The organism is Martinezella lusitana (assembly GCF_016901135.1).
Taxonomy (GTDB): domain Bacteria; phylum Pseudomonadota; class Alphaproteobacteria; order Rhizobiales; family Rhizobiaceae; genus Rhizobium; species Rhizobium lusitanum_D.
Map to the genome: position 1 here is coordinate 1 of NZ_JAFEVL010000036.1, position 55,760 is coordinate 55,760.

At 56.2% G+C, this 55,760-nt stretch carries 61 protein-coding genes and 3 pseudogenes (1 of these 64 running past the window's edge); 31 read left to right on the forward strand and 33 right to left on the reverse strand.

Annotated elements, in window-relative coordinates; genetic code table 11:
- The 3 genes from JTP94_RS13460 to JTP94_RS13470 form a co-directional block, all read left to right on the forward strand.
- Nucleotides 1-187 (forward strand): type IV toxin-antitoxin system AbiEi family antitoxin domain-containing protein (locus JTP94_RS13460; protein ID WP_204851003.1); only part of this gene is annotated, 187 nt, incomplete at its 5' end.
- Nucleotides 177-389 (forward strand): hypothetical protein, encoded by a 213-nt coding sequence (locus tag JTP94_RS13465; RefSeq protein ID WP_204851004.1) that lies wholly within the window; start codon nt 177-179, stop codon nt 387-389. The genes JTP94_RS13460 and JTP94_RS13465, both read left to right, overlap by 11 nt.
- Nucleotides 383-583, forward strand: coding sequence for a hypothetical protein (locus tag JTP94_RS13470; RefSeq protein ID WP_204851005.1), 201 nt, complete (start codon nt 383-385; stop codon nt 581-583). The genes JTP94_RS13465 and JTP94_RS13470 overlap by 7 nt, the downstream gene beginning before the upstream one ends.
- Nucleotides 584-935: 352 nt before the next feature.
- Here JTP94_RS13470 and JTP94_RS13475 read toward each other — a convergent pair whose 3' ends face one another.
- The 6 genes from JTP94_RS13475 to JTP94_RS13500 form a co-directional block, all read right to left on the reverse strand.
- The gene (locus tag JTP94_RS13475; RefSeq protein WP_204851006.1) at nt 936-1,082 is read right to left on the reverse strand and encodes a DUF1127 domain-containing protein; all 147 of its coding nucleotides are present in this window, start codon (nt 1,080-1,082) and stop codon (nt 936-938) included.
- A gap of 160 nt (nt 1,083-1,242) precedes the next feature.
- Nucleotides 1,243-2,223, reverse strand: coding sequence for a 3'-5' exonuclease (locus JTP94_RS13480; protein ID WP_204851007.1), 981 nt, complete (start codon nt 2,221-2,223; stop codon nt 1,243-1,245).
- A 424-nt stretch (nt 2,224-2,647) separates the two neighbouring features.
- Nucleotides 2,648-3,223 (reverse strand): hypothetical protein, encoded by a 576-nt coding sequence (locus tag JTP94_RS13485; protein WP_204851008.1) that lies wholly within the window; start codon nt 3,221-3,223, stop codon nt 2,648-2,650.
- 21 nt (nt 3,224-3,244) lie between these two features.
- Nucleotides 3,245-3,859: a hypothetical protein gene (locus JTP94_RS13490; RefSeq protein ID WP_204851009.1), complete on the reverse strand. Its 615-nt coding sequence runs from the start codon at nt 3,857-3,859 to the stop codon at nt 3,245-3,247.
- Nucleotides 3,860-4,006: 147 nt separating this feature from the next.
- Nucleotides 4,007-4,432 carry a SyrB-like regulator gene (locus JTP94_RS13495; RefSeq protein WP_204851010.1) on the reverse strand — a complete coding sequence of 142 codons (426 nt, stop codon included), beginning with the start codon at nt 4,430-4,432 and terminating at the stop codon, nt 4,007-4,009.
- A 404-nt stretch (nt 4,433-4,836) separates the two neighbouring features.
- On the reverse strand, nt 4,837-5,133 hold the full coding sequence (locus JTP94_RS13500) for a PRC-barrel domain containing protein (RefSeq protein ID WP_204851011.1): 297 nt from the start codon (nt 5,131-5,133) through the stop codon (nt 4,837-4,839).
- A gap of 488 nt (nt 5,134-5,621) precedes the next feature.
- Here JTP94_RS13500 and JTP94_RS35900 point away from each other — a divergent pair.
- Nucleotides 5,622-5,669, forward strand: a pseudogene (locus JTP94_RS35900) (hypothetical protein); the annotation flags it as partial.
- Nucleotides 5,670-5,687: 18 nt separating this feature from the next.
- Here the strand turns inward: JTP94_RS35900 and JTP94_RS35905 are convergent.
- The 6 genes from JTP94_RS35905 to JTP94_RS13530 form a co-directional block, all read right to left on the reverse strand.
- Entirely contained in the window at nt 5,688-5,816 is a 129-nt protein-coding gene (locus JTP94_RS35905; RefSeq protein ID WP_312038168.1) for a hypothetical protein, read from the reverse strand.
- Nucleotides 5,817-5,861: 45 nt separating this feature from the next.
- Nucleotides 5,862-6,140 carry a hypothetical protein gene (locus JTP94_RS13510; RefSeq protein WP_204851012.1) on the reverse strand — a complete coding sequence of 93 codons (279 nt, stop codon included), beginning with the start codon at nt 6,138-6,140 and terminating at the stop codon, nt 5,862-5,864.
- 162 nt (nt 6,141-6,302) lie between these two features.
- The gene (locus tag JTP94_RS13515; protein WP_204851013.1) at nt 6,303-6,767 is read right to left on the reverse strand and encodes an NUDIX domain-containing protein; all 465 of its coding nucleotides are present in this window, start codon (nt 6,765-6,767) and stop codon (nt 6,303-6,305) included.
- Nucleotides 6,768-6,782: 15 nt separating this feature from the next.
- On the reverse strand, nt 6,783-6,953 hold the full coding sequence (locus JTP94_RS13520) for a hypothetical protein (protein ID WP_204851014.1): 171 nt from the start codon (nt 6,951-6,953) through the stop codon (nt 6,783-6,785).
- 265 nt (nt 6,954-7,218) lie between these two features.
- Nucleotides 7,219-7,437: a hypothetical protein gene (locus tag JTP94_RS13525; RefSeq protein ID WP_312038162.1), complete on the reverse strand. Its 219-nt coding sequence runs from the start codon at nt 7,435-7,437 to the stop codon at nt 7,219-7,221.
- A complete protein-coding gene (locus tag JTP94_RS13530) occupies nt 7,434-7,646 on the reverse strand; it encodes a hypothetical protein (RefSeq protein ID WP_204851016.1) in 213 nt (70 codons plus the stop codon). The genes JTP94_RS13525 and JTP94_RS13530 overlap by 4 nt, the downstream gene beginning before the upstream one ends.
- A gap of 555 nt (nt 7,647-8,201) precedes the next feature.
- Here JTP94_RS13530 and JTP94_RS13535 point away from each other — a divergent pair.
- A complete protein-coding gene (locus JTP94_RS13535; RefSeq protein ID WP_204851017.1) occupies nt 8,202-8,831 on the forward strand; it encodes a hypothetical protein in 630 nt (209 codons plus the stop codon).
- 913 nt (nt 8,832-9,744) lie between these two features.
- Here the strand turns inward: JTP94_RS13535 and JTP94_RS13540 are convergent.
- Nucleotides 9,745-10,140: a hypothetical protein gene (locus tag JTP94_RS13540; RefSeq protein WP_204851018.1), complete on the reverse strand. Its 396-nt coding sequence runs from the start codon at nt 10,138-10,140 to the stop codon at nt 9,745-9,747.
- 825 nt (nt 10,141-10,965) lie between these two features.
- Here JTP94_RS13540 and JTP94_RS13545 point away from each other — a divergent pair.
- From JTP94_RS13545 to JTP94_RS13575, 7 genes are all read left to right on the forward strand, one after another.
- The gene (locus JTP94_RS13545; protein ID WP_092577488.1) at nt 10,966-11,352 is read left to right on the forward strand and encodes a hypothetical protein; all 387 of its coding nucleotides are present in this window, start codon (nt 10,966-10,968) and stop codon (nt 11,350-11,352) included.
- A gap of 458 nt (nt 11,353-11,810) precedes the next feature.
- The gene (locus JTP94_RS13550) at nt 11,811-12,947 is read left to right on the forward strand and encodes an HlyD family secretion protein (RefSeq protein WP_204851019.1); all 1,137 of its coding nucleotides are present in this window, start codon (nt 11,811-11,813) and stop codon (nt 12,945-12,947) included.
- Entirely contained in the window at nt 12,944-15,076 is a 2,133-nt protein-coding gene (locus JTP94_RS13555; RefSeq protein WP_210384117.1) for a peptidase domain-containing ABC transporter, read from the forward strand. The genes JTP94_RS13550 and JTP94_RS13555 overlap by 4 nt, the downstream gene beginning before the upstream one ends.
- A gap of 9 nt (nt 15,077-15,085) precedes the next feature.
- A complete protein-coding gene (locus tag JTP94_RS13560; protein ID WP_204851020.1) occupies nt 15,086-15,745 on the forward strand; it encodes a Fe2+-dependent dioxygenase in 660 nt (219 codons plus the stop codon).
- Nucleotides 15,746-15,816: 71 nt separating this feature from the next.
- A complete protein-coding gene (locus tag JTP94_RS13565; RefSeq protein ID WP_204851021.1) occupies nt 15,817-17,007 on the forward strand; it encodes a tetratricopeptide repeat protein in 1,191 nt (396 codons plus the stop codon).
- Between the two features lie 56 nt (nt 17,008-17,063).
- Nucleotides 17,064-17,393, forward strand: coding sequence for a hypothetical protein (locus tag JTP94_RS13570; RefSeq protein WP_204851022.1), 330 nt, complete (start codon nt 17,064-17,066; stop codon nt 17,391-17,393).
- Nucleotides 17,380-18,237 carry a helix-turn-helix domain-containing protein gene (locus tag JTP94_RS13575; protein ID WP_204851023.1) on the forward strand — a complete coding sequence of 286 codons (858 nt, stop codon included), beginning with the start codon at nt 17,380-17,382 and terminating at the stop codon, nt 18,235-18,237. Before JTP94_RS13570 ends, JTP94_RS13575 begins: the two co-directional genes overlap by 14 nt.
- Here JTP94_RS13575 and JTP94_RS13580 read toward each other — a convergent pair.
- Together JTP94_RS13580 and JTP94_RS13585 are read right to left on the reverse strand one after the other, a co-directional pair.
- Nucleotides 18,224-19,726: a hybrid sensor histidine kinase/response regulator gene (locus JTP94_RS13580; RefSeq protein ID WP_204851024.1), complete on the reverse strand. Its 1,503-nt coding sequence runs from the start codon at nt 19,724-19,726 to the stop codon at nt 18,224-18,226. The genes JTP94_RS13575 and JTP94_RS13580 overlap by 14 nt on opposite strands.
- 191 nt (nt 19,727-19,917) lie before the next feature.
- On the reverse strand, nt 19,918-20,445 hold the full coding sequence (locus tag JTP94_RS13585; RefSeq protein WP_204851025.1) for an oxidoreductase: 528 nt from the start codon (nt 20,443-20,445) through the stop codon (nt 19,918-19,920).
- Nucleotides 20,446-20,880: 435 nt separating this feature from the next.
- On the opposite strand from JTP94_RS13585, the gene JTP94_RS13590 reads away from it, so the two are divergent.
- Nucleotides 20,881-21,423 (forward strand): hypothetical protein, encoded by a 543-nt coding sequence (locus JTP94_RS13590; RefSeq protein WP_204851026.1) that lies wholly within the window; start codon nt 20,881-20,883, stop codon nt 21,421-21,423.
- Nucleotides 21,424-21,545: 122 nt separating this feature from the next.
- On the opposite strand, the gene JTP94_RS13595 is transcribed toward JTP94_RS13590, so the two are convergent.
- The 3 genes from JTP94_RS13595 to JTP94_RS13605 all read right to left on the reverse strand — a co-directional run bounded on the left by JTP94_RS13595 (nt 21,546) and on the right by JTP94_RS13605 (nt 24,679).
- Nucleotides 21,546-22,682 carry a hypothetical protein gene (locus JTP94_RS13595; RefSeq protein ID WP_204851027.1) on the reverse strand — a complete coding sequence of 379 codons (1,137 nt, stop codon included), beginning with the start codon at nt 22,680-22,682 and terminating at the stop codon, nt 21,546-21,548.
- Nucleotides 22,683-23,510: 828 nt separating this feature from the next.
- Nucleotides 23,511-23,798, reverse strand: a complete 288-nt coding sequence (locus tag JTP94_RS13600) for a hypothetical protein (protein WP_204851028.1) — start codon at nt 23,796-23,798, stop codon at nt 23,511-23,513.
- A 461-nt stretch (nt 23,799-24,259) separates the two neighbouring features.
- A complete protein-coding gene (locus JTP94_RS13605; protein WP_204851029.1) occupies nt 24,260-24,679 on the reverse strand; it encodes a MucR family transcriptional regulator in 420 nt (139 codons plus the stop codon).
- Between the two features lie 654 nt (nt 24,680-25,333).
- Between JTP94_RS13605 and JTP94_RS13610 the strand changes: the two genes are divergently transcribed.
- Nucleotides 25,334-25,567 carry a hypothetical protein gene (locus JTP94_RS13610; protein ID WP_246754930.1) on the forward strand — a complete coding sequence of 78 codons (234 nt, stop codon included), beginning with the start codon at nt 25,334-25,336 and terminating at the stop codon, nt 25,565-25,567.
- A gap of 127 nt (nt 25,568-25,694) precedes the next feature.
- On the forward strand, nt 25,695-26,003 hold the full coding sequence (locus JTP94_RS13615; RefSeq protein WP_204851031.1) for a PepSY domain-containing protein: 309 nt from the start codon (nt 25,695-25,697) through the stop codon (nt 26,001-26,003).
- Between the two features lie 564 nt (nt 26,004-26,567).
- On the opposite strand, the gene JTP94_RS13620 is transcribed toward JTP94_RS13615, so the two are convergent.
- From JTP94_RS13620 to JTP94_RS13630, 3 genes are all read right to left on the reverse strand, one after another.
- Nucleotides 26,568-26,996, reverse strand: coding sequence for a DUF1330 domain-containing protein (locus JTP94_RS13620; RefSeq protein ID WP_246754931.1), 429 nt, complete (start codon nt 26,994-26,996; stop codon nt 26,568-26,570).
- A gap of 107 nt (nt 26,997-27,103) precedes the next feature.
- Entirely contained in the window at nt 27,104-27,529 is a 426-nt protein-coding gene (locus JTP94_RS13625) for an organic hydroperoxide resistance protein (RefSeq protein WP_204851032.1), read from the reverse strand.
- Nucleotides 27,530-27,542: 13 nt separating this feature from the next.
- Nucleotides 27,543-28,421: an SDR family oxidoreductase gene (locus JTP94_RS13630; protein WP_204851033.1), complete on the reverse strand. Its 879-nt coding sequence runs from the start codon at nt 28,419-28,421 to the stop codon at nt 27,543-27,545.
- Between the two features lie 126 nt (nt 28,422-28,547).
- Between JTP94_RS13630 and JTP94_RS13635 the strand changes: the two genes are divergently transcribed.
- On the forward strand, nt 28,548-29,183 hold the full coding sequence (locus JTP94_RS13635) for a TetR/AcrR family transcriptional regulator (protein WP_204851034.1): 636 nt from the start codon (nt 28,548-28,550) through the stop codon (nt 29,181-29,183).
- 54 nt (nt 29,184-29,237) lie between these two features.
- On the opposite strand, the pseudogene JTP94_RS35470 reads toward JTP94_RS13635, so the two are convergent.
- From JTP94_RS35470 to JTP94_RS35480, 4 genes and pseudogenes are all read right to left on the reverse strand, one after another.
- A pseudogene (locus JTP94_RS35470) lies at nt 29,238-29,356 on the reverse strand (gfo/Idh/MocA family oxidoreductase); the annotation flags it as partial.
- Between the two features lie 65 nt (nt 29,357-29,421).
- Nucleotides 29,422-29,706: an RpiR family transcriptional regulator gene (locus tag JTP94_RS13640; RefSeq protein WP_204851035.1), complete on the reverse strand. Its 285-nt coding sequence runs from the start codon at nt 29,704-29,706 to the stop codon at nt 29,422-29,424.
- An 18-nt stretch (nt 29,707-29,724) separates the two neighbouring features.
- A pseudogene (locus tag JTP94_RS35475) lies at nt 29,725-30,333 on the reverse strand (Gfo/Idh/MocA family oxidoreductase); the annotation flags it as partial.
- A gap of 15 nt (nt 30,334-30,348) precedes the next feature.
- Nucleotides 30,349-30,582 (reverse strand): Gfo/Idh/MocA family oxidoreductase, encoded by a 234-nt coding sequence (locus JTP94_RS35480; RefSeq protein ID WP_246754956.1) that lies wholly within the window; start codon nt 30,580-30,582, stop codon nt 30,349-30,351.
- Between JTP94_RS35480 and JTP94_RS35485 the strand changes: the two genes are divergently transcribed.
- Nucleotides 30,506-30,682: a hypothetical protein gene (locus JTP94_RS35485; protein WP_246754935.1), complete on the forward strand. Its 177-nt coding sequence runs from the start codon at nt 30,506-30,508 to the stop codon at nt 30,680-30,682. The genes JTP94_RS35480 and JTP94_RS35485 overlap by 77 nt on opposite strands.
- A 132-nt stretch (nt 30,683-30,814) precedes the next feature.
- Here the strand turns inward: JTP94_RS35485 and JTP94_RS13650 are convergent, their stop codons facing one another.
- Entirely contained in the window at nt 30,815-31,189 is a 375-nt protein-coding gene (locus JTP94_RS13650) for a helix-turn-helix domain-containing protein (protein WP_204851036.1), read from the reverse strand.
- A 135-nt stretch (nt 31,190-31,324) separates the two neighbouring features.
- Between JTP94_RS13650 and JTP94_RS13655 the strand changes: the two genes are divergently transcribed.
- The 3 genes from JTP94_RS13655 (at nt 31,325) to JTP94_RS13665 (ending at nt 34,290) form a co-directional block, all read left to right on the forward strand.
- Complete coding sequence (locus tag JTP94_RS13655; RefSeq protein ID WP_204851037.1) at nt 31,325-32,059, forward strand: NADPH-dependent F420 reductase; 735 nt, start codon at nt 31,325-31,327, stop codon at nt 32,057-32,059.
- 17 nt (nt 32,060-32,076) lie between these two features.
- Entirely contained in the window at nt 32,077-32,823 is a 747-nt protein-coding gene (locus JTP94_RS13660) for an NAD(P)-binding domain-containing protein (protein WP_204851038.1), read from the forward strand.
- A 144-nt stretch (nt 32,824-32,967) separates the two neighbouring features.
- Complete coding sequence (locus JTP94_RS13665) at nt 32,968-34,290, forward strand: NtaA/DmoA family FMN-dependent monooxygenase (RefSeq protein WP_204851039.1); 1,323 nt, start codon at nt 32,968-32,970, stop codon at nt 34,288-34,290.
- 312 nt (nt 34,291-34,602) lie between these two features.
- Here JTP94_RS13665 and JTP94_RS13670 read toward each other — a convergent pair whose 3' ends face one another.
- From JTP94_RS13670 to JTP94_RS13690, 5 genes are all read right to left on the reverse strand, one after another.
- Nucleotides 34,603-35,766, reverse strand: a complete 1,164-nt coding sequence (locus JTP94_RS13670) for a mandelate racemase/muconate lactonizing enzyme family protein (protein ID WP_210384119.1) — start codon at nt 35,764-35,766, stop codon at nt 34,603-34,605.
- A 311-nt stretch (nt 35,767-36,077) separates the two neighbouring features.
- Entirely contained in the window at nt 36,078-37,163 is a 1,086-nt protein-coding gene (locus tag JTP94_RS13675) for a tartrate dehydrogenase (RefSeq protein WP_204851040.1), read from the reverse strand.
- Between the two features lie 12 nt (nt 37,164-37,175).
- Nucleotides 37,176-38,681, reverse strand: a complete 1,506-nt coding sequence (locus tag JTP94_RS13680; RefSeq protein WP_204851149.1) for a tripartite tricarboxylate transporter permease — start codon at nt 38,679-38,681, stop codon at nt 37,176-37,178.
- Between the two features lie 6 nt (nt 38,682-38,687).
- On the reverse strand, nt 38,688-39,140 hold the full coding sequence (locus JTP94_RS13685) for a tripartite tricarboxylate transporter TctB family protein (RefSeq protein WP_204851041.1): 453 nt from the start codon (nt 39,138-39,140) through the stop codon (nt 38,688-38,690).
- A gap of 51 nt (nt 39,141-39,191) precedes the next feature.
- The gene (locus JTP94_RS13690) at nt 39,192-40,157 is read right to left on the reverse strand and encodes a tripartite tricarboxylate transporter substrate-binding protein (protein ID WP_204851042.1); all 966 of its coding nucleotides are present in this window, start codon (nt 40,155-40,157) and stop codon (nt 39,192-39,194) included.
- Between the two features lie 122 nt (nt 40,158-40,279).
- Between JTP94_RS13690 and JTP94_RS13695 the strand changes: the two genes are divergently transcribed.
- Nucleotides 40,280-41,197 (forward strand): LysR substrate-binding domain-containing protein, encoded by a 918-nt coding sequence (locus JTP94_RS13695; RefSeq protein ID WP_204851043.1) that lies wholly within the window; start codon nt 40,280-40,282, stop codon nt 41,195-41,197.
- 449 nt (nt 41,198-41,646) lie between these two features.
- Here the strand turns inward: JTP94_RS13695 and JTP94_RS13700 are convergent, their stop codons facing one another.
- Complete coding sequence (locus tag JTP94_RS13700; protein ID WP_204851044.1) at nt 41,647-42,555, reverse strand: LysR family transcriptional regulator; 909 nt, start codon at nt 42,553-42,555, stop codon at nt 41,647-41,649.
- Nucleotides 42,556-42,661: 106 nt separating this feature from the next.
- Here JTP94_RS13700 and JTP94_RS13705 point away from each other — a divergent pair, with 106 nt between their 5' ends.
- The 10 genes from JTP94_RS13705 to JTP94_RS13750 all read left to right on the forward strand — a co-directional run bounded on the left by JTP94_RS13705 (nt 42,662) and on the right by JTP94_RS13750 (nt 55,611).
- Complete coding sequence (locus JTP94_RS13705; RefSeq protein WP_204851045.1) at nt 42,662-44,053, forward strand: VOC family protein; 1,392 nt, start codon at nt 42,662-42,664, stop codon at nt 44,051-44,053.
- A gap of 43 nt (nt 44,054-44,096) precedes the next feature.
- Nucleotides 44,097-45,629 carry an aldehyde dehydrogenase family protein gene (locus JTP94_RS13710; protein WP_204851046.1) on the forward strand — a complete coding sequence of 511 codons (1,533 nt, stop codon included), beginning with the start codon at nt 44,097-44,099 and terminating at the stop codon, nt 45,627-45,629.
- Nucleotides 45,630-45,637: 8 nt separating this feature from the next.
- A complete protein-coding gene (locus JTP94_RS13715) occupies nt 45,638-46,870 on the forward strand; it encodes a pyridoxal phosphate-dependent aminotransferase (protein ID WP_204851047.1) in 1,233 nt (410 codons plus the stop codon).
- A gap of 37 nt (nt 46,871-46,907) precedes the next feature.
- Nucleotides 46,908-49,952 (forward strand): FAD-binding and (Fe-S)-binding domain-containing protein, encoded by a 3,045-nt coding sequence (locus JTP94_RS13720; protein WP_204851048.1) that lies wholly within the window; start codon nt 46,908-46,910, stop codon nt 49,950-49,952.
- 786 nt (nt 49,953-50,738) lie between these two features.
- Nucleotides 50,739-51,503 carry an amino acid ABC transporter ATP-binding protein gene (locus JTP94_RS13725; RefSeq protein ID WP_204851150.1) on the forward strand — a complete coding sequence of 255 codons (765 nt, stop codon included), beginning with the start codon at nt 50,739-50,741 and terminating at the stop codon, nt 51,501-51,503.
- On the forward strand, nt 51,500-52,144 hold the full coding sequence (locus JTP94_RS13730) for an amino acid ABC transporter permease (RefSeq protein ID WP_204851049.1): 645 nt from the start codon (nt 51,500-51,502) through the stop codon (nt 52,142-52,144). Before JTP94_RS13725 ends, JTP94_RS13730 begins: the two co-directional genes overlap by 4 nt.
- Entirely contained in the window at nt 52,144-52,806 is a 663-nt protein-coding gene (locus JTP94_RS13735; protein WP_204851050.1) for an amino acid ABC transporter permease, read from the forward strand. The genes JTP94_RS13730 and JTP94_RS13735 overlap by 1 nt, the downstream gene beginning before the upstream one ends.
- A 25-nt stretch (nt 52,807-52,831) precedes the next feature.
- A complete protein-coding gene (locus JTP94_RS13740; protein ID WP_204851051.1) occupies nt 52,832-53,671 on the forward strand; it encodes an ABC transporter substrate-binding protein in 840 nt (279 codons plus the stop codon).
- A 68-nt stretch (nt 53,672-53,739) separates the two neighbouring features.
- On the forward strand, nt 53,740-54,474 hold the full coding sequence (locus JTP94_RS13745; protein ID WP_204851052.1) for an aspartate/glutamate racemase family protein: 735 nt from the start codon (nt 53,740-53,742) through the stop codon (nt 54,472-54,474).
- Between the two features lie 18 nt (nt 54,475-54,492).
- On the forward strand, nt 54,493-55,611 hold the full coding sequence (locus JTP94_RS13750; RefSeq protein ID WP_204851053.1) for an aldo/keto reductase: 1,119 nt from the start codon (nt 54,493-54,495) through the stop codon (nt 55,609-55,611).
- 2 nt (nt 55,612-55,613) lie between these two features.
- On the opposite strand, the gene JTP94_RS13755 is transcribed toward JTP94_RS13750, so the two are convergent.
- On the reverse strand, nt 55,614-55,760 hold the 3' end of the coding sequence (locus tag JTP94_RS13755) for a LysR substrate-binding domain-containing protein (protein WP_246754937.1). It continues 753 nt past the right edge of the window; the window shows 147 of its 900 coding nt (coding positions 754-900); the start codon falls outside the window, past its right edge; its stop codon occupies nt 55,614-55,616.

The window sequence follows — 55,760 nt, forward strand, 5'->3', positions numbered from 1 at the left end:
GGTGAAACGCCTCTTCTTCGTCTATGCAGACAAGCACGCGCATGCGTGGCTCAAGCATATCGACAGATCGCAGATCGATATGGGAAGCGGCGATCGGGCGCTTGTTCCAGGCGGCCGGCTTCACCCGGTTTATCGCATTACGGTCCCTGCGGACCTTGTACAACAGGAGCATACAGATGGCGCGTGATCGCTACATGCGGCAGCCCATCCACTTAGGTGTAGTTGCAGCCTCTATCATTCTCGCAGTCCTAATTTATGTCTTCACGAAGGAAGCGCTTGCTGTCACTGGCGAGGCCTGGCTGCGGGCGGCACCCCCAACCGTTTCATTCATTGAAATTGTCGCTACTTTTTCTGCTCGCCAGTCTGGAACAAGGAAATCGCTATGGTGAAACTTGCATATGTTTTAGGAGGACTGCTCGTTCTGATCGGTCTGGTCTGGATGGGTCAGGGCAGTGGGTATTTTCCATATCCGGCCGAGAGCTTCATGATTGATCAGACGCCCTGGATTTATCGGGGAGCCCTGGTCGCCATTGTCGGCGTTGTGGTGATCGTGCTGGCGCGACGCAAGCGGCCGCTCCCGTGATTGCCTCTGCCCAGAAACGAAAAAGCCTGCCGCGGGAGGAGGTGCGGCAGGCTTTTCGAAAAGAACCGAACAGCGACTGGGAGGAGGAGTGCCGCTGTTCCGACAGACGTCCCTGGGAGGAGGAGTGGGCCGTCTGAAACTCGAAGCTCTGCGGGAGGAGGTGCATCGCTTCGATGAACACCAGAGTACTCATTCTCGCCGCACATTAAATAGACTTTGCTGCAGTGCAACCATGCGAAAAGTGCATGGCCTCAGATAGATCTCCAGCACAGCGCCTCGCGGTGGCCAGACACAGAAACGCCCGCATCATCAGCGGGCGTATTGTCATTCAGGTTGACTTAAAAATTGTCGCTTAGCGAGCGACCGATGCGCGGGCAACGTTGTGAATGTCGGCGCGATCGATGCCGAGGTCCTGCAGCTCACGCGAGCTCATGCGGCCGAGTTCGGTAACGGTCTGACGATACTTGCGCCAAGTGCTGAAAGAGCGTGCTACGTTCATGATGATCCCCTTTCGTGAGGTCTCTTGACGCCAGCAACCTTGCTTTGGTTCCAACGTCGTTTCGATATAGGTCCTTGCCCACCCGTCGATAAGGCACAAGGTCTCAGGTCCGCCATGCATTCAAAGCATGGGTCCACTTAAAGATGGGCTGAAGGAGCTATCAGGCCCGGAACCGGTCGAAGGCCGTGAGGCGTTTGATGGGTGGATCGGCGTCTGGGTAGCGATAGATTTCGGCCCTGAGATAGCGAAGCTCATCATCGAGCGCTTCTTCTCCAACCTCGATCCACCAGGATTTGGGACGGCCGTCGCTTCCGTCGGACCAGCGATAGCCTCGCGCCTTCAGGTGGTCCTTCATGTCGAAGGGGCTGTTCTCTGCAAAGATCCGGACACGCGAAGTTTGGCTTGCTTCATAGAGTTCGGCAAAAGCGGTGAAAGCCGGTCCGTCGATTTCTCGAGCCAGGACCTCCAGAAGTGCAAAACAATCGTCGATTGCACGATGACCATCATGGAAGTAGCCCGCCTGCCCGATCAGGTATCCGAGCTTGGTGCCTTCATACCCCCGCGACGACCAGTCGATCTCGGAGTTGGAGCAAGCCCAGGCCTTGCCGGAAAACAGGTGAGAAAATGCCTCGCAGAATGGCCGGTCGAAACCGGCATTGTGAGCGATCAGCAGATCGGCAGGCCCAATCAGCGCCTGCAACGCAACCAAATCGATTGACTGCCCGGCGACCATATCGTCGGTAATCCCGGTGAGCCTGGTGATCTCAGCGGGAATGGAAACGCCTGGCTGCTGAAGTCCGCCGTAGATGCCGGTCACGTCACCGATACTTCCTGTCGCATCGAAGGTGAAAGCGATCACGCCAATCTCGATGATCTCATCCTTGCGAGCGTTGAGGCCCGTGGTCTCGGTGTCGAGAATGATGCCCTTGAGCGGGTACCCTGGCCGGGCGAATGGTGCGATTGCGCGCGGCACGAGTTTCTGCAGGATCCGATATCGACCTGTCTCCGACAGATGTCGGACCATGTCCTCTTCACTCATGGAGATGGCATGCTTGTCGGGTTTGGCGGACTTGGAGGTGCTGCGCGTGACCACTTGGTCGCGCGGAGCCTGCTCCGAAAACATGTCAAACTGTTCTGCCATTCCTATTGTCAAAGCCCCGCCGCCAATTTGCTTACTTCAAAACACGGCACGATCGGCAGATCAACCTTGTTGGTGGAGATGTGTTTTCAGCCAACCTGGCGAGCAATGGCAACAATCGCGCTGTTTCACCCAGAGACAGCTCTTGGGCCGTTGCGCAGATGCGTCCAGAATAGGAAGGGCATACCAGCTGGAGCAGGAACTGCGAAAGCCGTTCGCCTCCCGCAAGACCGGTTAAAAGGGTTGCCGCAGGAGGTTTAGCATAGCGACGGCAACGCCGGAAACCGGGACCGACAGCCCCCGGCGCGCGGGTCCGCTCTTAGATCAGCTAAGGCCGCAGTGTTGCTTTTGGGCCGTTAGATGTGGACGTCTTGATGAGATTCGAACCGTGAATCGTTCAAACCATCTTCGAGATCAATGACACGGCTCAAGTGATAGCAAACCGCTCAAGCATTTTGCGGAGCTGCAAATTCTGCTGACACAGCTGTTTCGCCAGGAGCAATTTCAAGCGTCGATTTTCCTCCTCAAGCGAGGTCAGCTCATCGTATGATGCGTCGCTGTAATCGACGGGCATAAGCGCGGTGGAAGCGTTGCTCTCCCCGTTGACAGACGGTCCGATCCTTGTGTCGCGACGACGTCCCCCCCCTCGTCTCGATGGTCGCTTTGGCGGGTCCATCTCCTTCTGCGATACCGCACCAAACGTTGAACGCCCATCTTGCTGCTGTGAGCAGGATTGATCGGCCTCGATCAATGAAGCCTGTACCTGCTGCTCGTTGCCGACATCGATATCTACGGGCTCTTCCTGCGGTTCTACGTTAGACGCCCGCCCCTCATCCTGGCGCGAAGCGTCCGCAACAGTGTCATGCTTGAACAGATGCGACGCTTCCGCTTCGCGAACGAGCGCCTTGAAATCGGTGTCGCCCCAGATCGATTTCGGTGGCATTTTTGACCGTCGGCGCGTCGATTTGATTTCGACGACGAATGCTCGCTGCTGTGTCTTCATAGATCTAATCTCTGGATATTTTCAGTTGGCTTGCGAGGATTCGAAGCGCTTGAGCATTTTTCTGAGCTGGGCATTTTGCAAACGCAGTTTTTGAGCTAACTGGTCTTTGAGCTGTTTGATGTCTTCGTCCAGGCTTGCCGCCTCGTCAAAAAATGGGTTTCCGGACGCCGACGGAGATTGTCGAACTGGCTCCCCAGCGGCGGCCATGTGACTCGGCGCAATCCGGCCGGCGCGGCCTTTCCCTGCTACCTTCGAAGGTTTTTCCCGCGACATGCCGGGTGGTTCAGCGGCCGCGCTCGCCGGCCCCAGCGCCGGCACGTCGACGACCGGCTGTTCTCTGCCATCATCCGCTCCGGCCATTTGCTCTCTAGCTTCAGCCGTCAGCGATGCAGGCGCTACGGAATCGACTGCGCTTGTGGTTACCGCCGTTATTTCAACCAGATCTGGAGATGGGCTTTCATGGCCATGTTCCGGACTAGATGTTGCTTCGGGTAAAACTGACAACGGCGGGGGCGCTGGCTGCAATTCAATTTCGACAGGCTTGCGATCGATGTCCCGCTCACTCGTTTGACCGGTGTTCTCGGGCGATCGCTGCCGGGACATCCATTGAGCAAGGAACTTCCATGGTGGTTTCATCGTGCTTCAACCTCGAGCGACAGGCATCGTGATCATGCCACAGCTCCAAATCCGGGCTCGCGACGCAAGCCCAGTCTTTTCTGAACCGTCCAAGACCATACTGGTGAGGGTCGATAGTGCAACCGACCTAGCGTTCGCTATGACAGACTAGACGCCAAGGCGCTTGCGCAGGTCGGCATTTTCCGCCCGCAGCTTTGCTGCCAAGGCTTTGCGAAGCTGCCTGTTTTCTTCCTCAAGCTGAATGAGGTCTGCCATCTCGTCTGCAGCCGTGACAGGCACCTTTGCTGGCGCTTTCGCCTGCCTGACTGCCTTGGGCTTTCCAGTCACTTTGGCGTCGGCCCCTTTAGCGATCTTGGCAGCGGGTGTTTCGAAAGCAACGGACGTCGCCTCAACTTTGGCGGCGCGCTTTTTGCGAGCCTTGGGTGACTTTACAGTCGTAAGCGATGCCAACTGGGCCGCTTGAATCTCCGCTTTTGAGCGGCGCGGCGCGCGCTGCTTTTTAACGACCGGTGCTTCTGCCGGGGTCGGTGTCAAAACCGCGCTTGCCGCGCCTGTATCGTTCTCGTCAGCCATCAGTGATCTCCCTCTAAGGTGAGTTTCTTTTCGACCGCGTAAAAGCCGGTGTCAATATGAACCTAGGGATCGCCTACAATTTGGGAAAAGCGGTCCAGGATTTCTGCCAAAATCTGAATATGTGACCACTTGCCGCCACCATCGCCCTATCCGGTGGAAGCGGTTGCTCGAACGTGTTGTTTTTCACTCCGGCCGGATCCAGAACAAGTTCCCGCACAATATCTGGGACGGATCGACCAAGGACGTCCATGATAACTTGCTGTGCGATAGTCGTGCCACCCCCTGAGCGCGCTCAAGTTCAAGCCCCGCTGGGCAGCCGGCGGATCGCCGAGCTTTTCACGATTGTCCAATTACAGAAAAGCCCGGCACGCCGGCCGGGCTTCGATGTTCCTAAGTTCAGAACGCTAGTCTTTGTGCTCGGGCATGTCCTTGAGCTGATCCTTCGTCCAGTTTGTGACGGCATGGACGTCGCCATCGTCGTCGCGCATGAATTCCAGATCGGTCAGCGCAACGCTGACGGGCTTTGCTCCGATACCAAGGAAGCCTCCAACGTCGATGATCGCGGTGCCACCTGCACCGGGCCCGTGAATGTGATCCAGTTTGCCGACTTTGTGGTCATCGGCGCCATAAATGGTCGCGCCTTCAAGCACGGCAGGCGTCAACTCGATTGTGGATAGGCGAACGTGATTTGTATGATCCATTAGTGATCCTCCTTGTTTCCTGAGGAGAGGCAACCCGAAGCGAACGACATTTGTTCCATCGCCACGCTGACGAGCGGCGTCACTCCATGGTCAACGCTATCCGCTTTCGATCGGCGGTGTCTCGGGCGGCCTCGCCGTCGGGCCTCCAAGGCCCATTTCCAAGGCACCGTACGCCACATTCGCTGTGCCCAGGATGTGACGGGGATTTGCGGCGCAGCAGGCGGTGGTGGCGCGGTCGGCATAGGGCCCAGATGATCGTCTGACAAGGGCGCCCAACTCGAACTCTCAGACAGGCAGATATCCCTCGTCATCTATCGTCGGTAACGATCCGATCTCATACCCGAGGGATGTCAGGCTCTTCGACGATGAGCTCTGCCGACGCTTGAACCAAGGAGGTTTCTATAACTGTCAGACACGGAAACTCCAGGTGCGGCAAGGTTCGTTACGAGGTTCGCGGTGATCCGAAGCGGATTGGAATCTGCCATTGCATGGATTGCCGACAGAAGAGCGGATCGGCCTTCACCTACTTTACAGTCTGGACACGCGACGCTTTCTCAACGACGGGCGAGACCGCACATCACGAGGGTCGAGCGCGTCGTCGAGGACATCGCCAGGAACATCGAGGCCATCTCGGATGAGACGGTCGCCAAGGCGCTGCTCGCGCTCGCCGACCAGATTCGCACGATGCGTATCCTCAACCGAGAGGATGAATGACGTCCCGCCTTTTGCTAGTGAAGCGTCCTGGCTTCGTTCCGGTTGGAAAACTGATGGACGAGCATGATGCCCTGCTCCAGGAGGAGTTCGGCGGCCACAAGATCCTGCGAGCCCAGATTGCCGGAAATGCCACGGATTGTGTTTGCGACGCACATGGAGTTCGCGACGAAGGTAGCGTCTCCTTCCTCCCCGGCTTCGTCGGCAGTCGCTTCCAGAGCCTCCGCAACGGTCTCAAGGAGGTTGGAACGCTCTACCAGCGTCATCTCGGTAAGAGTCTTCGATATGCCGTGCATAGAACATCTCCTCGCTCGCAGACCTCAGTCGCGGCGCTGGTTCTTGTGAATTCTCGGCGGTGACTTGCAGATAGCCATGGACCGCAAAGGATGCAAGTCATGGCTGCCGCACGCGACGTGCATGCCTTCGCGCGTCATCGAGGTGTCGGACTTAAAGCCGGGCTATTCGAGGTGCTTCACCAGCGCGTCGAGCATGGCCCGCTGCCCCTTGAGCATTTTTACTTCGGCGTCTTCCAAGGAAAACCAGCCGGCCCGGTCGACCTCGGGGAAGCTTTTGTGTTGCCCGGACTTCGGCGGCCACTCCATCGTGAACATCGAACTTCGGACGTCGTCGAAATCGATCATCGGATCAGCTTCGACGCACCAGGCGACGACTGTCTTCCCACTTGGTTGTCGGAACTCGCCCAACGTCACGAATTCCCCGTCAACGTCCACGCCGAGCTCTTCCCGCGTCTCTCGGACGGCCGCATCGAGATCGTCTTCGCCGAGATTGACGAGTCCTTTCGGGATCGACCAGGTGCCCTCGTCCTTCGTCGCCCAGAACGGGCCGCCGGGATGCACGAGGAGAACCTCGACAGCGCCTGATGTCCGTCGGAACAGGAGAAGGCCTGCGCTACGGACAGGCATGACGCGACCGGTCGCTCATGAGGATAGGCAATCGTCGCAAATACCGCAGCCATCGACGTCCATCCAGCGGCTCGGACGCTGACAACAGAGACAGATGCGGCCGTCGTGCCATTCTTCGTTTTCCCGTGGCGGGATGATCTCGACCGCCGCGTCGTCGAACAAGAAGTCAGCTTCGGTTTCAGCCATCCCATTGCTCCATCTACGCGCTCCCGTGGTGGAGATAGGCATTGATCATTCGAGCGGCAAGTATTGGGCGCGGAGCCGGACGACTTGAATGGAACACAATCAGCCGCTATCTACACGTCATAGGCGTCGCTGGTGAATGCTCCACGTGAGCGTTCGCGACTGCCGAAGTCGCTTCTACTTTTGACCACGGATGTACTGGCACTGGGATGAATAGCGATGTGGAAAGGTCGGTGCGGTTTCGCCCCGGCCTTTTTTATTGCTTCTATCACGGAAGAGCACCGGGCCGTTCGTTCGATGGCTCTTCCGCCTCTGCCTCTGGACGATCTTCTGCAGGGTCGGGATCGCGTTCGTGTGCGGCCCGCAAATTGCCGATCTCCGCTATGATTGCATCGAAGACGTCCTCCTGCTTCGCGCCGCCGCCGACGAAGGTGTCGACGAAGTCTTCGAGCTTCAACTGCAACCCTTCTCTCCAGCTCTCCTTCACGTGCGACCCTCCGTCTGTAGGCGGACGCCGCTGCAGAGCAGCCCCCATGTGGGGCAATGGTCCGCCTTCTGCCGAGTGGCGGCCGGACCTTCGTCCGGTTCGGGATCGGGAAGCCGCTCTCCGCCTGGGATACGGTCCGGATCCGGCGGTGGATTATCAAGGGGCGGCAAGGATGGCGGAGGCACGATCGGCTCGAATGGGACTGACATATGATGTTCCTCCTCGCTTATGAAACGTCGTGCTCTTGCACAAGTTCCGCGGGTTCATGAAGGCCTCAGCGATACTGCTGACCGGTCCGTAATCGGGGATCGTTCAGACCATCCTGTGGATTTTCGACGGGGTACCGAGCCGGCCGACAGCCGATTGTTTGCAGGATCGAGAACGGTGTTGAGGAGTTCGACACGCATCCATCCGACTAGAATAGCCTCCTCGACGAGAAGCTGAATGGCGAAATCGACGGTCTGGTCGAGCTCGACCTTACACTCGGCGGTGTCTGGCTGCGCGGTCGGGGAATTGATCATGGCGGAATGCCCTTCAAGAGGAGGTTGAGCTCGCGGCGGACGGGTGAGATGCTCGTCTGGCGTTTCGTTGCCCGCATCGAGAAATCGGAAAAATTGATGCGTTCACCTTCTCCGTCGTGTCCGATTGACACGCCGCGATCGGTAACCTCCGCCGATGACTAAGGTTCCCCGGACGTCCACGGACGGGACGGCCCGAGTATCGTGCTCGTTGACGTGGAAGGCCGCCCATACCATCTACGCGTTATGCCGAAACACGAAAAGAACGACGTAGAACTCATCAGGTCATGGACGCTGTCTACCGCAGCCACAATGGGATCGGCCGTGCGGGCGAAAGGAATTCTTCAAGAACTTCAATCGCGAGTTCCTGCCACCTCGAAGAAGTCGCTCGCTCTCGACGGCAGCGACATCATCCTCACCATGCCGGCCAGCGAGAAAGCCGTTTTCAACGCGGCGGCCGCCGTCATCGCAAAGGCCATGGAGGACGTCGAAACTCTTCCCGTCATCCCAAGGGAGATTCAAGACATCCTCACCATCAAGGTCGGCGAACGGCACCGATGGCTCGCGGACGGTCGTCTGCCGAGCGCAGGAACTCGGACCGTAAGGCTGAACGGGCGCGCCAGGCGGATCACCTTTCATATTTTCGATCCCAAGGTCGTCGAGGACCTGCTTGACCGCGGAGCCGTAGACGAATGGCGGGAAGAGGATGCAGCAGCCAAAGCCGAGAACCGTCGGAAGGCGGCTTACAAGGCGAAATTGACACGTTCGCTGAAGAAGGCCGCCAAGACGAAAAAGGCCAGTGAAGAAAAGTCGGACGAGCCAGCTTCGAAGCTTAGCGGTTGGGAAGAGTTCGACATCGACGGGCTGCTTCGATAGCCTCGTGAACAGTCTCGATAGTCGCGCTGCTGGTTCCTGCAACACCCCATCTTAACGACTACCGTTCGATCTCGCCGAAAACACCTGCATTCTTACTTAGCGGAGAGGTCGGAAAAGGCCCCGCCCTTCTAGGCTTGATCTAATATCAGTGGTCTTGAAAGGACTCGAACCGTCGGGCCCATTGCACAAGGTCGGTTAACAACTTGATTGAATTGGAGATTGCAGGGCTTCAACAGCAGTTATGCAAGCTATTCCTATCTCACATAATTCCGGGTTGTGTGAATTTCAGCTCTCACCATGGTTGATTGCCGGCGGCATTATGCAACGGATGACGAAGACGCTACTGTCCGTGGCGGCGCAGGCATCTCTTACATCACTGATATTGCAGTGACAAATTAGAAAATGGTTGCGAAAACAACTGAGCCGGCTTAGGCAGGCCCAACTATCGCGTTGCGTGCTCTGACCAATGCATGAAGGCCTCACGCAAAGGCGTCTTAATCGTCTCTGGCGCCTGTGAACCGGCTTTGAACAATGCCACCATTGAGATCTCCTGCAACAATTTGAAATTGATAGGAAAATCGGAGCATCAACGGGGTCATGGGCGACGCCGGTATATTCGCCACTTTCTTCACAAAATGGAATATATTTCAATCACCTAAGCCTCATACCGGCGGGGTCATCCTTGGATGCTTTTTCACAAGCTGAGGGCGGTTACCTCGACTTTTGGCGTTTGGGGGAATTTTTGCATAGCGAAGATCCGCCGGTATGACGGTCGCCCGGTGTGGCGGACTTTTTCAATCCGGTGTTTGGGTATTTTGGGGGACAGCCGCGCCCGCTCTGAGTCGCACTCCCCGAAGGCGTTGCGGACCATTCGAAGACGCCAAACCCATCAGTTCAGGTGACCCTCTCAACCCTACGACCTTGAGCGGTCTGAGCGCTTCGCCTGTTTTTTCGCCGGATCGGACGATGGCTGCGTCCGATCACCCGAAATCCAGATCACCACACCCCGCCACACACGCCACAGACCGAAGGGAATGAGGATCAGCGACAGGAGCCGGTGCGCCATTTCCGGAAAATGCAAACTTCCCCAGATCGCTAAAGCAACCATGGCGAAGCCGCCAACGACGTTCACGACGCTACCTATGGCGAACTCGATTATCATCGCGCGGACGGCCACACCGAGGACGCGATCGGCAAACGAAAGCCCCAGCGCATCCGCTGCCGCAAACACGAGAAACAGGAACAGCGGCAACATCACCGCTGCAATGAGGATAACCGCGATGATGGTCGGGAATGTCGTCACGGCCACATGCCCCTACTCCAAGAAACCTAGTCCGATCCATACGCATATCGCTTACATCTGAGCTCGATCCAGACGAGCAATTACCCACACCACTGGCCTATTCAAAACCGCTACGGCTCCAATCGCCGCTGGATGATAGTTCCGTGGCGGGTCATCTGGCCTAAAGTTTGTCTATGCAGACCGATTGACAGAGCAGCGTTTCGCACTTGGTGGCCGGTATATCGTCGCTGATCTTCCAGGCCTCTCTCCTTGGGGAGCTGTAACTCGCGAATGTTCTACGCTGATTGAAAAATGCCAAGAGCGGCTGGATGGCTCTACATGCTTCCATATTTCGCGTATATGAGCGCTTTACGCTCAGAATTTTCTTTTCGGTCATTGACATCGGTCATCTCCTGCGCGTAATTAGCGTACATAGAGAGTAGATCACACTTTTTTGCTCGATCTCGCGCTACTTTGGTATCCAGTTTCGCTTATACCCGATTAAAAGAAACGCCAAATGAGTGCTGCAACAGAGGAAGGCCGCGCGATACACAGAGCTTGATCCCGCGGCCTCCGATCAAGTGCCTATTGCTGTCCAGTTTCACATAAAATTGGCGTCGAAGAACGTCCGAGCGGACAGCGCATATCTGTAAGCCGATGAAGTGGAGCAGATGAATGAATGACCCTCACCCGTTTGTGGACGCAGTGATCGTTGCGTATTTCCACGGCAACAAAAGGCTCCACCAAGCTTTGGTGACTGGCATCGAAGCAACCCATGCCGCAGCCAAATCTGGCATCCAACGGTTTATGGTTTAGCCCGAATTTCTTCCCCAGTGAAATCAGGAGAGAATTATGCGTGAATTGACTATCTCTGAGATGAATCTCGTCTTCGGCGGTGAAGGCGGAGGCAGCACGTCAAGCGGCGGCGGCTCAAGCTCGGGATCAGATCGGGGCGGCGGTAGCAACAGTGGCAGCACTGGAGCCAATGGAGGTGTTAGCGTATCGTTTATGGACATCGACCCCACTACTGGTTTTCCGATCGTAGCAGTCGCCAAGACTGGTCGGATCGGCGTCGAAACATGGGGCCAATTCTTTTCGTCTCTTACCCCAGACCAGATCAAAGCCACGATCAATCTGAACACGAAAAATCTCGGAGCGACCATTCAAATGGAATGGAACAACTCCGGCAACGTCTCCTCCAATTCAAGCGGAGGAAGGCCGATCGGCGGCGGCAGATAGAGGTTTTTGGTCATGTAAGGATATGTGTCGGATATTTGTAGATCCAGTATAGTGCATTGATTATACTCACAAATACGCACATCATAAGACGCAAGGTAATGCGCCGCGCCGACTATGAAACTGGCGCGGCGCATTGCAAAGGCTCTCCGCCTGGTGCCGCCTACGCCGATACCTTACCACTGTGGCTGAAAGCAAAAACGAATTATCAAGCTTCCTATTGGGGGAAGGCTCGCTCCAAACATGCAAACACGTAGCTGGGAGTTCAGTGAGATTTCGCCGACGCTCTCTGCCAGCCGTTTCCGCACTCTCATTAGATCATAGCAATGCAGAACAGAGAGCTGTCCCTATATCGAAAAGAAGCGGTAGATCATAGGCGTGACGCTTGGCTCGGTCGCCCCAGGCTCATTCAACCGATATCAGTTCGAATTGCCACCATACTCGCGGTGTCAGCAATAGTCATGATCATGCTATTTTTGGTCTTTGGCGAGTATACACGGCGAGTCAAAGTCTTCGGCACAGTTGTTCCTTCAAGCGGAGTCAGCCGAATTTTTACGCCTGTAACCGGACGTATCCTAGCCCAACACGTCACCGAGGGGCAGACAGTTACGCAGGGTTCCGTTCTGTATGTTATCGCTCTCGATAGCCAAACGGCCGCCGGTGAGACAGGTCTGCTCGTTAAAGAACAACTTATTGCTCAAAAGAATGAGTTGGAAAAGACGATCACAGAGCGCCAATCGCTGAATGTCGTGGAAAAGGCCAATCTCATTAATCAGGCCACTTCGTCTCGCCAGGAATTGGCAAAGGTAGAAGAACAAATATCCGGCACTACCGAATATCTCTCTTCACTCCAAAAATCGATGGATACCTATCGCAAATTGGCCGACCAGCATCTAACCGTCTCAGCAGAATTTGAATACCGTGAACAGAATTTCATGGGTGCGCGGCAACAGCTACAAAGCCTTCAACGCGACAAAATACAGCTCAACGAAAGGCTAAAAGAAGCCGAATCCAAACTGTCAGGCTTCGACGACAATGCGGCTATCACTCTGGGTGACTATCGGCAGCGGATAGCGTCCCTCAACCAAGCCGTTATCGAAGATGACGCAAGGCGTTCAATCGACATCGTCGCCCCTCGGTCCGGCACCGTTACCGGTATGATTGCAAAAGTTGGACAAATGATCCCAACGGGCGGCGCCATGGCCACTATCATCCCGAACGACGACCCGATGGAGATACAGCTCCTAGCTGAAAGCAGTTCGGTGGGATTCGTACGCGAGGGGCAAAAGGTAATGCTCCGCTATACTGCCTACCCCTATCAAAAGTTCGGCCAATATCCCGGAACCATTTCAAGCATTTCGAGAGTATCTCTGGAACAGGAGGAGATTCCATTTGCGTCGGCCCGCCTTCCTACGGACACGGAACAGCAGAAATACAGAATAATGGTCAAACCGGATGCAAACTTCGTTCATGCGTATGGAGAAGAGATCTCAATCAAACCAGGCATGTCCGCGGAAGCCAATATCCAGCTCGATACTCGGCGCCTTTATCAATGGATTGTGGAGCCTTTATACAGCCTTAAAGGCAGCGTGCTTTGAAAGACCCGCGTAAAATCGGAGGAGCAAATATTCCGTCTCTAAATTTTGGATTCCAAAACCGATTGCCCGTCATTCTGCAAACCGAAGTCGCGGAGTGTGGTCTCGCCTGCCTAGCGATGGTTGCAACCTATCATGGCCACCAGATTGACATCGCGGCGTTCCGCCGGAGATTTGCCACATCGATGAAAGGCCTATCTCTTATGGAGTTGGCAAGGCTTGCAGGCCAATTGTCCCTGGCCAGTCGCGCGGTACGAGCAGATCTCGACGAACTCGCAAACCTCCGCACACCCTGCATCCTTCATTGGAAACTTCGTCATTATGTCGTCCTGAAAGAGGTAAAGTATAATGGCGCTATTATCCACGACCCGGGTCAGGGACGACGCTTTGTCTCACTCAATGAGCTGTCGAGCAGTTTTTCAGGTGTGGTTCTGGAGCTGTCGCCGACGAACGAGTTTGAGAAGAAAATAGATGTCGAACGCATAAGGATAGCGGATCTTTTTCGGAACGTTACTGGTCTCAAACGTGCATTGATCCAGCTTTTTGTTCTATCAATGTGCCTTGAAGTTATCGCTCTGTTGTCACCCATCGGATCTCAGGTGATATTTGATGAAGTCATAGTATCGACGGATACGGACTTACTCGGTTTGGTAGCAATATCGCTCGGCGTGATACTTTTACTGCAGATTGTAATTGGGATCGCTCGCTCATGGTGCTCAATAATCATGAGTACCACGCTTGGCGTTCAGTGGACCACAGCGCTCTTCGATCATCTCCTACGTTTGCCGTTGAGTTACTTTGAAAGACGACACATGGGGGACATTGTTTCTCGCTTTGGGTCTCTGGGTGCGATTCAGTCCGCTCTCACCACCGACCTGGTGGGCGGAATACTGGATAGCATCATGGTGGTCGGGGCGCTGATTATGATGGTGCTATATGGTGGTTATCTTGCCCTGATCGCCTTTGTTTCAGTAAGCTTGAATGTGCTCTTGAGAATTGCCGCCTATGCTCCATATCGTTCCGCGAACGAAGCATCTATCGTTCAAAATGCTAAGGAAAATTCGCATTTTATGGAGACGATTAGAGGCGTTGCGAGCATTAAGACTCTCGATATCCGAGAACGCCGTCGGGGAGCCTGGCTCAATTATTTGTTCGATGCTGTGAATGCCAATCTTAAGATCCAGAAGCTTGATTTCTTGTTTGGTACTGCCGCAACGACCTTCTCTGGGATCGACGGTATTATGACCCTCACCTTGGGAGCACGATCCGTTATGGCCGGCAGCATGACCATCGGCGTGCTGATCGCGTTCATATCCTACAAAGAGCAGTTTGTCGGGAGAGTGGGGAGCCTGGTTAGCCTTGTTATTCGGCTTAAGATGTTGAGCCTTCATACCGAGCGTATTGGCGACATTGCTCTCGCCGAACCGGAAGAGACGATAACCTCTGGGCCAACCAATGTTCCTTCCCCCAGAGAGCCGGCGTCCATCAAACTAGTAGATATCTCCTTTCGCTACGGCGACGGATTACCCGACGTACTGAACAGAGTATCCCTAACGGTAGGCCCCGGTGAATGTGTCGCTATTACAGGGCCCTCGGGCCGAGGCAAGACCACGCTTCTCAAGATTATTGGAGGTCTCGTTGCGCCGACGGGCGGCATAGTTATATGCGACGACAGGGATATTCGCCAGTTTGGCTTGCAGAACTATCGACGAATGACTGCAACCGTCCGGCAGGACGATGTCCTGTTTGCCGGAACCATCGGCGACAATATTGCTGCCTTCGACCCCGAAGCCGATCCCGGCTGGATTGAGGAATGCGCGAGGATTGCCGCTATTTTCGATGAGATTCGAGCCATGCCCATGGGGTTCGACTCCATGGTGGGTGATATGGGTAGCACGCTGTCGGGCGGTCAAAAGCAGCGCCTGTTTCTTGCCAGGGCTTTATACAGCCGACCGCGCATCTTGCTCCTGGATGAAGCCACAAGTGATCTGGACCAAGCAAACGAGGCAAAGATCAATGATGCCGTTGCGCAACTGAGAATAACCCGCGTCATAGTTGCTCATCGACCTTCTACAATCGCACTGGCCGAGCGAGAGATATCGCTTGACCCAGAGCGTCTGCTCTTAGCCTAGGAGGCAACAATGTATCACCTTCGCAACGTCATCGAACGGCATACCCTAACAGCTATTGTTCAGGCGCTAAGCGACGCGGACTGGCATGACGGGCGTCTCACGGCAGGCTGGCAAGCTCGGCAGGTTAAATATAACGAACAAATAGCGGAAGGAAGTGACGTACACCAACAACTTAGCGACCTTGTTGGGTCCGCATTGTCGAGTAGTTCGACGTTCTTGGCATTGGCAAGACCGAAATCCGTTCTCCCATTTCGTTTCAGCCGATACAGTCCAGGCATGGAATACGGCAACCATGCCGACGATCCCGTGATGTCAGGCATTCGAACCGATCTTTCCATCACCGTTTTCCTGTCGGAGCCGGAGAGCTATCAGGGTGGCGAGCTTGTAATCGAGCACGCTGCGGGGGTTGAAAAAGTAAAGTTGCCAGCTGGCGACGCGATTGTTTATCCCTCCTCAACTTTGCACCGTGTCGAGAAGGTCGAATCAGGTCAGCGTCTGGTTGCCGTTTCTTGGATTCGCAGCCTGATCAGGGATCACGCCGCGCGTGAGATATTGTTGGATCTGGATCTTGCCAGACAGGGTCTTTTCAAGCAGCACGGCCCAAGTCGGGATATCGACTTACTGTCCAAATCGCTGGCAAATCTAACCCGGATGTGGGTGGACGACTGACATTGTCTCGCCTGTGTTTGAGAACAGCTTTTCGCTCACATCATTTGGCAGCGATACATAGGAGATGAAATATGGCTCATTCTAACACCCCTGGCACAGTAGAACCGAATGGGGTCAATAGAAAAGTGCAAGCGCTAAGGTGGTTCCCCCTGCTCCTGGCGGAAATTTTGGTCTCCGGCTTTTATCAGCCAACATGGGCGGATACAGTTCCCTCCCAGGGCAGTAATGACTCCGTGGTTTCCGAGTGCACGAGGATTATTGACGATGGGCGCTTCGATAAAGCGCTGGAAGCAAAGGCCCTCAACTTCCGCGGCCTTGCCTGCAACAAGCAGGGTGACTTCGATCACGCGATTTCTGCTCTCGATAAGGCTATATCTCTCAATCCGGAATTTGCAGACGCCTACTACAATCGCGGAAATGCCTATTTTTTTAAGGGCGATTATGAACTGGCCATCGCCAACTATGGTAGGGCGATAGAGCTCGGATCGGATGACGCCTATACTTATAGTAGTCGAGGGTCGGCCTTCAGCAAAAGGGGCGACTACGACCAGGCTATCTCGGATTACGATAGAGCGATCGCGCTCAGACCCAATTATGCCGATGACTTTTACAATCGTGGTCTCGCTTACCGCAACAAAGGTGATTACAACAAAGCCATCTCCGACTACGACAGCGCCATAGCCCTCAGACCAAACTTTGCCCAGGCCCTAGACAATCGTGGCCTTGCCTACGACGGTAAAGGTGATTACGACAAAGCCATCGCCGACCATGATCAAGCCATCGCCCTCAATCCGGAGGATGCCGAGGCGCTAACCAATCGTGGCAACTCCTATTATCTCAGCGGGAATTATGACCGCGCCATTGTCGATTTCGATAAAGCCATCTCTATAAGACCTGACTTCGACAAGGCCTTCTACAATCGCGGCTCCGCGTTTGTTCGAAAGGGTGATTTTGACGATGCGATTGCTGACTACGACAAAGCCATCGCTCTTCGGCCGGATTACGACAAAGCTATCTATAATCGCGGCGCCTCCTATTTTAGCAAAGGCGATTACGACAAGGCCATTGCTGACTTTAACACGTTCCTCGCCCTCAAACCAAATGATGCCGGCGCTTTCAACAATCGCGGGTCAGCCTATGCGAAAAAGGGTGACTACGATCACGCCATCGCTGACTACGACAAAGCTATCGCTCTTAGACCGGGCTTTGTCGAAGCGTTCAACAATCGCGCCATAGCGGTAAAAGACAAGGGAAATCCGTAGGTCTCCACGGCCTTATAACGCGTTGTTTGCGGACTTGCGACGTCGGATTGCCGAACATGGCCTACGAGATCGAGACTTTTGACCATTACTCTCTGTATGAGTGGGAGGGTCGCGGTGGCACGCTCGTCGCCTTTGTGCTTTTCGACGGACGGCCTGTTCTTGTGGCCGACGGCCATCGGCCGGAGCGCATGGGAAGGCATGCCGCAGCCCATCTCTTTCTAGAGGACAACCTTCGTTTAAATTGCAATTCTGGTACGAATGGAAAAGTGGACCGAAGCTCAAGTTTACAGTATGACCCGATCGCACGTGTGCTAGTTTTGTATACGCACATCTGGAACTTTATTGATTTGGAATTTCAACCCCACGAGCAAAATGAGCGAAGATAGTCACAATGCGATCGAGAGTCGCTCGGATTACACGGATGAGGAAATCGGGCTTGCCGCCCAGTGCATTGCTGCACTCCTAACTCGACACGGAATTCCAAAATACCGCTTTGCCGTAACAGTTTCCGAAATCCTTGGACTTTCCTATTCCGCGGGAAACCGCAGGCTGACGACAAATGCGTCGTGGTCGCTTGAAGAACTGAAACACGTCGCCGAACATTTCAACGAGACCTTGGAAGAGCTTGTTGCGTTCGATAAGGCGGATGGGTTGCTCGATGCGTCCATTGTCATCAACAACCACGTTATCTCCTGCCGGATTCGGTTGGGAAATGTCGTCGGGCAGGTGCCGCCGGGAACGCTCATTGCCGCTGAGATCGATGGCGCATGGCGAGCCATGCCGGCCGAAGCCAGATCGATCATACCAGCACACGCTGTCACCCGTTTGCTGATCGAACCGATAGCGTCTCGTCGCCGGGTTGCCATTCTCGACGATCACGCCGATACCGCGCAGACGATTGTAAAATATATGGAGACGGCGGGCCTGGACGCAGTCGCCTTTAGCGACCCTCAAGCCCTGTTCAACCAGTCCGACTTCGATGCCTATGTTCTTGATTGGATCATCGAACGAGACGCCAGACGCCAGACCGCGCTGGAACTGGTCGAGAACATTCGTGCGCGCAACGGCCATTGTCCGATCATTATCCTAACGGGACAGATCGGGACGGGCAATGCCAACGAAGAGAACATTGCTGCGGCACTCGCGCAACACAATTTGAAATTCTTCACCAAACCGGCAAGCATGCCGATCCTCCTCGCCGCTTTGAATTCGAGCTTCAAAACTGCATGACCGTCAGCAATTGTTGCCGGCGTATCGGCTTGTTCAAGACCGCATCAAAGAGAGACAGATCCTGCTTGGAACCATGATGCGCGGCTGACATTGCGACCAGCTTGGTTTTATGGCGCAAATCCGTCTTGCGGATCTGCGCCGCCAGCGCCGATCCGGTCATGATAGGCATGTCGAGGTCAATGAAGATGACTGAATAGATGTGTGCGGCCAGAAAGTTCAGCGCTGTCATGCCGGAAGGAGCCATATCGGTCGCAAATCCAAGCTCTTCAAACACATTCGAAAGACCTTTCAAAAGGTCAGGATGATCGTCAACGACGAGTACCCGCTTGTGAGCATCGGACGTCTCGAATGAACTTTCCGCCGCCGGGACCGCGGGGATTGCAAGGTCAAATATGCTGCCGCCTTCTGACGGGCTGCTGATTGCCATGCGCGCACCAAGCTGCCGCAGCAAAGTCTGGACAACCGACAAGCCAATGCCTCGTCCGCTGCCAAGGCTGGAGAGCCCCTTTCCGATACTGTTCTCGATGACCCGTGGCGGTAATCCGGGCCCTGTATCCATCACGCGCAACACCAATTCGCCCGCCGTCTCATCGAATGCTGCGAGATCGACCTGAACATAGCCGCTCGGCGTATATTTGACCGCATTTGAAACGAGATTATGCAACAACTGCGCAATGCGCTCACTATCCGCAACCACGAAAACGGCCTCATCTGGGCCTGTTTGCCGCAGCTCCAGATGCTTGGCCTTCGCCGCAGCCCGGTAATTCTCCACCACCTCACGAACGAGTTCCCCCGCCTCGAACACGCCCGGTTGCAGCTCAATATATCCGGTTTGAGCGCGAGCCAGCGTCAGCATGTCGCGAAGCTGGACAGCCAGGCTGTTGGCGGCCCGGCGGATTCGCGCGGTCAACTCGCTTCGGGTTTTCGTATCTTGAGGTCGTTCCAGCACATCCAATGCAGAGACGATGACCTGAAGCGGGGTTCTGAGTTCGTGGCTGACCATTGCGAGGAAGCTGATCTTGTCTGCGACCGCCGCTTCCGCCGCCGCCAAGGCGCGCGTCTTCGCCATGATCGCCCACCAGTAAAATATCGAAATGATAACAAAGGACAGAATTGCGCAAACCAACAATCCCGCAATGATGAGAATGATTGTGTGCCCTGCCTGGATGGTCTCGAAGGACTTTTCCTTCAATTCAGTATCCTGATCCCAGGCCGCTTTGGATATCCTGTCCAAAGTAGAGGAAATATCTTCCAATTTGCGCAACAACGCCTGAGCCTCTGCCGGCGATAGATTGGGTTTAATCGCAGGCAGAACGTTTGTTGCGAATTCTGAGAGGATTGGTACATCGCTCAAGAACCCGGGAAGCCGCCTAAAACGATCAGTCAGCTCGGAGGGCCGCGTTATAATATTAATGCCAGAAATAAGGACATCAATGTGGAATGAAAGTGCATCCGGTTCAACAGCAGATCCATCAGCAATCGTCTTCAAATCTAACCTGACCGGTTCAAGCTCCCTTTGCGCTTGTGCAGTCGGCCAGTATAAATACGATGGGTTTTTTATATCTGCGGAACCCCAAGCAATATATCCCGCTCTTATTACACTCCAATTATATGTCGCCATAGCTACGCATGCGACCACAATTGCTACCGGGATGCTAAGCCATACGGGATGGAATAACCTCATTCCACTTCGATCCCGCATAATTGCCAAACCATGTGTGATGCGCCAAATGGAGTGTCCAGTTCCTTCCCGAAGCTATCGCGGGGATACATAACGAAGATCGGTCCGAAATCTCTAACGGTTAGGCGAACCCCGTCTTTGCTGCTAGCTAATATCGTTCCATACTTGCCGAGATAGTCACCATCTACCTCCACGCTAAAATCATCAAGCGCGACGAGACGCAGTCGGCTTCCTTTCGCCGCTACTTCTTGAAGTATTTTAGTAAGCAGGGGACCAACGAAGTCGCTTTTGGGCGTCCAGGGTGTTGATGTCGTCACCGTCGATGTCGGCAGCGCAAGAAATTCGCGTTCGGACATCTCATAGGTACTGTCTGCGCTGTTCGTTATCCTATCAATTTTGCCAGTAATCGTCAGGAAGACGTTCTTCTTACACCCATTCGGTAGGCGGATAGCTGCATGTGTCACGTCCGCGATCAAGCAAGCGCTGATCATCACCCACATGAAAGAAAGCATCGTCCTATTAAGCATGCCTATAGATCCATTTATCGAGGTGGTATGGTTTAATTAAATTCAGAGATTCTTCGAACAGAGTTTTCGCCCTTTGGACGATGGGTCGTCCAGGCGACACCGCATGGTAGGCACTGACGAGGCCAGAATCCACATCTTTCAGACTGATATACTGGTTGCCCATGACTCCGGAGAATGGAATCCGTTTCGGAAATGTGCGAGATTTGCGTAAGGTAGCCATCCCGCAATCAACAGCCTGAAGAAGCCACGGAATTTTATCATTGTTTCGTCTGTCTGATGCCACGCCTATTCCGCCATGTGCAAAAAGAATATCACCTGCCCGAAAATCACGCCTATCGCATCCGGCGCAACCAAAATCGGCTTACATTTATCCCCGCAGCGTATATTAAGGCTCTCATGGAAGCTAAGTTTGGTCATTTTTTCAAAGGATAGATTATGTCTGCTGATAACCAATTCCGACCGCCGGCTCCCCATCCTACAAACAACCCTTTCGCTTCTGGGGAAAAAAAGGAAGTTCAGGTCCAGCAGAAGACGGTGAAGACTCGCACTACCCCGCGTGAGTTGATGGACCCTAATGCTGGTGAAGTGGGCGCGGGCGTAATTCATGTCATTGAAGGCGTCGACGAAGAACACTTTGTGGAAGCGCTAACGGGCGGCATTCGTGCAGCGTTCGATCTTGGCGACGCTGGATATGAAGTGTTTAAGGTCGCACTGGTCGAATACCAACAAGCCAAAATATCGGATGGCAGTTGCGATAGCCTCACACTCTTCTACTCTGGCGATCAATTGAACGGCAAAAAGACCGAGATGAACGAAACGCAATTTCAGGGGGGTCTCAAGGAATTGCTGTCAAAGGGGGTGCTATCGCAGAAGGCCCCTGATCAATATTGGCTGAATCCTGCTCTCTTCTTCAACGGTAGTGGCGTGATCTTGATAAAGGAGTACCGGCTGCTCCCGTCGAGCCTGCGGACCGTTTAGAAACGCGGACTCTACATTAACCGAGGCATTAGAGATCCTTCAACCCTTTGCCGTAGAATCTATCCGAGGTTTTGGTTTCGATATGCCATCACCAAGATCACCAAGATGTAGCGGCGCGGCGCTTATTCTGGCGTATTGTAGGGCATGACGAGGTTGGTTCCGCCAGTGTTGAGAAAGCCCCAGTAAGATCCGTTCACATGTCGCAAACGATCCGGCTTGAAGGGAATTGGATTGCCGTTTGGCCAGGTGCGCTCCAGCGTCGATCGGAAGATGTCGGCCCAGAAATCGACGCTGAGAAATGCGTGATAAACCCCCGTATAGACTAAAACCTCGTTATCCGTCAGAAAAGCGTCTGCAACGTGCGGAAGGTAGCGGAATCGTTCCGGGATCAACCGCGTTACAGGCAGTCCGAAGAACGCCGCTTCATCAAGAGTTCCCGAACTCAGACCAACAACGCGCTGAAGGGACCCGTCGCATAGAAGCTCGTACATATCGATCGCGCTGTCGATATGAGGGATGCCGTGATGTTTAAGGAACATGGCTAGCGACGGACTTGGATGGGGCGAGAAAGGGTGCGGACGAAAGGCGATGGAGCCGATCTTGGCGAGTTCAGCTATTCTGTCTTCATGATCAAGCAGGGTATCGATCCGTCCGTCATGGATCAATGAGGCGTCGAATGGGGTCTGACCAACAATCAGCGTCTCGTAGGATGATCCCTTTTTATTGAAGGCACCGCGCCGGATTGCAGCCGCCTTGTGGAGCCCGACATGGAAATCGACTTCATGGCCGGATAGGGCATATGACGCGATTACGGCCGATATTTCGCTGCGGTTCGATGAAAATCCAAAGAATATATCGTCGAGAAACCGCAATGGGTGCCATCGTACGTCGACAAAGGGTATGTTCAGGCGGTTGAGAATTTTCTGCAGCAATGGAGATATCTCGAAACCTACCACCAATGAATTTTCGACGTGGGGCAGGAATAAGGCACAAATCGCGTCGGTCGGATCGGCCGCGAAGATCTTTGCCCAATTCGCAGCGTTCGCGTCCAGACCAAAGGTGCCATAGACCGCGTTGCCGTCGAATGGCGATGTGTCATCCCATTCCAATATGGTAACCGGCAAACGGGTTGCCGCTGATATCTGCGGCGTCATCATCGCAGCGAAGAACTTCGTGTTCGTCGCGAACCCCGTCCGAGATGTTTTTTCACCTGTCACGCGTAGCAGGTCCGAAGTGATGACAATGCGTTCGGGTTGCATACGGCTATAATCTCCACTGAAACACTAATTCCCTCCTCGCTCCTGGGATGCGGGAAGGGCGAGAGCAGTGACGAAGCTATCAATGCTCGATTATGGTATCGCTACGCAAATGTTCACGCAGTGAATCGTTTGTCCACTCACTTTACGTCCACCGCGCGATCCTGGAAGCGCCTGTTAAGAGTCCGTCGGTATTCGTCGCAGCGAAAGCTCACCCCTTCTCGCGCTCCCGGTCAGATCGCTCAGATATCCACTGGCTGGGTTAATATGCCCGACACGCGCCACCAGCCCAATAAACTTCTTGACATCCGATAATGCCCACCGCCAGTCAATCAGTGCTCCTGCCTACTCCGAAAAAACAAGCGGTGGAGAATCATGATTTGCGGAAATGTGCAACGACACCGGTAACCTTGGCGGGTGCATACGATTTGTTAGTTCCGGCTGAGCCAGCCCAAATGCCTCGATGAAGGAGATGACGATGGCGCGGAATGGACAACCGCGATCGAGGGCAGAAATGAGCTCGGCGACAGTTGCCGAAGGTACCAGCTTCCTCTTGTGGGTCTTGAAGGGTTTCGAACCAGCAACCCCTCGAAAAAATTTCGATGTCAAGACCAAATAGAATTGCGACATCAACAATTTGTATGGTTTTAGATCGGCAAGACGAATTATGGAACTTTTAAGCTAGCCTCTCTGTTTCAATCGGAACCACCGTGAGCGGTATTTGCGCGCCGTAAATTAGGTGATTAACTGTGGGAATGCGCCGTTTTTGGTCAGCTGTGGCATCTAAAAGACGGCAGCAAATCTCGCTATGGGGCGGCTCGCCTGGGAGACTTAGGTGGCCTCTGAATTTACATGATCGAGATTTTCTGAAGCCATATCCAGATCTTCGACAATTTTTTCAGCCTCTATCAGGAGGTAATCCATCTGCTTCCTGCACTCGGCGAACCGGGTGATCTCGAAGGCAAATGGCGCATTTCGGCGTGCATCATAAAAGTTGGCGATTGTTTCACCGGAGGCTCGCCGCTCCTGTTCCAAGACGTCCTTCAGCTTCCTCATTTCGCCTTTAAAGGCAAAATATACCTGCATGGTTCGGATCAAATGTAATTCTCTGTCTGACATAGGCTTTGGTCACTTAATTATCGTTTATGAATGCATTACCTGCGAGGGCAGTTGCGCCTTCTCGGCGCGGCTCATAGCACTATTTATGATTGCCAGAAGAACGGACCCTTCATCCCAGCCGGCGTCCAAGGCCGCGGCAATCAAGCTTTCAACCGAAGGCTCAAGGGCAAAAATGCAGGTCTCCATATAGCTCGTTTGCGATATATCGTCTGCAGGGGGAGGATTTATGGTTGGCTTCACTCTTCTATCTCACCAATGGACAGTCCGAATCGGAAAGCGTTGTAATGATTGCGTGCTTCCCCGATCTTTCTTGCTTGTTGCTCAATATTGCCCGGCCCCTCAAGTGCTCATGAGGACTCGTATCGCGCCCAAATCGGCTGATAACGTCGAGCCGGTCACGCATCGTCTCCCAGCGATTAATTACTTCCACTTCGTGCCTCCGAAGATCCAGTTAATCGGGCTCATATTCCGTCCCGGGAACCGAAGCTCCCGCCGGATCGGACTTCCTTCGCTATTCTCGAGCGCTCGGCGGCGTAGTTCGGCACTATCATGGGATAATCGGCGGGCAATCCCCATTTGACGCGATATTGCTCCGGCGTCAGCCTGTATTTGACACACAGATGACGACGCAGCGATTTGAACGTTCGGCCGTCCTCCAGGCAAACGAGGTAGTCTGGTGTGATGGAGAGTGCGATGGGCACGGCAGACTTTTGCTGTTTAGGCGTTATGGTGTCGGTCCCGGCGCCCGAGACGCCCGACAGGCTTTCATAGACCCCTTCGATGAGATCGGTGACGCTGTCACAGGCGATAAAGTTATTTGCCACGAACGAACAGACGATATTGCGAGTGAGATTGAGCAATTGGGGGTGGCGTTCAGACAAGTGATATTCCCGTTAATTGATCCTGCCGCGATATGCTGCCGCCGCCGCCCGATCCGCCGCCATTTCGATCTTGGACGAATGCCGTATGTGTGGATCGACAGCAGCTCCTCCCATGGGAGGAGCTGCTAACGCCAGCGCAAGGCCGACGACATGAATGACAAAACGGACATCCCCGCGCACTCCCTTTCCCAAACGTCCGTCAACCTTGATCGCGGCCGTTCCCAACAAATCATCGCGCATTAGAATATCGTCAAAATCTCACCTTTCCACAGCCATAGGACCAATGCCCTGGGTATTCAGACCTTAGTCTGATTCACCGTCATGTGGTGCATTCCAGATGTGTGTTCTCGAGGCGGAAAATCACCCCCTTCCGGCGGGGTGCCGACCGGATTAGCGATGATATCATCGCAGCTTATCCGCATTGTGAGCTCGGTCGGCCGACACTCATTTGATCTGCTATCCTTCGGTCGACTCACAAGCCGGACAGATCGCCGCTAAGCCGATCCCTGAACCGATCGTTAAAATGCGGTTGGTTATTTATACCCTTAAGCAAGATAGCCGCGGCTACCGGAATGGCGTTGGATTAACAACGAGAAACCCTAAATGCAACAAACACATGATGTGGTTGGCGGTGCACTCAAAACAATGAATGACATGGCTGACAATCTTACGACCCTGATCACCGCGAGCGATCCCCCGGCGGTCATCCTTACCACGCTTATGAGCGAGGCTACTCTGGCCTTTCCGGGCTTGCGGGACGCGGATATCGCGAAACTGATCGACGATCTTCTGCAGACGGCGGAAGGCAAATCTACAGCTTCGGCTGAAGTTATCCCGTTTCCATTGTCTCGCCGCCGAGAGACGGCAACCGACCTTGCGCGCGCATGATCAGGTCAATTCCCCCCAAAATCAGAGCCGAGGACCATTGGAGGAAAGATACTGCTCTTGATTATTCGCCCTGAAACGGCGAAGGGAAAAGTGTCAGTATCGTACCATAATTTTTCTGGACGGCCCCATGCTCAAGAATTTTGCCATAGCGGCGATCGCAGTTGCGACAATCATGTCAGCAACACCATCCTTCTCACAAAGCATCGAGATCGGCCCCGGTGGCGTACGCGTCAATCCGGGCATGGAGCCGCCGCCGCGTGACATGGGTATTAGTGAGCGCCAAGCCATTCGCATAGCGCGAGGCAACGGCGTGCAGGATGTGGATGACGTCGCCCGCAGACGCAATGTCTTTATCGTACGGGGCGCAGACCGTGACGGTGACGACATCAAAGTCGTGATCGATCGGCGCACGGGCGAAGTACTTTCGGTCGATTAAATGCTCTGACGGAGCCTTGGCCTGTATATCTTGCAGCCTGTAATGTTGCGGAGGGAAACAGGAAGGCTCTTTCAAGTACGGCAAACAAGCAGCGCCACCGAATGTGCCCCGCATACCAAATCAAGTACGTGGGGCAAAATCGGTGGCAGCGTTTCAGTGAACGGACATAGAAGTGTGTATAATCAGTCCCATTAGGGACGCATGTGTCAGATTTCAAAGTCGACGTCAGCGCCGAGCGTGCAATTGGTCGCCTTGAAGGGATTGGAACCGACGACATCCCAAGTAGATTGGCTAAGTGCTTGATAAGGTGGAGTTCGCGGCGTAACGCCTATTTATGGAACTCTAATAGAGTGGCGGTTCATTCGACGATTCTTGTTATCGTTCATAATTCCGAGATGAGGATCTCGGTGTCGGCCATGACTATCTCCACGATCGCAAGTTCCGAATGCCATCGAGAAAATCGAGACGTTCTTTAGTAGGCGATGTGTTTTGATTGATTGGTACCCGCCCCAAAGGGCGGGCACCATTTTTGATGAGTTTCGTGGGACAGGAAGCGGAGCGGGCTTAGTTGACCCCGCCTATGATGAAGGACCGATAGTCGGCCCCGAGAAACCGGTGTTTTACGGCAGCCTGGTATTCGGGACTGTCGTAAAAGGCGCGTGCCGCTTCCATAGTGGGAAAGCTGACCATCACCACGCCTTCCGGAGCGGCCCCCTCGAGGACATCCTGAGGGCCGTGAGCGGCAAGTACGGTCGCTCCCGATTCTCCCAGCAGTGGCCTCAACATTTCGGCATATGTCTGCAGTTCAGCTGCATTGCGGCTGCGTTCTTGAATAAAAATCGCATAAGCGGTCATGCTAAAATCTCCTTGAAAGTTCAATTCGCGGTCGGTTGCAAAATGACGACCGTGGCCTAAGACGGTTAGGTTTGAAAGCTGCTCGAAGGCTGCGCAGGCTTTGTCGAAGTCGAATACGCTGTCGATCTCTGGGCGCAATTGGAGCTACGGCAGCCGTTGACGCGCGATAAGCGGGAGCCGGATTTGCAGATCAGGGCTCGACGCGTTGTCGCCCTTTTCCGTCATTTCCGCCCCCCGCACCGACATCAGTTCGTCGTAACGGTGATGGCCACGTCGATGTTGCCCCTCACCGCGTTCGAATAGGGGCACGTCGCATGCGCCGCCTTTACGATCTCCTCAGCCGTCGCCTGATCGACTCCGGCGATCGTGACGTCGAGCGCCACTGAAAGGACGAACCCACCGCTGCCATTTGGTGACAAGCCCACTTCGGCCACCACCACGATGTCGGTATCCTTCACCCTGGTGGCCTTGTTGCGGGTGACGTGGATCACCGCATTTTCAAAGCAGGCCGCATAGCCGGCCGCGAACAGTTGCTCCGGATTGGTCGCACCGCCCTTACCGCCCATCGTCGTGGGCAACGCCAGCGGAAGATCAAGAAGGCCGTCTTCGCTGCGGACGGTACCGCTGCGGCCACCGATCGCTGTGACTTTGGTGCTGTAGAGTACGCTCATCGTCGGGCTCCTGTCACAGCATCTCTGACATGCCAAACGAGGTCAGCATCTCGTTCTGAATAGGGCGTACGGCCTCGTTCAGTCGATGAACGCCGAAGTCCAGACCTTCGGGCATGACGACCGTGCGCAATGGACGCCGCTCCGTGGCCTCGACCAGTTCCGCGATGGCATCGGCCACGCGTTGAGGGCGCGGGGGATTGGCCTCGTCCTGTCCGTCATTGGCATGCGCCTTGATCTGACCCGGGATTGCCGCAACCTCGCCGTAGGATGCAAGCACCGTTTGGTCGGATGGCTCCGGGCTTGACGAGATAAGGTTGCTCGGGAACGGCCCCGGCTCGACAATGACGGAGTCGATTCCAAAGCCCTTCAGTTCGTAGCGATAGGCTTCGGCGAGCCCCTCGAGCGCGAACTTGCTCGCGGAGTACGTTCCGAAGAACGGAAAGACCACCCGACCCATCAGGGATGTCACATGAACGAGGAGTCCGCTGCCGGCCGCACGCATATGCGGCAGGACCGCGCGGTCGGCCCGCACGGCTCCAAAGAAATTGACCGCAAAGAGCCGTTCGACGTCCGCGACCGTGTAGGCTTCCGTGATCCCGACGGGCATCAGTCCGGCGTTGTTGACCAGGACGTCGATCTTTCCGTGCTGCTTGATGACCTGCTCGATCGTAGAGTTGACCGATGCCTCATTAGAGACGTCCATCTCAAGGACTTGCAGCCCATGCCCTTCTGCCTTCGCCGCATCGATAAGCTCCCTCGCAACTTGGGCATTTCGCCCTTCGATGTCCCGCATGGTTGCAACTACCGTATGACCCCGCCTTGCGAGCTCCAACACCGTGAGTTTCCCGAAACCACTGCTCGCGCCTGTCACAACAACAACTTTTCCGCTCATCTTAAGTCCTTTCTTTATAATCCATCGGCCGTAAACCACAATTAGACAGACCTGTATGTATTTGCAATCGCAAAATTTACAGAATAGTCTGTCTATATGTAGGTGAAGAATCTGAGGTATCGGGAAATGCAAACGCGTGGTGAGTTTGGGAATGTAGATGGGCGATCGCTTGATGAGCTAGCCCCGCGAGAACGCGTCATAAGGACTGCTTCGGACCTGTTTTACCGGCTCAGCATCAACTCTGTCGGAATAGACCGGATCATCGCTGAAAGCGGCGTGGCGAAGATGACTTTCTATAAGCACTTCCCCTCGAAAGCTGCCCTCATCGCTACCTATCTGCGCGACACGAGAGCTATCTGGTTCCAGATGCTCGCGACCGCGACGGAAAAGCCTGGTCTGTCGACAGTTGAGCGTGTACTCGCAATTTTCGACGCGATAGATGAACCCCTCCAAGCACGTACTTTCCGCGGCTGTTCGTTCGCGAGAGGACTGGCAGAATTCGGACCCGAGGCGAACACCCCGGAAGTGCAGGCGACAATTGCCGAGTATTTCAAGGAACTGCATGAATTCGTTGCATCGCTTATTGAGCCGCTCGCTTTGGGTAACCCTAAGCGAGCCGTCATCCAGATCCTGTCGCTTATCCAAGGCTCGTTCGTGATGGCACAGTCGATTCCTGACCCTGAAATTGTGCAGGCCAACCGCGAAGCAGCCAGATTGTTGTTAGAGAACGATTTGGCCGCGTTGTCCAAACGGGAAACTTGAGGGCGGACGGCAAGCTCGCCGTCCATCTCCAAGCGGGTGTTGGTGATCCGCCCTGAGATACACGAGGCGGGGCCGGATGTACGTGCCGAACGTGGCCGCGACCGAGTTCCATGCCAATGCGTGGCACTCCCCATATACCCCGTACCAATCAGTCCAACGCCAAGTTTGCTCAACTCAAATCCTCGCCTAACAGGTTGATAGAAAGATCGGATAGAAAAGATCGTTCGCTCGCGACAGCTCAGCCATAGACTTGCGATCGACGCCGAATTTCATCCTGAAAAACCTTACACGCAGCCTTGATATTCGAAAATCCCATCACTGCGACGAACCTCAAGACGGTCGAGCTTGAGACGCCCGCGCGTCTTGCGATGTCGCTGGTCGGGCCGAAGGCAAGGAGTTCGGGATGATCCAAACACAGGCGAGCAACCTCCTCGACGCGCGTCGGAAACAGGATATCGCGCCTGGAGATTCTCTCTTTGAGGCTGCGGAAGCTGGGCGCCGGAGCCGTGACGGTGTCGAGCATTGGCGATTTTCCTCCAGCCTAAATGATCTCAGCAAGGCTGACGGTCTGCCCGGTTTTCAGGGACCGCGTCGCGGCTTCTGCCAGCGCCAGCGCATTGACGCCGTCATCAAGCGAAACCGGCAGAGCCGAACCCGACGTGATGGCTTCGACGAAGGCATTCCACTCGATCGAGTAAGCGCGCATATAGCGCTCAAGGAAAAAGAATTCCGGCTTGGCGCCGGTCACACCATCTTTCGTCGATCGGGTGACAGTGTTCTCCAGGATATTGCCCGCCGACAGGAGACCCTCGGAGCCCAGCAACTCGATGCGCTGGTCATAGCCATAGACCGCGCGCCGGCTGTTCTTGATGACGGCGATGCGGCCATCGGAGAATTTCAGCGTGACGGCAGCGGTGTCGACATCGCCCGCCGCACCGATCTCCGGATCGATAATCGAGCTTCCGATGGCCGTTACCGTCTCGGGCGCGCCACCGAAGATCCAGCAGGCCATGTCGAAGTCATGGATCCTCATGTCCCGGAACAGACCGCCGGAAACCTTGATGTAGGCGACCGGAGATGGCGCCGGATCGAATGAGGTGATCGACAGCAGTTCTGTCTTGCCGAGATCGCCCCGGTCGGCGGCAGCCTTGAGGGCTGCAAAGTTCTAGCCAATCATCACGGGTTTGCCGGTGGCGGCAGCGACGATCTGGCATGCGCGTGCGCGCTCGAGGCTGAGATCGACAGGCTTTTCGTAGAGCACGGCCTTACCGGCCCTCGTCGCCGCCTCGATCAGGTCCGAGTGGGTGTCCGTCGATGTCGCGATGAGCACCGCGTCGATGGCGGGATCGTTGATGATGTCGGAACTGGAGCGCGCCTCGGCGCCATATTGCGCCGCCAGTTTTGCAGCGGCGTCCGTATTGACGTCCGAAACGGCGACCAGCGCGCTACACCGTCTCTGCGTCCGCTTCTACTGCCAGCGGAAGGGCGAACAGATTTGAACGTTCCAGAGTGCTGCCTCAACCCGGTTGTCGGCCAGGCTGAGTTTTGCATCAACTGCATCGCGTACAGTCGAGAATGCAGCGAGCCCAGGGCGCCATAGCCACCCTTAAAGCTCGGCGGGAACCGGCGTGCTAATTATTTGCGGGTTGATGCATGTCACGCCGCATGAAGGCCCAGTCGATCAGTTCTGCCATGGATGGACCCAGGGCAATGCCCATATCGCTGAGTGCGTACTCAACGCGTGGCGGAACCTGGGGATAGACAGTCCGTGTGACAATGCCGTCCTTCTCCAGCTCCTTAAGCTGCTGGATCAGCATTTTCTGGTTCACGCCCTCGACACGCTTTTCCAATTCGGAGAACCGCAACGGACCCTTTGCTCCGAACAGCTGACAGATGATGACGATCTTCCATTTCCCCTCAAGGACCTGAAGAGCGTCCCTGGTCGCAGCTGCCCAGATCGATTGCTGCTTGGGATCGTCGCAGCGCCAGTCTCGTTCGATTGCCATACTTACCTCAAGGTGGGTTACACACTTTTTAGTCGGTTCTTGCCCTATCACATAGCTATACCTATTCTTCGGAGCACAAAAAGTCACTAGTCCATTGGAGTGCGTTGACTCCAACTCTCACTGCAAGGAAATGATATGAAGATCGGAATTATCGGCGCAGGCAACATCGGCGCGACTCTGGCACGCAAGCTCTCTGCTGCAGGGCACGAGATAAAGCTCGCAAACTCCAAGGGCCCGGAGTCGATCCGCGGCCTTGCCGCGGACGTCGGTGCGACGGCAACGACCAAGGAAGAGGCCGTGACCGGGGTGAATATTGTGATCCTCTCCATCCCGTTCTCAGCGCATCGCGATCTTGCCGATTTGTTTGAAAATGTCCCAGAGAACGTCGTCGTGGTAGACACGTCCAACTACTATCCGTTTCGGGACGGAGCGATTACCGACGTCGATGGTGGCAAACCGGAAGCGGTCTGGGTCACCGAGCAGATCAACCGACCGATCATTAAAGCCTGGAATGCGGTGCTTTCTGCGACTCTCGCGGAAAAAGGGGTAGACAAGTCGCAACCCGGCCGTATCGCCCTTCCGGTAGCGGGTGACGATCCCGTAGCAAAGTCGCGTGTCATAGAACTGGTAGAGGCGACAGGCTTCGACGCCGTCGATGCCGGGGGGCTTGCGACCTCATGGCGACAGCAGCCAGGCACGCCTGCCTATTGCACGGAACTGACGGCTGATGAGCTGAAAACGGCTCTTGGAAAAGCAGATCAAAGCCGGTCGGCGGATAACCGCGAGATCCTGATCAAGGGATTCATGGAGAGAGGCAATAGCCTTACTCACGACGACATTGTCGCCCGCAACCGCGCCGTCACCGCGTGAGCGACAGAGGAAATATGATGAAAGTTGGTATTCTTGGTGCCGGCCACATTGGAAAAACGCTGGTCCGTGAACTCAGTAGAACCGGGTACGATGTGAAAGTTGCAAACTCACGTGGTCCTGAAACGATCGATGCATCAATATTTGCATCTGGTGGACGCGCAGTAACGATCGAGCAGGCAGTCGAGGACGCCGATATCCTAATCCTTTCGATCCCACTCAACCGCCTGCCCGAAATTGCGCCCAAAATTGCCGCCCTTCCAGAGGACACGGTGGTGATCGATACGTCCAACTACTATCCGATGCGTGATACCAAGATCGCTGATATAGAAGCCGGCGAAGTCGAGAGTGTCTGGGTCTCCAGACAACTCGGCCGACCGGTCGTAAAGGCCTGGAATGCGATCGGTTCCGATTCTTTCGCCCGACTGGGAAAACCTGCGGGTCACCCGGATCGGATCGCCATACCAGTCGCTGCAGATAATGAACGCGACCGACGAGTCGCCATGGCGCTTGTCGGCGATACGGGATTCGACGCGGTCGATGCTGGACCGCTTTCCGAGTCATGGCGCCAGCAGCCCGGCGCCCCCGTTTACTGCACGGACCTCACGGCCATTGAGATGCCCGATGCACTCGCCTCCACGGAAAGATCCCGGCTGCCGCAGCGGCGAGACCTGTCCGTCGCTGCGGTTCAGGAGAGGCTCGGCGACAAGAAGAGCAATCCCGACGCGGACTTTCTCGTGCGTTTGAACAGGGCCCTGTTCCTGTAGCTCGCCATCTTATGCATCCACGGCGAAAATACACCTGCCGTCGCCTCCCCGGGATCGCCGCGCTGCCACAACGCCAATAATGACCGGTACAGACCAGATGACGCGGCCAACGAGCCCTGCGAGGGCCGGCACATGGAATCGATAATGTCGCGAAAAATGATGATCGGAATGCATTTCGGAAACGGTTATGGCTCCCAGCCGGGCGCATGGCGCATGGCGGGAGTCGATCCCCGGAACTACACTAACTTTGACAGCCAGGTGCGATATGGCCAGGCGGCGGAAAGGGGCAAGTTCCAGTTCCTGTTCATGCCGGACTTTCCGGTACTGACCGGCAATGTCGAGACCGAAGCCCCGATGATCAACATCGATCCGATGATGACTCTTGCGGCCGTCGCGCGTGGCACCGAGCGGATCGGGCTGGTCGCGACCGGCTCGACCACGTTCAACGAGCCCTATAATCTGGCGCGCCAGTTCAAGGCTCTCGACCTGATGAGCCATGGCCGGGCGGGATGGAATGCGGTTCCGACCAGCGATCCCGCGATCGCCGCCAATTACGGTCGCGAACTGCCGTCCCGCGGCGAAAAATACCAGCGTCTCCATGAGTCGATCCAGATCGTTCAGGCCCTCTGGGGCAGCTGGGAAATGGGGGCATGGGTGCATGACGCCGCATCGGGGCATTTCGCGCACTCTTCCAGGATCCGGCCCATCAATCTTCACGGGAGCCATGTCGGCGCCAGCGGTCCGCTGCCGCTCCCGCCATCCGAACAGGGCCAGCCGGTCATCTTTCAGGCGGGCGGTGGCGACCAGGGGCTGGAGGTCGCGGGCCGATATGCAAGCGGCGTCATCGGCGCGGTCTACACGATGGAGGCGGCCCGTGCGCAGCGCACTGCGCTCCGCAATGCGGCGGAACGGGCCGGCCGCGATCCCGACGACGTCAAGTTCTTTCCGGGCCTGATGACGACGATTGCGCCCGACAGACGGAGCGGGCTCGACCGCCGGATTGCAGTCAGCGGGGAAACCTTCCCACAGCGCGTCGGATATCTCGGGCAGATGCTAGGGTTGCCGCTCCAGGTGGCCCGGCTCGACGAGCCACTGTCACAGGCTCAAATCTCGGCGGCTCGCCCGTCGCCGCGCGATCCCCGCTCGGCACATGCCCTGAACATCGCCAGGGAGGGCTGGAGCTTGCGGGATATTCTGGCGCATGGCGTGATCGACTATCACCCGGTCATTGCCGGACCCGCCGTCGAAGCTGCCGATCATATGCAAGCCTGGTTCGAGGCCGGTGCAGCCGACGGCTTCTGGCTGTCGCCAGACGTCTACGAAGACGGCATCGATGCGCTCGTCGATGGCGTGGTCCCTCTCCTGCAGGATCGCGGGCTGTTTCATCGCGACTACGAGGGGAAAACCCTACGCGACCATCTAGGCGCGCCGCCCCAGTACGGGCTCGATCCGCGCATCAGGCCGTGAACGGAAGATTGCATCGCGTCAAACAACGAACGGGATGACGAGCCTCATCCACGCACGCAAGCCGGCTTCCCGACAATCCGGCTGGGGTGTGCGCGAGATCTATCAGGCCGCTGTCATTTCTGACGGCGTTCGTTCGTCTGCGACCACTTTGCCGGACTGCAGGTGACCGCCATCGAGAACCGCCGCGACAGGCTGCGAGCAAGTTGGTCTGGGCGGTGACTGTGATAGTCGAGAGAGGCCGTCGATTCTTGCGAGATATCATTGTAGAGAAACCGTGGGGAGCGGCATGAACGCTCCCCACGGGATACGCGATTACTCGGCGAGTTCGCGCATGACCTTGATCAGATCGGATTTGCCTTCGAAGCCGATGCCCGGCAGTTCCGGCATCGTGATGTGGCCATCAATAACCTTGACGCCGTCCGGGAAGCCGCCATAGGGCTGGAAGAGATCCGGATAGCTCTCGTTGCCACCGAGCCCGAGACCGGCGGCAATATTGAGCGACATTTGGTGACCACCGTGCGGAATGCAGCGCGATGGCGACCAGCCGAACTGGCGCAGCACGTCCAGCGTGCGCAGATACTCGACGAGACCGTAGGATAGGGCGCAGTCGAACTGCAGGAAGTCACGGTCGGCGCGCATGCCCCCGTAACGAAGCAGGTTGCGAGCGTCCTGATGGGAAAATAGGTTCTCACCCGTTGCCATTGGCGCGTCATAGAATTCAGAGATAGCGGCCTGCAGCGCATAGTCGAGCGGATCGCCGATTTCCTCGTACCAGAAGAGCGGATAGTCGCGCAGCATCTTGGCATAGGCGATGCCGGTCTCCAGATCGAAGCGGCCGTTTGCATCCACAGCTAGCTTTGCCTGCGAGCCAATTTCCTCCAGAACGGATTCGATGCGGCCCCGGTCTTCCTCGATCGACGCGCCACCGATCTTCATCTTGACGACATTGTAGCCGAGGTCGAGATAGCCGCGCATTTCCTTGCGGAGGGCACTGTTATCCTTGCCGGGGTAGTAGTAGCCGCCGGCGGCGTAGACGAAGACTTTGGGGTTGGCCCCGCGGCCCTTCATGTCGGCTAGATGGCGGAAGAGCGGCTTGCCCTCAATCTTGGCAACGGCATCCCAGATCGCCATGTCGATAGTGCCGACAGCTACCGAGCGCTCGCCATGACCACCCGGCTTCTCGTTCATCATCATCTTCGCCCAGATCTTGTGCGGGTCGAGATTGGTGCCTGCCTCGTTGATCAGGTCCGCCGGATCGGCTTCCAGGATGCGGTCCTTGAACCGCTCGCGGATCAGGCCGCCCTGGCCATAGCGGCCATTCGAGTTAAAGCCGTAACCAACGACGCGGCGGCCGTCCTTGACGACGTCGGTGACGACGGCGACGAGACTGGCTGTCATCTTCGAGAAGTCGATATAGGCGTTGCGGATGGGCGAAGCGATGGGCTTAGTGACTTCGCAGACGTCGACGATACGCATGTGGATCTCCGGTTCAGCTTTAGGTAGATAGCGAATGTTGTCTCTCTGCTGCACCTTCGCAGCGATCAGACGAGAGGACTAATGCCTTGGTAGCCGAGCGAGGCCGCGCATTCCAATGCTCTGACGATTTGTATTGGTGCCGTTTCGACATTGCCAGTTCTCGCAATTTGACGAAGTAGAATGAGAACCTGGGCGGACGATAAGGATACTTGACTGAATCGCTCTATCCGCCTCCATAGAATCGAATACCCGGCGATGCCAATTCGGCTTCATTGAGCGGCTGCCGGCATATTCAGCGCCACGGCATGTCATTAAAGGGTTTCCGCAACGGCCTTTCCGCAAGTGACGGTGTCCGCATCTCCGCCCAGGTCGCGTGTCCGAAGCCTTCGATCGGCGAGCACCGTCTCGATGCCGGCCATCACGGCGGCGCTGGCGTCATGCTCTCCAAGATGGTCCAGCATCATCGCTGCCGACCATATCTGTCCGATGGGATTGGCGATGCCCTGCCCCGCGATATCCGGCGCCGATCCGTGGACGGGCTCGAACAGTGAGGGGAATTTCCGCTCCGGGTTGATGTTACCCGATGGCGCGATGCCGATCGTGCCGGTGCAGGCCGGACCCAAATCCGAAAGGATGTCGCCGAACAGGTTCGATGCGACGACCACGTCGAAGCGGTCGGGGTTCAGCACGAAATGCGCGCAGAGAATATCGATATGATATTTGTCCCAGGCGATATCCGGATAGGATTTGGCCATCTCCTCTACCCGCTCGTCCCAGTAGGGCATCGAGATGGAAATGCCGTTCGACTTGGTGGCGGAGGTCAGGCGCTTGCGGGGCCGGGTCTGGGCGAGATCGAAGGCGAATTTCAGGATCCGATCGACGCCGATCCGCGTCATCACCGTTTCCTGCAGAACTGTTTCCCGCTCGGTTCCCGGGAGGATGCGCCCGCCGATCGACGAATACTCACCCTCGGTGTTCTCCCGGACGACGTAGAAGTCGATATCGCCAGGGCCGCGCCCGGCGAGAGGAGACGTGACGCCGGGCATCAGCCGCACGGGCCTAAGACTGACATACTGGTCGAATTCCCGCCGGAACTGGATCAGCGAACCCCAGAGCGAAATATGATCGGGAACGATCTCCGGCCAACCGACTGCGCCGAAGAAAATGGCGTCGTGACCACCGATCTGCGCCTTCCAGTCCTCCGGCATCATCTGCCCGTGCTTCACGTAGTAATCGCAGGATGCGAAGTCGAAGCCGGCGATCCGAAGCTCGAAGCCGAACTTTTTCGATGCCGCTTCGAGGACCCGGATGCCTTCGGGAACGACCTCTTTCCCGATCCCGTCTCCCGCGATGGAAGCGATCTTGTAGACGCGGTTGGTTCTGTGTTCCAAAGTCATGCTCCAGTTCGATCAGTCTTCCTCGACGAAGACCTCGTTGCGACGTCTCGCGATGTTGGGGAGAAAGGCGACGACCAGCACCATGAGGGCGACGGCCAGAAGGCCTGCGCTGATGGGCCGCGTGACGAAGACGGAGACGTCGCCGTGCGAAATCGTCATCGCCCTGCGCAGATGCTCCTCCAGCAGGGGCCCGAGGACGAAGCCCAGCAGCATGGGCGCGGGCTCGAAATCCAGCTTCGACAATACGTAACCGAGCACACCGAACGCGGCCATCACATAGAGATCGAACGTGTTGGAGTTCACGCTGTAGACGCCAATCGAGGCGAAGGCGAGGATCGCCGGAAACAGCACCGTGTAGGGAACGGTCAGAAGCTTAACCCACAGGCCGATAAGTGGCAGATTGAGGATGACGAGAAGCAGGTTGCCGATCCACATCGAGGCGATGAGGCCCCAGAACAGAACGGGTTGCTCGGTCGCGACCTGCGGTCCCGGCACGATGCCCTGGATGATCATCGCGCCGATCATGAGCGCCATGACGGGATTGGCGGGCACGCCGAGGGTCAGCATAGGAATGAAGGAGGTCTGCGCCCCGGCATTGTTCGCAGCCTCCGGTCCCGCAACTCCCTCGATCGCGCCATGGCCGAAGCGCTCTGGTGTCTTGGAGATTTTCTTCTCCAGCGCATAGGATGCGAAGGACGCCAGGATCGCGCCGCCGCCCGGAAGAACGCCAAGCGCGGACCCCAACAGCGTGCCCCGGCATGCCGGCCCGATCATGGCCTTGAAATCTGCGCGACTTGGCCAGAGGCCTGCAACACGGCTGATGACGGCGGTTCGCTCGATCGTCGTCTCCAGGTTTCGCAGTATTTCGGCGATACCAAAAAGGCCCACGGCAACGGCGACGAAGTTCAAACCGTCCGCCAGTTCCGGCCGGCCGAGCGTGAAACGCATCGCCCCTGTGTTAATGTCCGTTCCGGCAAGTCCGAAGACAAGGCCCATCGAGACCATGGCGATCGTCTTCAGTACCGATCCGCGGGCGAGAACGATGGAGGCGGCGAGCCCGAGGACCATCAGGCCGAAATATTCGGGCGAGCCGAATTTGAGCGCAATCATCGTCAGCGGCGGTGCAAGTGCGGCTACGACCACGGTCGCGATCGTCCCGGCAAAGAAGGAACTGAGCGCCGCTGCGGCAAGTGCCGGCCCTGCTCTCCCCTGCCGCGCCATTTGGTATCCATCCAGGGCCGTCACGGCCGACGAGGATTCGCCCGGCAGATTGATAAGGATCGCCGTCGTCGAGCCGCCGTACTGTGCGCCGTAGTAGATGCCGGCAAGCATGATCAGAGATGTCTCGGGCGAAAGCGAAAGCGTGATTGGCAGGAGCATGGCGATTGTTGCCGTCGGGCCGATCCCCGGGAGAACGCCGACCAGCGTTCCGAGCAGCGTGCCCACGAAGCAAAAGAGAATGTTATAGGGCGTCAGAGCCGCGCTCAGGCCGAGCCCCAGATTACTGATGAGGTCCATCATAGTCTATACTCCCAACCAGGGACCGATAAGACGGACGGGCAGCCCGAGGCCATAGTAGAAGACGCCCAGACAGAACACGGTGATGCCCAAAGTGATGGCAAGAACGACAAGCGGTTTTTGCCCGGTCGCGGCAGTTGCGGCAGATAACGAGGTAATCGCCACCGCTGGCACAAACCCCAGGCCACGGACGGTCAGGCCGAACAGGATCGGCGCGATGATAATGGCGACCAGAGCCCGCAAGGGTGCGATCTGCGGGTGAAAGACCTCAGTGTCCCTGAGGGCCTTAGGGCCGATGGCGATGCCGATCACCGTGATGACGATCGACAGGATCAGAGGGAAATAGCCCGGGCCCATTCTGAGTGCAGAGCCGACGTCCATTGTAAACACGGACGAAATACCGAAGCCGATCCCGACGGCCAGCAGCGTGCCGGAAGCGGCAACATTCTTGATATCCATGGAGGACCTCCGTTCGACTGCGGGCTTTACCCCGCAGTCGAACTATCAATCTTAATCTGCAAACTGACCGGCAGCCTTGATGATGGGATCCCACCGCTTGATTTCGGAATCGAGCTTCGTGCGAAGCGCCTCCTGGGTCGCCTGCTCCTTCGTCGCAGGCATAGTGGCGATCTGCGCGAAGCGTTCTTTCAAGGTAGCGTCTTCCATTGCGGCCTGGAGTGCCGTCGTCAGCTTGTCCAGGACGTCTTTCGGCGTGCCTTTGGGGGCGTATACGCCATGCCAGACGCCGACTTTGAATTCGGGCAATCCAGCTTCAGTAGTCGTTGGAACATCGGGCAACGTGGCAGCCCTCGCGTCACTGGTAATCGCATATGCCTTCACCTGCTTCTGTGTGATCGGACCGACAGTATTCGTTGCCTGGTCGCAGGTCATATCGATCTGGCCACCGAGCAAATCCGTCATGATCGGGCCATTTCCCTTGTAGGGAACGGTCGTCATCTGCGTTCCGATCGTTGACATGAACAGCGTTCCGCAGAGATGGGACGCGGCTCCAATGCCGGCATGGGCGTAGGTGACCTTGTTACCGTTCTGCTTGATGTAGGCGACGAGTTCCTGAAACGTCGAAGCCGGGAACTCATTGCGCGCGATGACCGTCATCGCGGCGTCGCTGACAAGGCCGATCGGTTCAAACGCTTCCGTGGGATTATAGGGTAACTGTCTGTAAAGTGCCGGAGCCGTCGCCATTCCAATATGATGAACGAGAATCGTATACCCGTCCGGATCCGCATCCGCCACACGCCGGGCACCGATCGTTCCACCTGCGCCGGCGACGTTCTCCACGACGATCTGCTTGCCGAGCGACTTTGACATGGCGTCGGCGGTAAGCCGGGCGATGGTATCGGTTGGCCCACCAGGCGCGTAGGGAACCACCATGAATATATTGCGCTCCGGGTAGTCCGCGGCAAAAACCGGGGTGACTGATAGCGTAAATGCAGCTATGATCGATAGTACCTTCATTGTCTTCCTCCCATTTGCCGTCGTCTCCAACAACGGCACTCCTCAACGCAACATTCGCGAACAAGCGATTGACGGTCCAATGCCGTTTCGGCTTCAATTGATGCCGTGAGTGAGAGGATGAAATGGATACTGCCTGGCTTTTAGATCTGCGAGCCCTCGCCGACACCCTCAATTTCTCGAGGGCTGCGGAGATGCGAAACATTACCCAGCCCGCTTTCGGTCGACGGATAAAGGCATTTGAAGATTGGAGCGGATCCGTTCTGGTCGATCGTTCGACGCACCGCATCAGGATTACGCCCGCGGGCGAAATCATGCTGGATGCTGCAAATGATATTCTCCAAAGGATCGAGAGGGCAACCCAGGACTTGAGCCAGGAACGGTCCGCCACTGCGACCCTGACCTTTGCAGCGACGCACGCCTTGTCGTTCACCTTTTTCCCGGGTTGGGTCCAAAGTCTTGGCTCGTCGGTGGCGACCGTCCCAATCCGGCTCCTCTCGGACAATATGAATGAGTGTGAGAAGATGATGGCCGAAGGCCGAGCGCAGTTTCTTCTCTGCCACTTCCATCCAAACAGCGAAATTCGATTGCATGAAGCCGATTTCAAGTACGTGGAACTCGCCAGCGACGTTCTTCTCCCGGTGGCTCAGAAGAATAATGAGGGAGCGCCAATCCACAAACTACCTGGCACACCGTTAGATCCTGTTGCGCATATATCGTTCGACGAGAAGTCCGGAATGGGCAGAATCTTGGCCGCCAACCTGCCGCACGTCGGCAGCGAATTACATCTTGCGCGCGTGTTCACATCTCACCTGGCAATGGTCTTGAAGGCCTTGGCACTCGAAGGCAAGGGTGTCGCGTGGATACCGCGGAGCCTTGCCAATTCCGAGCTGGAACCAGCAGGCAAGCTTGCAGTCGCCGGCGACGAGAAGTGGAACGTACCGGTCAAGATCGTGCTGATCCGATCGCGGTCACGCATGACAGAGTTGGCCGAGAAATTCTGGACGACCGTAGAACGTGCATCCAAGCGAAAGCCGACATGAAGCAGAGTGTTGCAATGCCGCTGAACGTGCAAGCTTGTCTTCTGCCGTTTACTAGAACCGGCCAAAGCCTCACTTAAAGGCGCATTTCCTTTGAGAGATTGAGATGAAGACTGTGCATAAATTCCTCCTTGGTAGGTTATTTCTAGAAGCAGCAATGGTGACCGATAGTCTGTTGCTGATGAAAAAACGGCCATTCCCGTTATGCAGAGGGCGCGCAATCCTTCGCGTCGAAAAAACGCAAGTTCAGATCGATGACACTAGCGGCGTGATCGATACGCGGATCAAGCAAGTTCGGGCCATTACCCAGCTCGAAATGTTCTTGTGCCTAGGACGAAAGGTCTTAAGCCGGCAATTGTTTATTTCGCGGGCGGTGGCTTCCTATCAGCGGATCACGCCGCCAAGCGTACCGAGGTTCCCAAGCGAATGTGGCGATCAACGCAGGTCATTTCTTATTCAGCAAATCCTCCAGATACCTGAGACAAGAGCCAGCTCTGGAATTGCTCCACGGTAGGAAGGCTTTGCTTCTCTTCAGGGCGGACGATGTAGTAAGCGTTCTCGGTCGTCATCGTTTTCGACGTCAGCGGCTTAAGCGCGCTGGAACTGAGCTCGTCTTCGATCAGGTAAGTCGGCAATAGTGCGGCACCCAGACCAGCTACCGCTGCGGCGATCATCATCGAAAATTGATCGAAACGTGCTCCATGATAAGCATTTTCAACTCCTTGCCCGGTAAGCTCGAACCACTGGGACCAGAGCTTTGGACGTGTGGTCAGGTGCAAGAGCGGCAAATCGGTCATCGCTTCGACGTCATCGATCGCGACATCTCGCACAAGCCGAGGGCTTGCAATGGGCATAACCTTCTCGCTGCAGAGGAATGTTGGTGTGCCCCCTGCCCAAACTGGCTGCCCGTAGTGAATAGCAAGATCGAAGCTGTCTTCCATGAAGCTGAACGGCCTGGAGCGAGACTCTACAGTGATCGCCACATCGGGATGAGCGGATAGAAAGTCCCCCAGGCGGGGTACCAGCCATCGAGCGCCAAATGTCGGTAAAGTCGCGATCTTCAGTCGCGCACGTGTTCTACCCACAGCCGCGGCATCGATCATCAGCCTCTCGGATCTGGATAGCAGATCTTTGACGTCAGGAAGGAACTGTCGCCCGGCATCGGAAAGTACGACTCGCTGGCGGATACGCTCGAACAATTTCAGCCCGGTCTGCGCCTCAAGATCCGCAATCTGTCGACTCACGGCACTTTGCGTGAGGTTCAATTCTTCCGCGGCGCGCGAGAAATTGGCGTGACGCGCCGCGCACTCGAATGCCTGAAGAGTGACAATATCAGGAACAAGGCTTCGGCGCATATCCATTCCGTTCTCGCATCAAGTTAGGTGAAGTTGTCACAATACAGTACCTTAGGCCAAGCGTATATTGCCTTTCCAGCATCAAGTCGCAAACTTTTCAAAGGCGAGCATCATGACCGACCATGTCACCTCAAGCGATATCAGATCCGCTTTTTCCACCGCGATGTCCGCGATGTACCGAGCCGAGGTGCCCGCTTATGGAACGCTGATGGATCTCGTTGCCCGTGTAAATGACGAGGCACTTTCCGCGAACAAGGCACTAGCGGAAAGATTGCAAGCGACGGACAACCTTCATCGCATTTCAGAGGAACGCCACGGGGCTATCCGGCTCGGGAAAGCCGAGGAACTCGCCATGATGAGCCGGGTCTTTGCAGTCATGGGCATGTATCCGGTGGGCTACTACGACCTATCTACGGCAGGTGTTCCCGTCCACTCAACAGCATTTCGGCCAGTTGGCGAAGCTGCCCTAAAGAAAAACCCATTCCGAGTATTCACCTCGCTGTTGCGTCTCGACCTCGTCGCCGACGAAGCACTTCGCGAAGAGGCAAGGAAAATCCTGGCGCAGCGCCAAATCTTCACCGATGGCGCCGTGGCGCTAACCGAAAAAGCAGAGCTTGAGGGTGGGTTGAATCCTGCCGATGCGGACCGGTTTGTGTTGGAGGTGCTGGAGACATTCCGTTGGCACGACAATGCCATCGTTGATGTGAACATGTATCACCGGTTGCATGACGCGCACCGGCTTATCGCCGACGTCGTTTCCTTCCGGGGCCCACATATCAACCATCTAACCCCTCGCACTCTCGACATCGACAAGGTGCAGGCGCTCATGCCTGAATATGGCATTGCTCCGAAAGCTGTTGTGGAAGGCCCACCGACCCGCCTCTGCCCTGTCCTGCTTCGCCAGACATCCTTCAAGGCGATGGAAGAAGCCGTTGCGTTCAAGGACGGTCAGGGCGGATGGCGTACGGGCTCCCACACTGCCCGCTTCGGCGAGATCGAACAACGCGGCATAGCACTCACGCCGAAGGGGCGCGCCCTTTACGACAAGCTCCTCGACGAGTCCCGCAAGGTTGTCCGCCCAGCAGCCGACGGCTCGAATGCTCAAGCGTATGAAGCCGCTCTATCCCGGACGTTTGCGGCGTTCCCCGATGACTGGGCGGCCATCAGGAAGGAAGGCCTCGGTTACTTCAGCTATTCGCTGACCGAGAACGCCCTGAGATCGGCCACGACCACCACGGATATCGACGATCTGATCGCACAAGGGGCTATCCAGTTCGATCCGATTGTATACGAGGACTTCCTTCCTGTCAGCGCCGCCGGCATCTTTCAGTCCAACTTGGGCGACGGCGCCCAGCAGGAATTCGTCGCAAGCCCCAACCAGCAGCGCTTCGAGGCGGATCTCGGAGCGAAAGTGCTGAACGAGTTCGACCATTATGCAGGCATTGAAAAAGCCTCCCTGGACGAGTGCTTGGCAAAGCTATCGCATAGACCGGCGGCACAGTGAACACCGACAAGAAAAAGATGACATAGAACTGGAGTATCAAAAGATGAACGTTTCCGTGAAGTCGTCGTCCGTACGGGACGAAGCCGTTGCCATCCTCAACCGTCTTGGGGTCGATAAATCCTCCTACACCGACGGTGAAATGGATTCCTTCTCGCCGGTGACAGGCGAGAGGATCGGCAAGTTGAAGACCGTCGATGCAAAGGCGACAGCCGACGCCATCGAACGCGCTCATGCAGCATTTCTAACATGGCGACAGGTCCCAGCTCCCAAGCGCGGCGAACTCGTACGTCTCCTGGGCGAGGAACTTCGCTCGGCTAAAGCAGATCTGGGCCGCCTGGTCTCCATTGAGGCGGGCAAGATACCTTCGGAAGGACTTGGCGAAGTCCAAGAGATGATCGACATCTGCGACTATGCAGTCGGTCTCTCACGCCAGCTCTACGGGCTCACGATCGCGACCGAACGCCCCGGTCATCGCATGATGGAGACATGGCATCCTCTCGGCATCGTCGGCGTCATTTCCGCCTTCAATTTCCCCGTCGCTGTTTGGGCTTGGAACACAGCACTCGCGCTGGTCTGCGGCAACAGTGTCGTATGGAAGCCATCGGAAAAAACACCTCTGACAGCGTTGGCATCACAGGCCATTCTTGAGCGCGCACTGTCGCGCTTCGGCGACGCCCCGGAAGCTCTGTCGCAGGTAATCGTCGGCGGCCGGGATATCGGAGAGACGTTGGTCGACCATCCCAAGGTTGCGCTGGTTTCTGCAACGGGTTCGACCCGCATGGGCCGTGACGTCGGACCTCGGCTGGCCAAGCGTTTCGCCCGATCGATCCTTGAGCTGGGCGGCAACAACGGTGGCATCGTATGCCCATCTGCTGATCTTGACATGGCACTTCGTGCAATCGCATTTGGCGCAATGGGTACCGCCGGCCAACGCTGTACCACGCTGCGTCGCCTCTTCGTTCATGATAGCGTGTACGACCAGCTGGTGCCACGGTTGAAGAAAGCATATGGCAGCGTTTCGGTAGGGAACCCGCTAGAGAGTTCCGCGTTGGTTGGCCCTCTCGTCGACAAGGCAGCATTTGATGGAATGCAAAAGGCACTGAGCGACGCTCGAGATCATGGCGGTCAGGTCCATGGCGGCGAGCGCGTCGATCTGGGTCTCGCAGATGCCTACTACGTCAAGCCGGCGCTCGTTGAAATGCCAAAGCACGAAGGCCCAGTGCTCGAGGAGACATTCGCGCCAATTCTTTATGTGATCAAGTACACGGATTTCGACGCCGTGCTCGCCGAGCATAATGCAGTCGGCGCCGGCCTGTCGTCGTCGATCTTTACTCTGGACATGCGCGAGGCGGAGCGCTTCGTCTCCGTAGACGGCTCCGACTGCGGTATTGCCAACGTCAACATCGGCACCTCGGGCGCCGAGATCGGGGGGGCATTCGGCGGCGAGAAAGAAACTGGCGGCGGCCGCGAATCCGGCTCCGACGCTTGGCGTGGGTACATGCGCCGTGCAACCAACACCATCAACTATTCGAAGGCGCTGCCACTGGCACAGGGCGTCTCCTTCGACATCGAGTGAGTCGAGCAATGACCGTTAACCCGAAAATTGAGGAGGCTGGGTTCCGCCCAGCCTCGCGCATTGGAGCGGTAGGGGTGTCGAAGATCTTGCAGATCGGCGCGAAGGCAGCGGCGATGAAACGCGAAGGCCTTCCGATTATCATTCTTGGCGCAGGCGAACCCGACTTCGACACACCGGACAACGTCAAAGATGCCGCTAAAGCTGCCATCGATGCAGGCGATACAAAATACACGGCGCTGGATGGCACGCCGGCGTTGAAAAAAGCGGTCGTGGAGAAATTCCGCCGAGAGAATGGAGTTGATTACGAAATCGACGAAGTGACTGTCGCCACCGGCGCAAAGCAGATCCTCTTCAATGCCTTTATGGCTAGCCTCGACCACGGCGACCAGGTCATCATTCCCACCCCCTACTGGACATCGTATTCCGACATCGTCGAAATCTGCGGTGGCGTGTCGGTACTTGTTTCATGCGACGCCGAGGCCGGCTTCCGATTACAAGCCGAGCAGCTCGAGCAAGCGATTACGCCGAAGACCCGCTGGGTTCTTCTTAATTCCCCTTCCAATCCTTCCGGGGCGGCATACGCGTTGCAAGACTATAGGCCACTGCTGGATGTCCTACTTCGGCACCCGCATGTCTGGCTAATGGTCGACGACATGTACGAACACATCGTGTACGACGACTTCAAGTTCGTGACACCAGTTGCGCTGGAGCCCGCATTGAAGCAGCGCACTCTGACGATCAATGGCGTTTCAAAAGCGTATGCCATGACCGGATGGCGCATCGGTTACGCGGGAGGGCCAAAAGCGCTGATAAAGGCAATGGCTGTGATTCAGAGCCAGGCAACGTCCTGCCCGAGCTCCATAAGCCAAGCAGCCGCGTTGGAAGCTCTAAACGGTCCTCAAGAATTGCTAAAAGAACGACGGGAGAGCTTTCAGAAAAGGCGTGATTTTGTCGTAAGCCGACTGAACGAGATCGATGGCCTTAGTTGCCGCACACCCAAAGGCGCCTTCTACACATTTGCGAGTTGCGCGGGTGTTCTCGGCAAGAAGACGCCGAAAGGAAATACGATAAATACGGACGCAGACTTCACCGACTACCTCCTGCAGGAGGCACATGTCGCCGTCGTTCCAGGCTCGGCATTCGGCCTATCCCCGTTCTTCCGGATATCCTATGCAACGTCGGAAGCTGAATTGATGGAAGCGCTAGATCGGATTTCGCGAGCCTGCGCCGAACTGCGGTGATCTTGCTCGATTTCGGCGGCTGGAGTGACCTAGACAAATGATACCTTACCTCCGGCCGCCACTGTCACTTGCAATCGAAACCGGCTTCTTCGAACGCCTCGTTGAAGCCGGTTTTGTTGGAGACATTGAAACCGGCGCAGACTCGCGCACCGTATTCGCGACAGACAACTCGATCTACCAGGTCGAGCCAAGCGCGGTGCTTTTCCCATCGAATACAGATGACCTCAAGATCATAGCGGCGATCCTTTCCGAGGAGCCTTTCCAAGGAATCGTCGTGGCTCCTAGAGGCGGCGGCACAGGCACCAACGGTCAGTCCCTGACCTCGGGGATCGTCGTCGATTGCTCCCGCCATATGAACCGAATTCTGGACATCGATCCGGTCCGTCGTACTGCTCGCGTCGAAGCCGGTGTGGTCAAAGATAAGTTGAACCGCGCGTTGAAAAAACATGGGCTTTTCTTCGCACCCGAGCTTTCGACATCAAATCGAGCGACGATTGGCGGAATGGTTTCGACCGACGCATGCGGCCAAGGTTCATGCCTTTACGGCAAGACCTCAAATCACGTGTTGGGACTGCGCATCGTGTTTGTCGATGGCGTCGACTGGTGGTCGCGGGCGCTGGATCAAACCGCACTCGCAGAACTAACCGCGCGGCAGGATCGGATCGGCGACGTATATCGTGCTGTCGATAGGATCACCCGCGACAAGGCTGAGCGCATTGCGGCGGTCTTTCCCACCCTTAATAGGTACATGACGGGCTACGATCTCGCGCACGTTCGTCGTGAGGACGGGCGCTTTGATCTCAACGCCATACTGTGCGGGTCCGAGGGGACGCTGGCATTCATCGCTGAGGCGGAACTTAACCTCCTGCCACTCCCAAAACATACTTCGCTTATCAACATCCGCTACAGCGATTTCAACGCGGCTCTCGAAGATGCCAGAATGCTGACCGGGTTGAATGTCGCCTCGGTCGAGACAGTCGACGAGAAGGTTCTCGGCCTCGCCAAGAGCGATATTGTATGGCCGGCGATCGCGGAATTCTTCCCCGAAGAGGACAACGCGGCAGCAAACGGAATCAACATCGTCGAATTGCTCGCCGACGACGAAGACGACATGACGAGAAAGATTCGGGACGTCACTGAAGAGCTCGACCACGTCGCCAATCGCGAGCGCCTTGGGTACACCCTTGCTCGCGGCCATGCCAACGTCGAAGCGATATGGACAATGCGAAAGCGAGCCGTTGGCCTCCTTGGCAACGTCGAAGGCCCCATCAGGCCGATAGCCTTCGTTGAGGATACGGCGGTCCCACCCCAAAATCTTGCAGCATACATTCGAGAATTCCGAGCGCTTCTCGACGCCGCTGGCCTGTCTTATGGCATGTTCGGTCATGTGGACGCCGGCGTGCTCCATGTTCGTCCTGCGCTTGACCTGACACGGCCTGACCACGTGCAAATGGTAAGAGAGATCAGCGACGCCGTCGTTGCGCTGACGAGAAAATATGGGGGTGTTCTCTGGGGGGAACACGGCAAAGGCGTTCGCTCGGAATACGTGCCCGAGTTCTTCGGCGACCTTTACCCTTCTCTCCAGGAAATCAAGGGTGTCTTCGACCCCTACAATCGTATGAACCCGGGCAAGATAGCGACACCGTCGCCTTCGCAGCCACTTCTTAAGATCGACGAGGTTCCTTTGAGGGGCAAGATCGATCAAGGGATTGGTAATGACTTGCGTGCTGGATATGACAACGCCGGTTACTGCAACGGGAACGGAGCGTGCTTTGATTTCGATGAATCAAGCCCCATGTGCCCATCATTCAAGGCGACTCGAGATAGGCGTTTTTCCCCGAAGGGTCGAGCAAGCCTTATCCGTGAATGGTTGCGCATGCTTCGGGAGAAGAATGTTGATCCAAGCAGAGAAACCAACCTCACCCGAAAGCGTTTTGCCGCAGTGACGTCGCTCCCTCGGCGAACTTTCAACTCGCTGAATCCTCGCAACAAAAACGATTTTTCTCATCAAGTTCGCAAGGCGATGGACACTTGTTTGGCGTGCAAGGCTTGCGCGGGCCAGTGTCCGGTCAAAGTGAACGTGCCAGCGTTTCGATCGAAATTTCTCGAACTGTACTACGGCCGCTATCTCCGCCCCACGAAAGATTCGCTTGTCGGCGCCATTGAGACCCTGTTGCCGTGGATGGCGCGTGCTAGACCCGTCTACAATCTGGCTGCCGGCACGCGGGTTGGACAAGCGCTGATGCGAATAGTCGGCCTTACCGCACTTCCCACTCTGCCGAGACTATCGCTTGCGAAGGAAGCACGACGTCTTGGAGTGCGGATTGCCGCGTTCGAGAACATCGCTCACCATTCTGACGACGATCGCGATAGAGTTGTGGTGTTCGTTGCCGATCCGTTTACAGCCTATTTCGAACCAGGTGTTGCGCTCGCGGCGATAAGGCTGGCTCGCAAAATGGGGTTGATCCCCTATCTCGCGAGACCGACACGCAACGGCAAGGCCCGTCACGTGCATGGCTATCTAAGGTCCTTCGACGTAGCTGCGACCAAGACCGCTCGATACCTGGAAAGGCTGGCGAATGCCGGTGGAACGCTGGTCGGCTTGGATCCCTCGATGACGCTTGCCTACCGAAGCGAGTATAAGTCCTACTGGAGTACGCCGAATGCAGCTCCTATTCTGCTTCCGCAGGAATGGCTCGCAGCAAACCTCGGTCGTCTCGCTCCGGCGGATGTGATGCGCAGAACGGCCTTCCGCCTTCTGGTCCATTGCACCGAGCGATCCAACATTCCGGCGTCTGCCAACCAATGGAAAAATGTGTTTGATGCACTTGGTGTCGATCTTGAAACCCCGAATGTAGGGTGCTGCGGAATGGCCGGCACGTTTGGACACGAGGTACGAAACCGGCCAATTTCGGAAAAGCTGTACGCCATGAGTTGGGCGGATGCGGTTGCCGATCATGCGGGGCGACAGGCAATGGCAACTGGCTACTCATGCAGATGCCAGACAAAGCTCATTGATTGCAAAACCATCCCCCACCCGTTGGAAATCATCGAAAGCCTGGCTGCCGCCACCACGAATTGAACTCCACGCCACAGGCTCATTGGGATGATTTTTGAAAGACCGTCGGAATGGATTGGTTGTCGACGGAAATCTGAAGGAGACGGGTAACAGGGGAATTGGTCTTTACGACCGGTAATCCCTGAACAAAGACCGCTTGTTCGCGGGGCACTGGCTCTCCACATCGCGAATGTCCCTATCCCAAGCTTTGAAGCGCCAGCGTAAATGAGAGCCGACTTGCGTCGACGGTCCCAAGCGCAGCGTGCACCAGTCTGTCGCTTGCGGCGGGATGGGCTCCGCGTGGGTTGGGCGTCTGCAAGCATCAACACGCGGTAGCCCGGGACTGTAACTCTGGGAATTCAAAACCGTGCAGGCTGAGGTGCTTTTCCTGATCGGCAATAGGTTCAGTGGCGAGCCATTTCGACCGATTTGCACTCCTCCGAATTCGGCCCTACGCACCGCAAGCTGGCAGCCGAACTCTCAATCGCAATAGGCTGTGACAGCTTGGCTGCGCATGTCTCTTGCCAGAAGAACGCTGATAACCCTGCTCCCGACATCATAACTTCAAGTTATCTTACTTGGTATTTTTTTCCGACTCCCCCCCGATTCGCGTAGTGCTAATGTCTCACGACTAAATAAGGGAACCGAGCCGCCAAGCGGCCACTCAAAACAAGCTCCGCATAGTCATACTTCAGCTCCCGGCAGGACTATGACATCGTGAACATGGGGTCAGATATGGCTTCTGCAACGCCGCCTGTCGTAACGACATTTCCAAAAAGCACCTCAATTAGGGGGTCGATCGGATTGCAAATGAATTCGTCAGCCGACAAGCCGCTCATAGGCCTAAAGGCCATTACCAAGAGCTATGGCACCCATCTGGTTCTCGACAAAATTGACCTTCAGGTGCGATCGGGCGAAGTACTTGCGATTATCGGCCCAAGCGGCTCCGGCAAGAGCACGCTATTGCGTTGCATTAACTATCTTGAAACGCCCACCGCGGGCGTTATCAACATTGGCGACACGACCATTGACGCCACTCGCGCTGTTTCACGAACAGAGCTGTCCAAATTGCGCAGGCGTGTTGGAATGGTCTTCCAGTCCTTCAATCTTTTTCCACATATGTCAGTTCTGAGGAATGTCAGCCTCGCACAGGAGCGCGTGCTCGGCCGAAGCAGGAAAGACGCGGACGAACGCTCGATGCACCTTCTGTCCCGGGTTGGGTTAGCGGACAAGGCGTCGCAGTTTCCCATTCGCTGTTCCGGCGGACAGCAGCAGCGTATTGCTATCGCGCGATCGCTCGCGCTCGATCCCGAAGTCATGTTGTTTGACGAGCCGACTAGCGCTCTCGACCCGGAGCTCGGGCTCGAAGTTCTTGCAGTCATGCGGGAATTGGCAGACAGCGGGATGACGATGATCGTCGTCACACATGAGATGGGTTTCGCGGAGAATGTGTCCGATACCGTCATGATAATGGCCGACGGCAAGATCGTCGAGAAGGGGCCGTCCGCTGACGTTATGCGCAATCCAAAGGAAGAGCGAACTCGGCGCTTCCTGCGTGCGGTGCACGACCGATGAGCGGCGTCGATTTCCTGCCATTCTTTCGCGGACTTGCTTGGACCACGGCGCTTACCGGCGGCTCGTTTCTGATCGGCGCTATCCTCGGCTTGCCGTTGCTGATGGCCAAAACGTCCCGTTTCCTGGCAGTCCGGCTGATCGCAACAATTACCATCCAGATGATCCGGGCCATCCCCCCGATACTGTGGCTGTTCATTATCTTCTTCGGAATCGGGATGGGCTATTTCCCAATCCATCCGTTCGCTGCGTCGCTGGCCGGTCTTGGGCTGATAGCAGCGGCCAACATGGCTGAAATCTATCGAGGTGCCCTGAAGTCGATCCATATCGGCCAATGGGAAGCATGTTCCTCTCTCGATCTTGGTCGATGGTACGCGATGAAGGATGTGATTGCTCCGCAGGCGGTCCGCGTGGCCCTGCCGACAGCGGCGAGCTACCTGATCGGCCTCATGAAGGAGACGGCAGTCGCCTCGACTATCGGCGTCAATGAGCTTGCCTATCAGGGAAATCAGCTTTCACAGCTTACGTACCGCGGCCTGGAAGTCTTTGCCATCGTGGGGATGTTCTATGTCTTGCTAAGCATTCCGGTCGCTTGGCTTTCACGCGTCGCAGACGCACATCTACGCTCGAAGGTGGCGCGATAATGCTTCCAACACTCGAAGAAATCGTCACTTGGCTTCCGGATCTACTCGACGGTCTGATGACCAGCCTGCAAGTGACCGCTCTTGCTCTGCTCATTGGCATCCCTTTTGGCCTCGTGCTCGCGCTCGGTGTTCTTTCTCGAAGCCGGGCATTGAAGACAGCTTCGCTTTTGCTCGTCGAGATCGGACGGGGAGCTCCTGCCTTGGTTCTTTTGCAGTTCATCTACTTCGGTCTGCCGGCGACGGGCATCACCATGGGCTCATTCCTTGCTGCCGTCGCAGCATTGGCATGGAACACCGGCGCCTACACCAGCGAGATCATCCGCGCGAGCCTTCAGTCAGTCGCCCATGGACAGCAGGAGGCAGCGGAGGCGCTCGGTTTGTCGCGCGCAGACGAGCTGCGCTATGTGCTGCTTCCTCAGAGCCTGCGCGTAGCTCTGCCAGCGCTGCTAGGATTTTCCATTTTGATCTTCCAGGGGACGTCCCTGTGCTTCACCATAGCCCTGCCCGAGCTGGTCAGCCGGGCTTACGAGATCGGCTCGAATACGTTCCGATACTTCCCCGCATTGCTTTGTGCAGGGGCTCTATACGCATGCATTTCAATACCTGCCGCGTTGTTCGTTGGCCACGTCGAGAAACGCGTCAATGTCTATGCTGAACGTTAACACCGGAACAAAAGGAACCCCGGCCATGACCATAAAGAAGACCTTTGCGTACCTCCTCCTTTCCGGCATTGCCGGCGTCGCGATCACGGCCCAGAGCGCCTCTGCCCAGGATTGCACCCCGAAGCACACCTTCAAGACAGTTGAGGAAGGCACGCTTACTGTCGCTGTAACGACCTATGCCCCGCATTCGTATCTCGACGACGCTGGCGCGATGAAGGGCATCGACGGCGACATCGCTGCCGAATTCGCGAGGCGCGAATGCCTGAAGGTGAAGGCTGTTGCCGTCGATCCTGCCGCTGCTATCCAATACGTGCTCTCCGGCCAAGCTGACATCACAACGGGTGATTGGTATCGCACTGCAGAGCGTGCAAAGGCCATGAACTTGTCCGCCCCGCTTTACACCGATCAGATGGCAATCTACTCGAAGGAAGCCTTCAAAAACGTATCGGACCTGGAAGGAAAACAGGTTGGAACGGTTCAGGGCTACCTGTGGGTTGCCGACTTGAAGAAGCTCCTCGGATCTTCCCTGAAGCTTTACCCGAACTCCGTCAACATGCAGCAGGACCTGTTCGCCAACCGCATCGCAGTGGCCGTCGACGGCTATTCCACCGGCGTCGTCGCTGAGAAAAAGGGCGCTCTGAAAGACATCAAGGTCGCAGTCGCTGCTGCAGACGACCGCGTAAAGGCTACCAAGGAAGCTGCACAGGCGGCCTTCCCCTACTCGAAGGCTGCCACGGATTTTGGCGTGGCACTGGATGCGAACATCGAGGAAATGCACAAGGACGGTTCGATCGAAAAGATCTTGAAGTCCTATGGGCTCGACGGAACCGCCGCCAACACCGGCGCTGCACGGCTCATCCAGTAGGCCGCGGTCGCCACTTAGATGTTGGGGGGCCGAGGGCCCCCTCGCTCGATAATATGGAGATTTAAACGATGACTGTCTACACGGTCACGCGCCGAACGGCGTCGTGGTATGGAGACCAAATTGGCATTCTGATCTTAGATGCTGCTTACCCGTGCGTGCCAGGCAACGTTGGCAACGCAACCACCTACGACTTCCCGGTTCGCTTCCAGGAAGTTCGGGGAGCGTCGATCGACCGGCTACTGAATCAGCGCGATCCTGCCCTGAAAGAGGTTTTCATCGAGGCCGCCGTCGAGTTGCAGAACCGAGGAGTCAAAGCGATTACCGGCGCTTGTGGCTTCATGGCGTACTTCCAGAAGGAGGTCGCAGACGCTGTCGAGATACCAGTCTTCCTGTCCAGCCTGATGCAGATCCCGTTCATGCACGCGATCTCCGGCGGCACCGTTGGCGTGATCACCGCCAATGCATCGCGGCTCACGCCCCGCCATTTTGAATCCTCCAACATTTCATCGATCATTCCGCTGGCTGTTGCCGGGATGGAGGATCAGAAGGAATTCAGAGAAGCCATCCTCGAAGAAAAGGGCACGTTGGATTCTGATGCGATCGAACGTGAAGTCACCGAGGTCGCACGGCGCCTTGTCGCCGACAACCCTGAAGTTCGTTCGATCCTGTTGGAATGCAGCGACCTCCCGCCCTACGCACATGCGGTCCAAAAGGCGACTGGGCGCCCGGTCTTCGATTTTGTGACAATGATCAACTACGTCGCCCAAACAGTCGCAAGACGCCCTTACGTAGGGTCGATGTAGGCAACGTAGGAGGCCACTTTGTCGATGGATCAATACTATCACCTTGGGCGATCGGGACTTCGAGTGAGCCGCCTCGCCCTTGGTACCATGACCTTCGGCAAGGGAGGCATACGTGGCATTGGAGGGTCTTGGGGAACTGACGAGAAGACTGCTCGCTCAATCTTCGATCGCTACGTGGACCTCGGCGGAAACTTTATCGATACGGCCGACTCCTATGGGGCTGGAGTGAGCGAGACCCAGGTCGGTTCCTTCGTCTCAGAAAAGGGCCTGCGCGACAGCGTCGTGATTGCCACCAAGTTTTCGAACAACCTTGTTCCCGGAAATCCCAACGCCGGGGGCAACGGCCGCAAGAACATCATGCGCGCCATCGATGCATCGCTGAAACGCTTGCGAACCGATTATGTCGATCTCTATCTGTTGCACACCTGGGATATGATGACGCCGGTCGAAGAGGTTGTCCGCACGCTCGATGATCTGGTGCGAGACGGAAAGATTCGCTACGGTGGCCTTTCGGACGTGCCCGCCTGGTACGCGTCCCGTGCGATCAGCTACGCTGAAGCCCATGCACTTAGCCGACCAATCTGCGTCCAACTCCCTTACTCCCTCGTCGAACGTCATATAGAACACGAGTTCGTTCCGATGGCCCGCGAGCTTGATCTGGGCGTGACTGCCTGGAGCCCACTCGCGATGGGCTTGCTGACCGGAAAATACCGTGCGGGCGGCACGGGCAGGCTGTCGCACGGCGGCTCTGCAGACGGGATGGGAATTTTGACCGAGCGCAACCTCAGAATTGTCGAAGAGTTGGAGAAGGTTTCGGTCGAAGTGGGAAAAAACATGTCCCAAGTCGCTTTGAACTGGTGCCTGAACCGCCCAGGCATTGCGGCAGCCATTATCGGATCGAGCAGTGCGGAACAGCTTGACGACAATCTCGGTGCGCTAGATTTCGACATGCCGGTCGAATTGTTAGATCGCCTGGAACAGGCCAGCGCAATTCCATGCCCGTTGCCTTATTCCTTGTTTTCAGCAAACTACCAGGCCGGGATTCTCAACACCGGCACTTCCGTCGGGAGCAAGCCGAAGGGCTACCGCGGCGAGGTATACTTTCCAAAAGTCGATGACTATCAATTCAGGGCGTAAGCTCAGTCCACGTTCCTGTTGAATTGGATCGCGGCGTCTGCGTTCTGTTCCAGCAGCCAATCCCTGAAGAGCATAGCGCCAGGCTTCGCGATTCGTTGCGAGGGCATGACAACATATATGGATTCACCGGAACAATAGACTGCCGACAG

Coding starts and splice junctions, on each gene's coding strand:
- JTP94_RS13660 (WP_204851038.1), top strand. CDS start 32,077: ATGAAAGTTGGTATTCTTGGTGCCGGCCACATTGGAAAAACGCTGGTC.
- JTP94_RS13510 (WP_204851012.1), bottom strand. CDS start 6,140: ATGCACGGCATATCGAAGACTCTTACCGAGATGACGCTGGTAGAGCGT.
- JTP94_RS13485 (WP_204851008.1), bottom strand. CDS start 3,223: ATGAAGACACAGCAGCGAGCATTCGTCGTCGAAATCAAATCGACGCGC.
- JTP94_RS13585 (WP_204851025.1), bottom strand. CDS start 20,445: ATGCTTAATAGGACGATGCTTTCTTTCATGTGGGTGATGATCAGCGCT.
- JTP94_RS13735 (WP_204851050.1), top strand. CDS start 52,144: ATGCTTCCAACACTCGAAGAAATCGTCACTTGGCTTCCGGATCTACTC.
- JTP94_RS35485 (WP_246754935.1), top strand. CDS start 30,506: ATGAGCACCGCGTCGATGGCGGGATCGTTGATGATGTCGGAACTGGAG.
- JTP94_RS13695 (WP_204851043.1), top strand. CDS start 40,280: ATGGATACTGCCTGGCTTTTAGATCTGCGAGCCCTCGCCGACACCCTC.
- JTP94_RS13530 (WP_204851016.1), bottom strand. CDS start 7,646: ATGTCAGTCCCATTCGAGCCGATCGTGCCTCCGCCATCCTTGCCGCCC.
- JTP94_RS13740 (WP_204851051.1), top strand. CDS start 52,832: ATGACCATAAAGAAGACCTTTGCGTACCTCCTCCTTTCCGGCATTGCC.
- JTP94_RS13730 (WP_204851049.1), top strand. CDS start 51,500: ATGAGCGGCGTCGATTTCCTGCCATTCTTTCGCGGACTTGCTTGGACC.
- JTP94_RS13635 (WP_204851034.1), top strand. CDS start 28,548: ATGCAAACGCGTGGTGAGTTTGGGAATGTAGATGGGCGATCGCTTGAT.
- JTP94_RS13600 (WP_204851028.1), bottom strand. CDS start 23,798: ATGTCAGACAGAGAATTACATTTGATCCGAACCATGCAGGTATATTTT.
- JTP94_RS13475 (WP_204851006.1), bottom strand. CDS start 1,082: ATGAACGTAGCACGCTCTTTCAGCACTTGGCGCAAGTATCGTCAGACC.
- JTP94_RS13590 (WP_204851026.1), top strand. CDS start 20,881: ATGTCTGCTGATAACCAATTCCGACCGCCGGCTCCCCATCCTACAAAC.
- JTP94_RS13545 (WP_092577488.1), top strand. CDS start 10,966: ATGCGTGAATTGACTATCTCTGAGATGAATCTCGTCTTCGGCGGTGAA.
- JTP94_RS13715 (WP_204851047.1), top strand. CDS start 45,638: ATGACCGTTAACCCGAAAATTGAGGAGGCTGGGTTCCGCCCAGCCTCG.
- JTP94_RS13495 (WP_204851010.1), bottom strand. CDS start 4,432: ATGGCTGACGAGAACGATACAGGCGCGGCAAGCGCGGTTTTGACACCG.
- JTP94_RS13710 (WP_204851046.1), top strand. CDS start 44,097: ATGAACGTTTCCGTGAAGTCGTCGTCCGTACGGGACGAAGCCGTTGCC.
- JTP94_RS13560 (WP_204851020.1), top strand. CDS start 15,086: ATGTATCACCTTCGCAACGTCATCGAACGGCATACCCTAACAGCTATT.
- JTP94_RS13745 (WP_204851052.1), top strand. CDS start 53,740: ATGACTGTCTACACGGTCACGCGCCGAACGGCGTCGTGGTATGGAGAC.
- JTP94_RS13725 (WP_204851150.1), top strand. CDS start 50,739: ATGAATTCGTCAGCCGACAAGCCGCTCATAGGCCTAAAGGCCATTACC.
- JTP94_RS13565 (WP_204851021.1), top strand. CDS start 15,817: ATGGCTCATTCTAACACCCCTGGCACAGTAGAACCGAATGGGGTCAAT.
- JTP94_RS13690 (WP_204851042.1), bottom strand. CDS start 40,157: ATGAAGGTACTATCGATCATAGCTGCATTTACGCTATCAGTCACCCCG.
- JTP94_RS13625 (WP_204851032.1), bottom strand. CDS start 27,529: ATGAGCGTACTCTACAGCACCAAAGTCACAGCGATCGGTGGCCGCAGC.
- JTP94_RS13650 (WP_204851036.1), bottom strand. CDS start 31,189: ATGGCAATCGAACGAGACTGGCGCTGCGACGATCCCAAGCAGCAATCG.
- JTP94_RS13665 (WP_204851039.1), top strand. CDS start 32,968: ATGTCGCGAAAAATGATGATCGGAATGCATTTCGGAAACGGTTATGGC.
- JTP94_RS13705 (WP_204851045.1), top strand. CDS start 42,662: ATGACCGACCATGTCACCTCAAGCGATATCAGATCCGCTTTTTCCACC.
- JTP94_RS13575 (WP_204851023.1), top strand. CDS start 17,380: ATGAGCGAAGATAGTCACAATGCGATCGAGAGTCGCTCGGATTACACG.
- JTP94_RS13610 (WP_246754930.1), top strand. CDS start 25,334: ATGGCTGACAATCTTACGACCCTGATCACCGCGAGCGATCCCCCGGCG.
- JTP94_RS13500 (WP_204851011.1), bottom strand. CDS start 5,133: ATGGATCATACAAATCACGTTCGCCTATCCACAATCGAGTTGACGCCT.
- JTP94_RS13630 (WP_204851033.1), bottom strand. CDS start 28,421: ATGAGCGGAAAAGTTGTTGTTGTGACAGGCGCGAGCAGTGGTTTCGGG.
- JTP94_RS13515 (WP_204851013.1), bottom strand. CDS start 6,767: ATGCCTGTCCGTAGCGCAGGCCTTCTCCTGTTCCGACGGACATCAGGC.
- JTP94_RS13640 (WP_204851035.1), bottom strand. CDS start 29,706: ATGCTCGACACCGTCACGGCTCCGGCGCCCAGCTTCCGCAGCCTCAAA.
- JTP94_RS13520 (WP_204851014.1), bottom strand. CDS start 6,953: ATGGCTGAAACCGAAGCTGACTTCTTGTTCGACGACGCGGCGGTCGAG.
- JTP94_RS13470 (WP_204851005.1), top strand. CDS start 383: ATGGTGAAACTTGCATATGTTTTAGGAGGACTGCTCGTTCTGATCGGT.
- JTP94_RS13490 (WP_204851009.1), bottom strand. CDS start 3,859: ATGAAACCACCATGGAAGTTCCTTGCTCAATGGATGTCCCGGCAGCGA.
- JTP94_RS13685 (WP_204851041.1), bottom strand. CDS start 39,140: ATGGATATCAAGAATGTTGCCGCTTCCGGCACGCTGCTGGCCGTCGGG.
- JTP94_RS13465 (WP_204851004.1), top strand. CDS start 177: ATGGCGCGTGATCGCTACATGCGGCAGCCCATCCACTTAGGTGTAGTT.
- JTP94_RS13720 (WP_204851048.1), top strand. CDS start 46,908: ATGATACCTTACCTCCGGCCGCCACTGTCACTTGCAATCGAAACCGGC.
- JTP94_RS13680 (WP_204851149.1), bottom strand. CDS start 38,681: ATGGACCTCATCAGTAATCTGGGGCTCGGCCTGAGCGCGGCTCTGACG.
- JTP94_RS13700 (WP_204851044.1), bottom strand. CDS start 42,555: ATGGATATGCGCCGAAGCCTTGTTCCTGATATTGTCACTCTTCAGGCA.
- JTP94_RS13480 (WP_204851007.1), bottom strand. CDS start 2,223: ATGGCAGAACAGTTTGACATGTTTTCGGAGCAGGCTCCGCGCGACCAA.
- JTP94_RS13570 (WP_204851022.1), top strand. CDS start 17,064: ATGGCCTACGAGATCGAGACTTTTGACCATTACTCTCTGTATGAGTGG.
- JTP94_RS13670 (WP_210384119.1), bottom strand. CDS start 35,766: ATGCGTATCGTCGACGTCTGCGAAGTCACTAAGCCCATCGCTTCGCCC.
- JTP94_RS13550 (WP_204851019.1), top strand. CDS start 11,811: ATGATCATGCTATTTTTGGTCTTTGGCGAGTATACACGGCGAGTCAAA.
- JTP94_RS13595 (WP_204851027.1), bottom strand. CDS start 22,682: ATGCAACCCGAACGCATTGTCATCACTTCGGACCTGCTACGCGTGACA.
- JTP94_RS13655 (WP_204851037.1), top strand. CDS start 31,325: ATGAAGATCGGAATTATCGGCGCAGGCAACATCGGCGCGACTCTGGCA.
- JTP94_RS13675 (WP_204851040.1), bottom strand. CDS start 37,163: ATGACTTTGGAACACAGAACCAACCGCGTCTACAAGATCGCTTCCATC.
- JTP94_RS13615 (WP_204851031.1), top strand. CDS start 25,695: ATGCTCAAGAATTTTGCCATAGCGGCGATCGCAGTTGCGACAATCATG.
- JTP94_RS13535 (WP_204851017.1), top strand. CDS start 8,202: ATGCCGAAACACGAAAAGAACGACGTAGAACTCATCAGGTCATGGACG.